At 41.0% G+C, this 57671-nt stretch carries 56 protein-coding genes, 1 tRNA gene, 1 other RNA gene and 3 pseudogenes (1 of these 61 running past the window's edge); 51 read left to right on the top strand and 10 right to left on the bottom strand.

Translation table 11 applies throughout. From position 1 onward, the window contains the following. Window positions 1–44: 44 nt before the first annotated feature. From HMPREF1519_RS05445 to HMPREF1519_RS05465, 6 genes are all read left to right on the top strand, one after another. Window positions 45–116, top strand: a tRNA-Arg gene (locus HMPREF1519_RS05445). 248 nt (window positions 117–364) lie between these two features. Next, window positions 365–714: a transfer-messenger RNA gene (ssrA, locus tag HMPREF1519_RS10320) on the top strand. A 45-nt stretch (window positions 715–759) separates the two neighbouring features. Beyond that, a complete protein-coding gene (locus HMPREF1519_RS05450; RefSeq protein WP_022495994.1) occupies window positions 760–1380 on the top strand; it encodes a DUF3862 domain-containing protein in 621 nt (206 codons plus the stop codon). 82 nt (window positions 1381–1462) lie between these two features. Next, window positions 1463–2146 (top strand): TVP38/TMEM64 family protein, encoded by a 684-nt coding sequence (locus tag HMPREF1519_RS05455; RefSeq protein ID WP_022495995.1) that lies wholly within the window; start codon window positions 1463–1465, stop codon window positions 2144–2146. Beyond that, window positions 2124–3359 carry an aminoacyltransferase gene (locus tag HMPREF1519_RS05460; protein WP_022495996.1) on the top strand — a complete coding sequence of 412 codons (1236 nt, stop codon included), beginning with the start codon at window positions 2124–2126 and terminating at the stop codon, window positions 3357–3359. The genes HMPREF1519_RS05455 and HMPREF1519_RS05460 overlap by 23 nt, the downstream gene beginning before the upstream one ends. Window positions 3360–3456: 97 nt before the next feature. Continuing rightward, entirely contained in the window at window positions 3457–4419 is a 963-nt protein-coding gene (locus HMPREF1519_RS05465; protein WP_022495997.1) for a Gfo/Idh/MocA family protein, read from the top strand. Between the two features lie 45 nt (window positions 4420–4464). On the opposite strand, the gene HMPREF1519_RS05470 is transcribed toward HMPREF1519_RS05465, so the two are convergent. The 3 genes from HMPREF1519_RS05470 to HMPREF1519_RS05480 all read right to left on the bottom strand — a co-directional run bounded on the left by HMPREF1519_RS05470 (window position 4465) and on the right by HMPREF1519_RS05480 (window position 7648). Then, on the bottom strand, window positions 4465–4767 hold the full coding sequence (locus tag HMPREF1519_RS05470) for a DUF1827 family protein (RefSeq protein WP_002885967.1): 303 nt from the start codon (window positions 4765–4767) through the stop codon (window positions 4465–4467). 9 nt (window positions 4768–4776) lie between these two features. Continuing rightward, entirely contained in the window at window positions 4777–5235 is a 459-nt protein-coding gene (locus HMPREF1519_RS05475; protein ID WP_002885978.1) for an NUDIX hydrolase, read from the bottom strand. A 142-nt stretch (window positions 5236–5377) separates the two neighbouring features. After that, window positions 5378–7648, bottom strand: coding sequence for an ATP-dependent Clp protease ATP-binding subunit (locus HMPREF1519_RS05480; protein ID WP_022495998.1), 2271 nt, complete (start codon window positions 7646–7648; stop codon window positions 5378–5380). 242 nt (window positions 7649–7890) lie between these two features. Between HMPREF1519_RS05480 and argF the strand changes: the two genes are divergently transcribed. The 25 genes and pseudogenes from argF (at window position 7891) to HMPREF1519_RS05600 (ending at window position 30620) form a co-directional block, all read left to right on the top strand. Further along, on the top strand, window positions 7891–8871 hold the full coding sequence (gene argF, locus HMPREF1519_RS05485; protein WP_022495999.1) for an ornithine carbamoyltransferase: 981 nt from the start codon (window positions 7891–7893) through the stop codon (window positions 8869–8871). Window positions 8872–8939: 68 nt separating this feature from the next. Further along, a complete protein-coding gene (locus HMPREF1519_RS05490; RefSeq protein ID WP_002885970.1) occupies window positions 8940–9170 on the top strand; it encodes a DUF1797 family protein in 231 nt (76 codons plus the stop codon). A gap of 313 nt (window positions 9171–9483) precedes the next feature. Further along, a complete protein-coding gene (locus tag HMPREF1519_RS05495; RefSeq protein ID WP_002886081.1) occupies window positions 9484–10164 on the top strand; it encodes an amino acid ABC transporter permease in 681 nt (226 codons plus the stop codon). After that, complete coding sequence (locus tag HMPREF1519_RS05500; protein WP_022496000.1) at window positions 10164–10898, top strand: amino acid ABC transporter ATP-binding protein; 735 nt, start codon at window positions 10164–10166, stop codon at window positions 10896–10898. The genes HMPREF1519_RS05495 and HMPREF1519_RS05500 overlap by 1 nt, the downstream gene beginning before the upstream one ends. 171 nt (window positions 10899–11069) lie before the next feature. Beyond that, complete coding sequence (locus HMPREF1519_RS05505) at window positions 11070–11546, top strand: ferrous iron transport protein A (RefSeq protein WP_002885908.1); 477 nt, start codon at window positions 11070–11072, stop codon at window positions 11544–11546. After that, window positions 11543–13681 carry a ferrous iron transport protein B gene (gene feoB / locus HMPREF1519_RS05510; protein ID WP_037611431.1) on the top strand — a complete coding sequence of 713 codons (2139 nt, stop codon included), beginning with the start codon at window positions 11543–11545 and terminating at the stop codon, window positions 13679–13681. Before HMPREF1519_RS05505 ends, feoB begins: the two co-directional genes overlap by 4 nt. Before the next feature lie 17 nt (window positions 13682–13698). After that, complete coding sequence (locus HMPREF1519_RS10325; protein WP_002890392.1) at window positions 13699–13839, top strand: FeoB-associated Cys-rich membrane protein; 141 nt, start codon at window positions 13699–13701, stop codon at window positions 13837–13839. A 149-nt stretch (window positions 13840–13988) separates the two neighbouring features. Further along, window positions 13989–14765 carry an alpha/beta fold hydrolase gene (locus HMPREF1519_RS05520; RefSeq protein ID WP_022496002.1) on the top strand — a complete coding sequence of 259 codons (777 nt, stop codon included), beginning with the start codon at window positions 13989–13991 and terminating at the stop codon, window positions 14763–14765. Window positions 14766–14912: 147 nt separating this feature from the next. Continuing rightward, the gene (locus HMPREF1519_RS05525; protein ID WP_022496003.1) at window positions 14913–15767 is read left to right on the top strand and encodes a bifunctional methylenetetrahydrofolate dehydrogenase/methenyltetrahydrofolate cyclohydrolase; all 855 of its coding nucleotides are present in this window, start codon (window positions 14913–14915) and stop codon (window positions 15765–15767) included. A gap of 3 nt (window positions 15768–15770) precedes the next feature. Then, window positions 15771–16607, top strand: a complete 837-nt coding sequence (locus HMPREF1519_RS05530) for an NAD(P)H-hydrate dehydratase (RefSeq protein ID WP_022496004.1) — start codon at window positions 15771–15773, stop codon at window positions 16605–16607. 121 nt (window positions 16608–16728) lie between these two features. Beyond that, a complete protein-coding gene (gene pbp2b, locus HMPREF1519_RS05535) occupies window positions 16729–18843 on the top strand; it encodes a penicillin-binding protein PBP2B (protein WP_022496005.1) in 2115 nt (704 codons plus the stop codon). A gap of 140 nt (window positions 18844–18983) precedes the next feature. Then, complete coding sequence (gene recR, locus HMPREF1519_RS05540; protein ID WP_002889030.1) at window positions 18984–19580, top strand: recombination mediator RecR; 597 nt, start codon at window positions 18984–18986, stop codon at window positions 19578–19580. Window positions 19581–19683: 103 nt separating this feature from the next. Continuing rightward, window positions 19684–20523, top strand: a pseudogene (licT, locus tag HMPREF1519_RS10695) (BglG family transcription antiterminator LicT). Between the two features lie 219 nt (window positions 20524–20742). After that, window positions 20743–21240, top strand: a complete 498-nt coding sequence (gene ybeY, locus HMPREF1519_RS05550) for an rRNA maturation RNase YbeY (RefSeq protein WP_002886021.1) — start codon at window positions 20743–20745, stop codon at window positions 21238–21240. Next, the gene (locus tag HMPREF1519_RS05555; RefSeq protein WP_004182934.1) at window positions 21221–21625 is read left to right on the top strand and encodes a diacylglycerol kinase family protein; all 405 of its coding nucleotides are present in this window, start codon (window positions 21221–21223) and stop codon (window positions 21623–21625) included. Before ybeY ends, HMPREF1519_RS05555 begins: the two co-directional genes overlap by 20 nt. 22 nt (window positions 21626–21647) lie before the next feature. Then, on the top strand, window positions 21648–22547 hold the full coding sequence (gene era, locus HMPREF1519_RS05560) for a GTPase Era (RefSeq protein WP_014634128.1): 900 nt from the start codon (window positions 21648–21650) through the stop codon (window positions 22545–22547). Window positions 22548–22591: 44 nt separating this feature from the next. After that, the gene (gene mutM / locus HMPREF1519_RS05565) at window positions 22592–23413 is read left to right on the top strand and encodes a DNA-formamidopyrimidine glycosylase (RefSeq protein ID WP_021144488.1); all 822 of its coding nucleotides are present in this window, start codon (window positions 22592–22594) and stop codon (window positions 23411–23413) included. After that, on the top strand, window positions 23410–24003 hold the full coding sequence (gene coaE / locus HMPREF1519_RS05570) for a dephospho-CoA kinase (protein WP_014634130.1): 594 nt from the start codon (window positions 23410–23412) through the stop codon (window positions 24001–24003). The genes mutM and coaE overlap by 4 nt, the downstream gene beginning before the upstream one ends. 50 nt (window positions 24004–24053) lie before the next feature. Beyond that, entirely contained in the window at window positions 24054–25277 is a 1224-nt protein-coding gene (locus HMPREF1519_RS05575; protein WP_002886097.1) for a multidrug efflux MFS transporter, read from the top strand. Next, window positions 25267–25413 carry a 50S ribosomal protein L33 gene (rpmG, locus tag HMPREF1519_RS10340; protein ID WP_002890443.1) on the top strand — a complete coding sequence of 49 codons (147 nt, stop codon included), beginning with the start codon at window positions 25267–25269 and terminating at the stop codon, window positions 25411–25413. Before HMPREF1519_RS05575 ends, rpmG begins: the two co-directional genes overlap by 11 nt. Window positions 25414–25458: 45 nt before the next feature. Next, window positions 25459–25695 carry a preprotein translocase subunit SecG gene (gene secG / locus HMPREF1519_RS05580; RefSeq protein WP_002886135.1) on the top strand — a complete coding sequence of 79 codons (237 nt, stop codon included), beginning with the start codon at window positions 25459–25461 and terminating at the stop codon, window positions 25693–25695. Window positions 25696–25757: 62 nt separating this feature from the next. Further along, the gene (gene rnr, locus HMPREF1519_RS05585; protein ID WP_022496009.1) at window positions 25758–28211 is read left to right on the top strand and encodes a ribonuclease R; all 2454 of its coding nucleotides are present in this window, start codon (window positions 25758–25760) and stop codon (window positions 28209–28211) included. Window positions 28212–28232: 21 nt separating this feature from the next. Next, entirely contained in the window at window positions 28233–28697 is a 465-nt protein-coding gene (smpB, locus tag HMPREF1519_RS05590; protein WP_002885905.1) for an SsrA-binding protein SmpB, read from the top strand. Between the two features lie 146 nt (window positions 28698–28843). After that, window positions 28844–30250 (top strand): Cof-type HAD-IIB family hydrolase, encoded by a 1407-nt coding sequence (locus HMPREF1519_RS05595; RefSeq protein ID WP_004182928.1) that lies wholly within the window; start codon window positions 28844–28846, stop codon window positions 30248–30250. Window position 30251: 1 nt separating this feature from the next. Further along, window positions 30252–30620, top strand: a complete 369-nt coding sequence (locus HMPREF1519_RS05600) for a S1 RNA-binding domain-containing protein (RefSeq protein ID WP_002886108.1) — start codon at window positions 30252–30254, stop codon at window positions 30618–30620. Window positions 30621–30716: 96 nt separating this feature from the next. Here the strand turns inward: HMPREF1519_RS05600 and HMPREF1519_RS05605 are convergent, their stop codons facing one another. After that, window positions 30717–31799: a M24 family metallopeptidase gene (locus HMPREF1519_RS05605; protein WP_022496010.1), complete on the bottom strand. Its 1083-nt coding sequence runs from the start codon at window positions 31797–31799 to the stop codon at window positions 30717–30719. Window positions 31800–32111: 312 nt separating this feature from the next. On the opposite strand from HMPREF1519_RS05605, the gene ccpA reads away from it, so the two are divergent. From ccpA to HMPREF1519_RS05620, 3 genes are read left to right on the top strand one after another with little or no spacing between them, the layout of a single operon-like run. Next, a complete protein-coding gene (ccpA, locus tag HMPREF1519_RS05610; protein ID WP_022496011.1) occupies window positions 32112–33113 on the top strand; it encodes a catabolite control protein A in 1002 nt (333 codons plus the stop codon). A 59-nt stretch (window positions 33114–33172) separates the two neighbouring features. Continuing rightward, window positions 33173–34240, top strand: coding sequence for an MmcQ/YjbR family DNA-binding protein (locus tag HMPREF1519_RS05615; protein ID WP_022496012.1), 1068 nt, complete (start codon window positions 33173–33175; stop codon window positions 34238–34240). Window positions 34241–34252: 12 nt separating this feature from the next. Continuing rightward, entirely contained in the window at window positions 34253–35368 is a 1116-nt protein-coding gene (locus HMPREF1519_RS05620; RefSeq protein WP_037611432.1) for a glycerate kinase, read from the top strand. Window positions 35369–35407: 39 nt separating this feature from the next. Here HMPREF1519_RS05620 and HMPREF1519_RS05625 read toward each other — a convergent pair whose 3' ends face one another. Next, a complete protein-coding gene (locus tag HMPREF1519_RS05625) occupies window positions 35408–35863 on the bottom strand; it encodes a YueI family protein (RefSeq protein ID WP_002885945.1) in 456 nt (151 codons plus the stop codon). A 206-nt stretch (window positions 35864–36069) separates the two neighbouring features. Here HMPREF1519_RS05625 and eno point away from each other — a divergent pair, with 206 nt between their 5' ends. After that, entirely contained in the window at window positions 36070–37374 is a 1305-nt protein-coding gene (gene eno / locus HMPREF1519_RS05630) for a surface-displayed alpha-enolase (RefSeq protein WP_002886048.1), read from the top strand. Between the two features lie 152 nt (window positions 37375–37526). On the opposite strand, the gene HMPREF1519_RS05635 is transcribed toward eno, so the two are convergent. Together HMPREF1519_RS05635 and HMPREF1519_RS05640 are read right to left on the bottom strand one after the other, a co-directional pair. Beyond that, entirely contained in the window at window positions 37527–37712 is a 186-nt protein-coding gene (locus tag HMPREF1519_RS05635; protein ID WP_002886071.1) for a hypothetical protein, read from the bottom strand. 174 nt (window positions 37713–37886) lie between these two features. Continuing rightward, window positions 37887–40073: an LTA synthase family protein gene (locus tag HMPREF1519_RS05640; RefSeq protein WP_037611433.1), complete on the bottom strand. Its 2187-nt coding sequence runs from the start codon at window positions 40071–40073 to the stop codon at window positions 37887–37889. Between the two features lie 161 nt (window positions 40074–40234). Between HMPREF1519_RS05640 and HMPREF1519_RS05645 the strand changes: the two genes are divergently transcribed. From HMPREF1519_RS05645 to HMPREF1519_RS05700, 12 genes are all read left to right on the top strand, one after another. After that, entirely contained in the window at window positions 40235–41398 is a 1164-nt protein-coding gene (locus tag HMPREF1519_RS05645) for a class I SAM-dependent rRNA methyltransferase (RefSeq protein WP_037611434.1), read from the top strand. After that, window positions 41395–42072 carry a type I 3-dehydroquinate dehydratase gene (aroD, locus tag HMPREF1519_RS05650; RefSeq protein ID WP_022496015.1) on the top strand — a complete coding sequence of 226 codons (678 nt, stop codon included), beginning with the start codon at window positions 41395–41397 and terminating at the stop codon, window positions 42070–42072. The genes HMPREF1519_RS05645 and aroD overlap by 4 nt, the downstream gene beginning before the upstream one ends. Beyond that, window positions 42062–42919 carry a shikimate dehydrogenase gene (locus tag HMPREF1519_RS05655; RefSeq protein WP_002886122.1) on the top strand — a complete coding sequence of 286 codons (858 nt, stop codon included), beginning with the start codon at window positions 42062–42064 and terminating at the stop codon, window positions 42917–42919. Before aroD ends, HMPREF1519_RS05655 begins: the two co-directional genes overlap by 11 nt. Window positions 42920–42931: 12 nt before the next feature. Beyond that, entirely contained in the window at window positions 42932–43999 is a 1068-nt protein-coding gene (gene aroB, locus HMPREF1519_RS05660; RefSeq protein ID WP_013990891.1) for a 3-dehydroquinate synthase, read from the top strand. After that, window positions 44000–45166, top strand: a complete 1167-nt coding sequence (gene aroC / locus HMPREF1519_RS05665) for a chorismate synthase (RefSeq protein WP_014634145.1) — start codon at window positions 44000–44002, stop codon at window positions 45164–45166. It begins immediately after the preceding gene. A gap of 29 nt (window positions 45167–45195) precedes the next feature. Then, window positions 45196–46302: a prephenate dehydrogenase gene (locus HMPREF1519_RS05670; protein ID WP_022496016.1), complete on the top strand. Its 1107-nt coding sequence runs from the start codon at window positions 45196–45198 to the stop codon at window positions 46300–46302. A 9-nt stretch (window positions 46303–46311) separates the two neighbouring features. Next, window positions 46312–46650 carry a YlbF/YmcA family competence regulator gene (locus HMPREF1519_RS05675; protein WP_002886015.1) on the top strand — a complete coding sequence of 113 codons (339 nt, stop codon included), beginning with the start codon at window positions 46312–46314 and terminating at the stop codon, window positions 46648–46650. Between the two features lie 89 nt (window positions 46651–46739). Further along, the gene (locus HMPREF1519_RS05680; RefSeq protein WP_037611435.1) at window positions 46740–47690 is read left to right on the top strand and encodes an L-lactate dehydrogenase; all 951 of its coding nucleotides are present in this window, start codon (window positions 46740–46742) and stop codon (window positions 47688–47690) included. A gap of 80 nt (window positions 47691–47770) precedes the next feature. Beyond that, window positions 47771–49054 carry a 3-phosphoshikimate 1-carboxyvinyltransferase gene (gene aroA, locus HMPREF1519_RS05685; RefSeq protein ID WP_003093644.1) on the top strand — a complete coding sequence of 428 codons (1284 nt, stop codon included), beginning with the start codon at window positions 47771–47773 and terminating at the stop codon, window positions 49052–49054. After that, entirely contained in the window at window positions 49047–49538 is a 492-nt protein-coding gene (locus tag HMPREF1519_RS05690) for a shikimate kinase (protein WP_037611436.1), read from the top strand. The genes aroA and HMPREF1519_RS05690 overlap by 8 nt, the downstream gene beginning before the upstream one ends. Further along, window positions 49529–50353, top strand: coding sequence for a prephenate dehydratase (gene pheA, locus HMPREF1519_RS05695; RefSeq protein WP_003093238.1), 825 nt, complete (start codon window positions 49529–49531; stop codon window positions 50351–50353). The genes HMPREF1519_RS05690 and pheA overlap by 10 nt, the downstream gene beginning before the upstream one ends. Before the next feature lie 11 nt (window positions 50354–50364). Next, on the top strand, window positions 50365–51786 hold the full coding sequence (locus tag HMPREF1519_RS05700) for an LCP family protein (protein ID WP_037611437.1): 1422 nt from the start codon (window positions 50365–50367) through the stop codon (window positions 51784–51786). A 42-nt stretch (window positions 51787–51828) separates the two neighbouring features. On the opposite strand, the gene HMPREF1519_RS05705 is transcribed toward HMPREF1519_RS05700, so the two are convergent. The 3 genes from HMPREF1519_RS05705 to HMPREF1519_RS05715 are packed head-to-tail and all read right to left on the bottom strand — an operon-like array spanning window position 51829 to window position 54411. Continuing rightward, complete coding sequence (locus tag HMPREF1519_RS05705) at window positions 51829–52740, bottom strand: ethanolamine utilization protein EutJ (RefSeq protein ID WP_156024875.1); 912 nt, start codon at window positions 52738–52740, stop codon at window positions 51829–51831. A gap of 19 nt (window positions 52741–52759) precedes the next feature. Then, window positions 52760–53824, bottom strand: coding sequence for an acyl-CoA dehydrogenase family protein (locus HMPREF1519_RS05710; RefSeq protein WP_037611438.1), 1065 nt, complete (start codon window positions 53822–53824; stop codon window positions 52760–52762). 38 nt (window positions 53825–53862) lie between these two features. Beyond that, window positions 53863–54411, bottom strand: a complete 549-nt coding sequence (locus tag HMPREF1519_RS05715) for a carboxymuconolactone decarboxylase family protein (protein ID WP_037611439.1) — start codon at window positions 54409–54411, stop codon at window positions 53863–53865. 200 nt (window positions 54412–54611) lie between these two features. On the opposite strand from HMPREF1519_RS05715, the gene rlmD reads away from it, so the two are divergent. The 4 genes and pseudogenes from rlmD to HMPREF1519_RS10345 form a co-directional block, all read left to right on the top strand. Next, window positions 54612–55970: a 23S rRNA (uracil(1939)-C(5))-methyltransferase RlmD gene (gene rlmD, locus HMPREF1519_RS05720; RefSeq protein WP_037611440.1), complete on the top strand. Its 1359-nt coding sequence runs from the start codon at window positions 54612–54614 to the stop codon at window positions 55968–55970. A 66-nt stretch (window positions 55971–56036) separates the two neighbouring features. Continuing rightward, window positions 56037–56357, top strand: a pseudogene (locus HMPREF1519_RS10590) (23S rRNA (uracil(1939)-C(5))-methyltransferase RlmD); the annotation flags it as partial. 150 nt (window positions 56358–56507) lie between these two features. Then, window positions 56508–57128 (top strand): class I SAM-dependent methyltransferase, encoded by a 621-nt coding sequence (locus tag HMPREF1519_RS05730; RefSeq protein WP_002890480.1) that lies wholly within the window; start codon window positions 56508–56510, stop codon window positions 57126–57128. Window positions 57129–57427: 299 nt separating this feature from the next. Next, a pseudogene (locus HMPREF1519_RS10345) lies at window positions 57428–57671 on the top strand (IS3 family transposase) (it continues 887 nt past the right edge of the window).

The raw sequence follows: 57671 nt of genomic DNA on the forward strand, positions 1-57671 counted from the left end.
CCCTTTTTTTCTATTTTAGAGTATGCTATAATAGTATACTGTTAGCACCCTTAGTGTAATGGATATCACGTAAGATTCCGGTTCTTGAGATAGGGGTTCGATTCCCTTAGGGTGCAAAAAGAAAGACGTTGAGTGAATTGTTCTCTCAACGTTTTTTAGTCCGTAAGTTTTAGTGAAAGTATTAGGTGAAATCTTTCAGTGTTGAAGGGAAAGGTAGAGCTACAGAAGAAAAGTTATTAGCTTATCCTAAAATCAAAGTAAACTAACCTATTAGCGTCTCCATAGTTGATATATTAGGGAGACAGCTTGGCTAATCTTTTGCAATTTATTAAAAAATTTGCTATAATACTCAGTATCTCATATTGGGGTCGTTACGGATTCGACAGGCATTATGAGGCATATTCTGCGACTCGTGTGGCGACGTAAACGCTCAGTTAAATATAACTGCAAAAAATACTAATTCTTACGCTGTAGCAGCCTAAACACCTGCTCGCGTGACTTCTAGCAGATTGCTTATGTTTGTTTAGAGGTTTTATTGATTTATAAGCTACGTTTGACCATTGCCTAGCTGGTTGAAAAGAGATTTATAGGCTCGCAGATAGAAGGCTTGAGTTATGTGTCGTCTATCTGTTAAATGAAAGACATAACCTATGGTTGTAGACGAATATGTTGGCAGGTGTTTGGACGTGGGTTCGACTCCCACCGGCTCCATAAAAACCAGAGGCGTCAGCCTTTTATTTGTATATATAGGTATTTATTATGAAAAAACTTTTGTCTTTGACCGTTTTAGGTCTCTCACTTTTTACTCTAGCTGCTTGTGGAAAATCTTCGTCCAAGACAGAGACGAAGGGATCTTTGGATAATGAAGCCTCAAAGATTTTAACCGTTAAGCATGGAAATGTTCGCCAGAACTTTGATAAGATTACCATGGCAAATGCTTCTCAGGAATTTTCAGGAGGCTCAAATCTTGATAGCTTGAAGGGCTGGTTTGGTGAACCTTCATCAACGAGTCAGGAGCAGGCAGGAGATGCTAAGCTTGATGTTTATAATTGGCAGTATGACAATGTTGTTGTTACAGCGAAACTCTTTAACAATAGCACTGTGGTTAAGTCAATTTCAAACTTTTCTTACGTCCGTGATCCTAAAATCACACTGAAGATGTACGAAAATCTCAAAAATGGAACTAGCTATGACGATGCTGTCAAAACACTTGGTACACCGGATGTTTATTCTATCGCTGTCTCTTCAGATGCAACAATGACACAAGCATTTTGGTCTTCGAACCTTGTCGCTAAGAAGGGTGAAACAGGTAGCCTTACCCTTAACTTTAAAAATGGTGCCTTGGAAAACAAGTCACAAGCGAATTTGATTAATAAGTAATCGCAGTAAAAGATGCCTTTCTAAATCAATGAAGGCATTTTTTTGTTATAATAAAAGGAGCTATTAAAATTATGGAGATGTAATGACTAAAAAAAGACTATTTTTTATAGGGATAGCAGGTTTAATTCTGGTATTCTTATGGCCTCTTTTAAATAACTTCATCCCCTTAATCAAGGAATGGACCAACGCTAAGCATGATCAAGCCTTTTTAAGAGAAGTTTTTAAGCAGGCTAATTTCCAAAATGCACTGATCCTTCTTAGTCTCATGATTCTGTCATCAGCTATTCCTGGAGTTTCAAGTTCTATTTTTTGTATTTTTGTTGGGCTACTCTGTGGCCCTTTGCTTGCGATTCCGATGAATATTATTGGGAATACTTTTGGGAATTTGACTAGTTTTGAAATTCTGAGAAGACTTGAAAAGCCAGAGAAGTCCAAACGCATGGAGAAACTTCTAAACTATATTGAGAACTTTAAGCATCGCTTTATTGGGATTTCACTGGCCTTCTCTATTCCTTTTATACCTTCAGCTCTGGTCAATTATGCTTGTGTTCAAATGAATTTACCCACAAGGACGAGGATTTTGGCGACACTTATTGGAGTGGCGCCAGTATCGATTGTTTATGCAGTTAGTGGAGATTTGTTGCTTAATGTCCGTCCGATTCGAATACCATTAGTGGCAGTACTTGCCATCTTGCTTTTTATCTCACTCGTCATTTACTTTATTCATTTTAGGAAGGAAAAAAATGAGCTTCATTCAAGTAACTAAAGAAGAATTTAACACACATGCTCAACAAGTATCTGAGCGTTCTTTTATGCAAACTGAGGAAATGGCAAAGCTTCTTGAAAAACGTGGATTTAGCATTAGCTATGTCGCTTGGAAAGAAGGAAACCAGCTAGAAGTCTCAGCAATTGTCTACAGCATGCCTATGACTGGTGGGCTTCGTATGGAGGTGAATTGTGGACCGATTCACTCAAATACAGCTCATCTAAGTGACTTTTACCAAGGTTTGAAGGATTATGCTAAGGAAAATGGTGCTCTTGAACTATTAATCAAACCTTATGATACTTATCAAACTTTTGATAGTAATGGTGAACCAACTAGTGATGAGCAGAAGCAGCTGATTAGTCAATTGACTGATTTAGGTTATAGCTTTGATGGTCTACAGACAGGCTATCCTGGTGGTGAGCCTGACTGGCACTATGTTAAGGAATTATCTGGGATTGAAGAAAAAGATCTTATCAAGTCTTTCAGTAAAAAAGGGAAACCTCTGGTTAAAAAAGCCAAAACCTTTGGGATTAAGTTGAAAAAATTGAAACGTGATGAGTTATCTATTTTCAAAGAAATCACTTCAGCGACCTCTGACCGTCGTGAGTATAGTGACAAATCTCTAGATTATTATCAAGATTTTTATGATGCTTTTGGTGACAATGCTGATTTTATGGTGGCTACCTTGAATTTTCAGGATTACTATGACCATTTGGAAAGTGATCAGGCGAAGTTGGGGGCTAGAATTGTCAAATTACAAGCTGATTTAGAAGCTAATCCAAAATCTGAGAAAAAACAAAACCAATTAAGAGAGTTATCAAGTCAGTTTGAGACCTTTGATGTTCGAAAGGGAGAAGCGACTGCCTTTATTGACAAGTATGGTCAGGAAGATATTGTTCTGGCTGGAAGTCTCTTTGTCTATACACCTCAAGAAGCTGTTTATCTTTTTAGTGGGTCTTATCCAGAGTTTAATAAGTTTTATGCGCCAGCACTCTTACAAGAGTATGTGATGACCCAAGCCATTAAACGTGGTATTACGTTCTATAACTTCCTTGGTATTATGGGAATCTTTGATGGTTCAGACGGAGTTCTGCGATTTAAACAAAACTTTAATGGTTATATCGTTCGTAAGATGGGAACTTTCCGTTATTATCCACAACCGCTTAAACATAAAGCGATTCAAGGAGTTAAGAAACTGCTTGGACGTTCTTAAATTTTTGAGGACTTCGATTTGAGTCCTCTTTCATTATAAGTCTCTATATGGGCTTGGACCATAGTAAAGAGAGATTAGAAATTAGGGAGGTAAGTTGATGAAACTTGCACTATTGGGTACAGGGATGATTGTGACAGAAGTTCTTCCTGTGTTAACGACTATTGAGAGCATTGAGCTTGAAGCTATCTTGTCGACACCACGCTCACTTGATAAGGCTGAAGCCCTAGCTAAGCAATATGGTTTGTCTCAGGCGACTAGTGATTATGAGGCAATTTTGTCCAATCCAGAAGTTGATACGATTTATGTGGGAACTCCCAACCATACCCACTATGACTATGCTAAGAAAGCGCTTTTGGCTAGCAAGCATGTTATCTGTGAGAAACCCTTCACCTTACATTTGGAAGAGTTTGAAGAGCTAGCTAAGCTTGCTCAAGAAAAAGAGCTTCTCTTGATGGAGGCTATTACCAATCAATATTTGGCTAATTTTACAGCGATTAAGGAAGCCTTGTCTGATATTGGAGATATTAAGATTGTGAATATCAATTATTCTCAATATTCTTCACGTTACGATGCCTTTAAGCGAGGAGAGATTGCTCCTGCCTTCAACCCTGAAATGGGTGGGGGAGCACTTAGAGATCTTAATATCTATAATATCCATCTCCTGGTTGGTCTCTTTGGTAAGCCTAATCGTGTGGAATATCTACCTAATGTGGAGCGAGGAGTGGATACGTCAGGAATTCTAGTTTTGGACTATGGTCACTTTAAGGCTGTTGCCATTGGAGCTAAAGACTGTAGTGCCGAGATTCGTTCAACTATTCAAGGAGATAAGGGAGCTATTACCATTTTTGGTGCAACCAACACTCTCCCTGAGATTGGCGTCACCCTCAATGGTCAGAAAGAGAGAGTCGTCAATCTCAATAGTCTACAACATCGTATGCATGATGAATTTGTGGCTTTTGAAAAGATGGTGGCGACCAAGGATTTTGACAGTGTTGCCAAGCAGTTGGAACATAGTCGTCAGGTTATGGAAGTTCTGGATCAAGCTTCGAAAGCTTTGTAACATACAAAAAAACAAGCAGTGGTATTAGCCATTGCTTGTTTTGTCTTATACAGTTGTTGGGAATGAGATCTCAATCAATTTGTCAGTGTGTACTGTTCTGAGTTTGTCCATCAAAACGATATCCTTGTCGATTTTTCGTTTGAGGAAGAATTCACGGATAACTTCTAATTCATTGTCTTTAACAGCACGGTGTTTATTTGAAATCAAGAGTTCATAATGCTTAGGTGCTTGTGTAAAGACAACATCAGTATTCCCAGCAGAGTAGGTCTCTACGAGAAAGGCATCCGTGTTGTCAAGTTGGTTTTGAACAAGTTCTTGGTGTGTACGGGTCGTATTAATGAGTTTCATAGTTTCCTCCTAGGATTTGCCAGTTGTTGTGTTAGTTTCTTTCCATTGTTCGATTCCCCATTTATGACTGCCACGTTTAAGTTTAGCAATGGCTTCGTCAATTGGAAACCAGGCCAGGTTATTGAAATCTTCGAGAGGTTTGCCAATTTTTGAAAAATCTACAACTTCATAAATATAGGCTGGATTGTAATAGTAAGTGTCACGGTGGCTTGAATAGAAGTATTCATCAGCCTGGCCATAGTACTGGCCTAAAGTGGCTGTAAACCCAAGTTCTTCAATTAACTCGCGTTCTAATGCGCTATAGTGATCCTCGCCTGCTTCGATCTCTCCACCTGGGAGAAACCAAGCTCCGTTAGGAGCCTGGACTAAAATAATCTTTGTCTTTTCTTGGTTAGGAATCACAGCATAAACACCGTAACGTGTTTGATAATGAGCTCCCTCAACCTTGTCACCAAATGTTGGATTCATGAGTTGCTCCTTACGTTTATTTGCCTATATTATACTAAAATTTTGCTCATTTTCCTATTGATTTAGGCAGAATTAGGGATAAATTTGAAAATAGGAAATGAAAAGATAAAGAACCCAAGACGTAATGACTTGGGTTCTTTGTTTAATCAGTTTCTTTTGCTGTTTCAGCTTTCTGAGTAGCTTTTTCGGCTTTTTTAGCAGACTTAATGGTGATGTGGCCTTTTGAAGTCATGACTGCCTTGAGATCTTTTTCATTTGGATTTTCAAGGTAGAAGTCAGTAATAGCGTCTTCAATATGATCTTGGATGGTACGACGTAGTGGTCGAGCACCCATCTTAGGATCGTAACCAAGGTCAACCAATTTTTCCTTAACTTTCTCAGTTACACTGAGGTAGATACCGTTATTAGCCAAGCGTTGGTTGACATTATCAAGCATGAGGTCCACGATAGTGAGGAGATTTTCCTTGCTAAGGGCAGAGAATTCGATAATACCGTCAAAACGGTTCATGAATTCAGGGCTGAAGAAATCTCCAAGCTGGTTAAGAACAGAATTGGTACGATTTTCACGGGCAGCTCCAAAGCCGACGCTAGCTTCAACTTTACCTGTACCAGCATTTGAAGTCATGATGATGATGGTATCCTTGAAACTTACAGTTCGCCCTTGACCATCAGTCAAGCGACCGTCGTCAAGAACTTGGAGGAACATGTGAAGAACGTCTGGGTGAGCTTTTTCAACCTCATCTAGAAGAATGAGTGAATAAGGATTACGGCGGACTTTTTCAGTTAACTGACCAGCTTCGTCGTAACCGACATATCCTGGAGGGGCACCGACTAATTTGGCAACGGCGTGTTTTTCCATGTATTCTGACATGTCGAAACGAATCATACTGTCAGCTGAACCAAAGAGTTCAATCGCCAATTGTTTAGAGAGTTCAGTTTTACCGACTCCTGTAGGACCTACGAAGAGGAAGCTACCAATTGGGCGATTTGGTGCACCCAATCCAACACGATTACGGCGGATGGCTTTGGCAATCTTATCAACTGCGGCATCTTGTCCAATAACATGTGATTTAAGATCATCAGCAAGACTAAGAAGTTGTGATTGTTCTTTTTCTTTCAAATCACCGACAGGAATATTGGTTTTTTGTTCCACAATGGCTTCGATATGTTTTTCTGTGATGACAGGCATATCTTGGTCTTTGATGGTTTGTTTTTGCATTTCCTTGTATTTGGCAATTTGATCACGGAAATAGGCAGCTTTTTCAAAGTCTTCGTCACGAGTAGCTTGAGCCTTGAGGTTTTCAGCCTCAATCAAACGTTTGTCGATATCTTTAGGATCAACAAAATTGAGGGTCAAATTCATCTTCGAACCAGCTTCATCGAGGAGGTCGATGGCCTTGTCTGGCAAGAAGCGGTCTTGAATGTAGCGGTTGGACAATTCTGCAGCTGCAGTAATCGCTTCGTCTGTATATTTGACGTGGTGGTAGTCCTGATATTTAGGTTGAATACCACGCAAAATAGTGATGGTTTCCTCAACCGTTGGTTCGTCAACCTTAACTGGTTGCATACGACGCTCTAGGGCGGCATCTTTTTCGATGATGCGGTATTCGTTGAGTGTTGTTGCTCCGACCAGTTGAAGTTCTCCACGAGCAAGAGCAGGTTTTAGGATGTTTCCAGCATCCATATTGCCATCACCAGCATTACCAGCTCCTACGATTTCATGGATTTCATCAATAAATAGGATAACATCCTGACGTTGACGAATTTCTTCCATGAGTTTTTGCATGCGTTCTTCAAATTGGCCACGAATACCAGTCCCTTGAACCAGGCTGACCACATCAAGACGGATGACTTGTTTGCCTTGGAGTTTTTGTGGCACGCTACCGTCAACGATTTTTTGAGCTAGGCCTTCAACAACAGCAGTCTTACCGACACCGGGTTCACCGATGAGGACGGGGTTGTTCTTGGTACGGCGGTTAAGAATTTCGATGACACGAATGATTTCCTCGTCACGACCAATAACAGGATCAATGTCTCCACGACGAGCGATGTCAGTGATGTTAATGCCGAACTCTTCAAGAAGACCTTGTGGCTGTTGAGGAGCTTGTTGGCGTGGTCCTCCTGGACGGCCTGGCCCTTGTGTATTGCCACCGTTTCCTCGGTTACCACCTTCTTGTGTTGGAGGTGTATTGGGAAGATCGCCGTTAGAAGAACGGAAGTTATTTAGGTCGCTGAAGAAATCATCGAAGAAGTTTGAACCTCCTGTTTGATTGAATTGATTGAGGGGGTTCTCTGGGTCAGATTTCATGATTTTATAACAATTTTGACAGAGGTCAACTTGTTGCTGATTACCGTTTACATTGGTATACAAATGAATACTAGCTTCATTAAGGTTACAGTTTTGACAGAGCATATCAGTACCTCTTTTCTATCTGAATTGGGAAAGACCTTTATTGAAAACAATCTTGGTCAAAAAAGGTCAAATCTATGACTCCATTATAGCATGCGGAAGGTAGATTGCAAGTAAAAAGCATCTAGGTTTGGCACTCTATTAATAAGAGTGCTAACATTGAATTTTAATTCAAAAACGCTTGTTTAAAATGTATAAATATTATATAATGTTTTTATATTATTCAGAACGAAAGAGAGATACCTATGACACAAGCTAAATCATTTTTGAAAGAAATCGACTTTACCAAGCAGGAACTTGAGGAGTTAATCGATTTATCTATAAAATTTAAACAGCTAAAGAAGGAAAGAATTCCGCATAAATATTTAGATGGCTTAAATATTGCCCTGATTTTTGAAAAAACATCTACAAGAACTCGCTCAGCTTTTACAGTGGCTGGTCAGGACCTAGGTATGAATGTGACCTACCTTGGTGCTGGAGACATTCAGTTAGGTAAAAAAGAATCTGTAGTTGATACAGCCAAGGTGCTTGGTTCTATGTTTGATGGAATCGAATACCGTGGTTTTAAGCAAGAAGATGTCGAAGAGTTGGCTAAGTACTCAGGTGTTCCGGTCTGGAATGGTTTGACGGATACCTGGCATCCAACGCAAATGATTGCGGATTTCATGACTTTGAAGGAGCGTTTTGGTAGTTTGGAAGGTTTGACCATCGCCTATATTGGAGATGGTAGAAATAATACGGCCAACTCACTTTTGGTCACTTCGGCTATTTTAGGCGTTAATGTCAAGATTATTGCCCCAGAGGTGCTGCAACCCGAAGATGAGATTGTAGCCCTAGCTCAGAAACATAATAATGGTGCCGATTTAACCATTACAGATGATATTTCAGAGGTCAAGGGAGTGGATATGCTTTATACGGATGTCTGGGTATCTATGGGTGAAGAAGTAGACTTTAAATCTCGTATTGATTTACTCCTGCCTTATCAAATTAATGCAGACCTACTTGCCAAGACGGAAAATCCAGATGTCATCGTTATGCACTGTCTCCCAGCTTTTCATGATCTCAATACCCAAATTGGGCAAGAAATCTATGACAAATATGGTTTGGCAGAGTTAGAAATCACCGATCAAGTCTTCCAAAAATACAGTGATATCATCTTCCAAGAAGCTGAGAATCGTATGCATTCTATCAAGGCCATTATGTACAATTCCTTGAAAAATATTTAAAATTCCCCCATTTTTCCCATAAGTGTGATAAAATAAGTAAGAAATACACAATTAATAGGAGAAATAACATGGAATCACATTTGGTGAGAATCATTAACCGTCTTGAAATGATGGCGGCTGATGGTGGTAATTTGAAACGTAATTTTGAACGTGAAGGAGTGGTTGTTGCCGAAGTATCATTTAGCAACGATCCTGAAAATGGTCCAGTTTTCACATTGCGTGACGTTGAAGCACGTGAATCTTATTCATTTGATAGTATCGACTTGATTGCAATGGAAATCTACGATTTGCTTTACTAATAAATTATTTTGGAACTTTACAAGGTTCCAAAAATCAGAATGCCTGAAACTATCGAGTTTCAGGCATTTTTATCAGGATGAAAGCATGGGGTGATGCTTGTATGGCTTGTCAAAACAGTCAGTGTTTCAACTCATTGGCAAAGCTTTTGGCGTGGTGTCGTCTTGGAAATACATGAGGTGTATTGCTTAAGAGTTTTGCTAGCTAGGTCTATAACTTAGTTTTTATACTGAAATATCGCATTTATAAGAAAATACTTTATTATTATACAGTCTTCTGATATAATATTGAAGAATATTAGTAAGGAGTATCTAGATGAATTTTTCATTTCTACCACAGTTTTGGTCTTACTTTAACTATGGTGTCTTAGTAACAATTATGATTTCGGTCTGCGTGGTCTTCTTCGGAACCATCCTTGGGGTTTTGGTATCCTTGGCCAAGCGTTCTGGAATCAAACCTTTGGAGTGGTTGGTGAGCCTTTATGTTTGGGTTTTCCGTGGGACTCCTATGGTTGTGCAGATTATGATTGCTTTTAACCTCATCCACATGAATCTTCCAACTGTGCAGTTTGGCATTTTGAACCTTGATTTATCACGTATCGTTCCAGGTATTATCGTCCTTTCTTTGAACAGTGGTGCTTATATTTCTGAGAGTGTGCGTGCAGGTATCGAGTCTATTCCTAAAGGTCAGGTTGAAGCTGCCTACTCACTTGGTATCCGTCCATGGAATACCATGCGTTATGTGGTCTTGCCTCAAGCCATTAAAAATATCTTGCCTGCCTTGGGTAACGAGTTTGTTACTATTATCAAGGATAGTTCGCTCTTGCAAACCATCGGGGTTATGGAATTGTGGAATGGTGCACAAACTGTTGCAACAACAACCTACTTGACCTTGACACCGCTCTTGTTCGCAGCCTTCTATTATTTGATTGTGACAACAGCTATGACGGCACTCTTGAAACAAATGGAAAAACGACTTGGGGAGGGACGTAAATAATGGCAGAAACAATTATTGAGATTAAAAATCTTCACAAGTATTTTGGTAAGAACGAAGTTCTCAAAGGGATTGATCTAGATATTAAAAAGGGTGAAGTAGTGGTTATCATTGGTCCTTCAGGATCAGGAAAGTCAACCTTCCTACGCTCAATGAACTTGCTTGAGAAACCTACAAAAGGTGTTATCTCCTTTGAAGGTGTGGATATTACAGATAAAAATAACGACATTTTCAAAATGCGTGAGAAGATGGGAATGGTTTTCCAACAGTTTAACCTCTTCCCTAATATGACAGTTAAAGAAAATATCACCTTGTCACCAATTAAGACTAAGGGTGTTTCTAAAGCTGATGCAGAAGCAAAGGCTATGGAACTTTTAGAAAAGGTTGGCTTGAAAGATAAGGCAGATGCCTACCCAACAAGTCTATCAGGTGGTCAGCAACAACGTATTGCTATCGCACGTGGTTTGGCTATGGATCCAGATGTTCTCTTGTTTGACGAACCAACATCAGCCCTTGACCCAGAAATGGTTGGTGAAGTTCTTGCAGTTATGCAGGACCTTGCTAAATCAGGGATGACAATGGCAATCGTTACCCATGAAATGGGCTTTGCCAGTGAGGTGGCTGACCGTGTTATCTTTATGGATGGCGGTGTCATTGTCGAAGAAGGCACACCACAAGAGATCTTCGATAATACTAAGGAAGATCGTACCAAGGATTTCTTGAGTAAAGTTTTGTAAGATATTCATTAAGTATGTATACATTGTTTGTGAAGGCTGGAACTTTTCCGGCCTTTTCTTTTTGTGTTCTGCTTTTCTAGAATCATTCTTGTTTAGGATAATATTGCGGAAAAGATGGATAAATATGCTATAATGATGCCATATCAAAAATAATAAAGTAGGTCAAGAAATATGCTCATATATGATGCGGCCTTAAAAACGCCTTACCGGATTCTTGGCATTAACCTCCCTAAGGATAGTCTTTTACACTTATCTAACCTAGGGTTGGCTGCCGGTGAAACGATTGAGGTGGTAACTAAGACCAAGAACAGTGCTATTATTATCGTTAAAGGGAGTCGCTTAGCCTTTGATGCGTCGATTCTGGATAAGATTGATTTGGCACCTGCGGAGGAAGATCAGGAAAAGATACCTCTTTCTGAATTACCAGTTGGACGTTCGGCTATTGTTACTGATATTTTTTCAGCAAATGAAACCAAACGACGTCTTATGGATATGGGAATTACAAAGCGTACTCGAGTGTTGTTGCGTAAGGTAGCCCCTTTGGGAGATCCTCTAGAAATTAGCTTGAGAGGGTATGAATTAACCTTACGCAAGTCGGAAGCGCAAATGATTAGTGTGGTCATGCTGGATGAGGGAGTGGAAAAATGACAGAAATTGCGTTAATAGGTAATCCTAATAGTGGTAAAACCAGTTTATTCAACCTGATAACAGGGAACAATCAGCGTGTTGGTAACTGGCCGGGTGTTACTGTAGAACGAAAAAGTGGTCTGGTCAAAAAGAATAAGGATTTAGAAATCCAGGATTTACCAGGGATTTACTCAATGTCACCCTATAGCCCTGAAGAAAAGGTGGCGCGTGACTATTTGTTGAGCCAAAGGGCAGACAGCATTTTAAATGTAGTCGATGCAACAAATTTGGAGCGTAACCTTTATCTGACAACGCAGTTGATTGAGACAGGTATTCCAGTCACTTTAGCGCTTAACATGAGTGATGTTTTAGAGGCTCAGGGAAAGCAGATTAATGTTGATAAATTATCTTATCATCTAGGTGTACCAGTAGTAGCCACTAGCGCTCTCAAGCAAACTGGTGTTGATCAGGTAGTGAAGAAGGCGGCTCATACGACAACCTCTACAGTTGCCGACATTGCTTTTCCAATTTATGACGATAAGTTAGAAGCTGCCATCTCACAAATTTTAGAAGTCTTGGGAAATTCGGTGCCACAAAGGTCTGCGCGTTTTTATGCCATTAAACTCTTTGAACACGATGCTTTAGTTGAGGATGAGCTAGACTTGTCCCCATTCCAACGAAAAGAAATCAAAGATATCATTCGTATCACTGAGGAAATTTTCACAGAAGATGCGGAGTCAATTGTCATTAATGAGCGTTATGCCCTTATTGAACGTGTTTGTCAGATGGCTCAAAGTCATACGGAAGATTTTGCCCTGACCTTGTCAGATAAGATTGATAGGATTGTTACCAACCGTATTTTGGCTTTACCAATTTTCGCAGCAGTTATGTATTTGGTTTATTTCTTATCTATCCAAACTGTTGGAACCATGTGGACAGACTGGGCTAACGATGTGCTTTTTGGTAAGTATGTGCCAGATTTGGTAACTTCTGGTCTTGACTTTCTTCAAGTTCAAGACTGGCTTAAGTCTTTGATTATTGATGGTATCGTCGCTGGGATTGGGACGGTACTAGGATTCCTTCCTCAAATTTTTGTGCTCTTTATCTGTTTGGGTGTGCTTGAGGACATTGGATATATGAGTCGTATTGCCTTTGTTATGGACCGTATTTTCCGACGTTTTGGGCTTTCTGGAAAATCCTTTATTCCCATGTTGATTTCGACAGGCTGCGGGGTTCCAGCGGTTATGTCTAGTCGAACGATTGAAAATGAAAGGGACCGTCGCATTACCATTATGACGGCAACCTTCATGCCTTGTTCGGCCAAGTTGGAAATAATTGCCTTGATTGCTGGAGCTTTCTTCCCTAGTAACTCATTAGTAGCACCAAGTACTTATTTTATTGGGATGGCTGCCATTATCTTATCAGGTATTGCCCTCAAAAAGACGAGTTTTTTGGGTGGCCTAACCAGTCCGTTTATAATGGAATTGCCTGCTTACCATTGGCCTAAAGCCATGTCAGTTTTGCGCTATGCCTTTGGTAAGGCTATGAGTTTTGTCAAACGTGCGGGAACCATCATTTTCAGTTTGACAGTTCTTATCTGGTTTATGTCTAACTACAACTTTACGCTACATACGGTAGATACGGAAGCCAGCATTTTGGCGACTCTCGGTAGGAGTTTGTCTTGGATTTTTGATCCGCTTGGATTTGGAAATTGGAAGGCAACAGTTGCGGCTCTTACAGGCTTAGCTGCCAAGGAGACTGTTGTTGCCACCTTTGGTATTCTCTATCATAATAGCAGTGAAGCTGGTTTAGCTGAGGCTCTGCGAGGAGATTATTCTTCCCTAGCAGCTTATTCCTTCTTAGTCTTTAATTTACTTTGTGCCCCATGTTTTGCGGCTATTGGAGCTATTAAGCGTGAAATGGCCAATCTTAAATGGACGGTTGGTGCTATCGGTTTTCAAACAGGCCTAGCTTATTGTGTGAGTTTAATTCTTTATCAGTTTGGCCAAGTTATCCTATACGGCAAGTCAATGACAATTTGGACTTTTGTTGCCTTCTTGCTGTTAGTGACCATGATTTATTTTGTGGTTCGTAAACCATGTCAGATTAAGGATCAAATCATTAGCTTGGATAATCTTCAAGAAGCCCATATTTAGGTTTAGGAGGAATTGTTATGTCAACATTTATCATTGCCTTCATTATTTTTGCTTTGGCTGGTCTTGGCATCCGTCACTATATCAAAGGAAAAGGTTCTTGTGGCGATTGTGAGTGTTCTTGTCCGGTTAAGGAAGAAATGCATAAGGCTAATCGCTAATAATATATAGAAAAATGGTCTCTTAAATGAATAAGGGACCATTTTCTTACGATTGTAAGAAATGTATAAAGGTATGTAGGTTGGAAGTGTGATACTATAAGATAGATAAATAATCTAATTTTTTAACAAAAAAGGGAGATGTATAAGGAATGGTTTTGAACAGAGAGATTGTCCTAATTCATGGGACCTGGTGTGATGGCAATGTTTGGGGAGAATTTGCGACAGGTCTACGTCAAATGGGATACAAGGTGCATACACCTAGCTTTCGTTACCATGACCTACCTTATCAAGAGTGCCTAGCTAAAGTTGGGACTGTTACTTTGCAGGACTATCGAGATGATTTAGTGGCTTTGATTGAAAGTCTAGACCAACCACCACTTATTTTAGGGCACTCTTTAGGCTGTCTGGTGGCTCAAATGGTTGCTGAAAAGACAGAAGTTGCTGGTATGATTCTCATGGGACCTGCTCCGACAGCAGATATTTATGCCTTTTATCCAACCATGTTAGCTTGTTTTGGCAAACACTTTTTACGCTGGGGTTTTTGGAAAAAAGCCATGCCCCCTTATAAAAAGGAGTTTTTCAAGTATTGCATGAATGAACAAGAGGAAGCTTTGAAAGAGGAAGTTTTTGCTAATCTGGTTCCTGAATCAGGAAAAGTTTATACTCAGATGGCTCTTCATTGGTTTGATAAGACAAAGGCAGCTTATGTGGACTTTAGTAACATTTTATGTCCTGTTCTCGTCATTTCAGGAACCAAGGATAAGATGACTCATCCTAATATTGCTAGAAGAACAGCTAAGAACTACCGTGATTCTGTTCTCGTTTCCTTAACAGGTGCAGATCACATGTATGAAAGTGGCAAATACCAGCAGAAGACCTTGAAGGCTATTAAGGGTTGGAGTCAGCAAAATGGTTTTGTGGATTAGTCACGAAACATAATCAAAAGAAGTTGGAAGGCAATTCCAGCTTTTTTAGCTTTCATTTGAGACGTCTTTTTGAAATTTTAGAAAATTTAGTCACAAAGAGTCCTCACTATGGTATAATTGAAAAAAAGTATGTATTGGAGAACACCCATGGCGATAATAATGGATGGTAAGGCCCTAGCTGCTAAAATGCAGGATCAATTGCATGATAAGGTAGCACGTCTAAAAGAAAAGGAATGGATTGTGCCAGGACTCGTGGTAATCATGGTCGGTGATAACCCTGCCAGTCAGGTTTATGTGCGTAATAAGGAACGTGCTGCTAAAAAGGCTGGCTTCCATAGTCAGACGGTCAATCTTTCTGAGAGTATTAGTGAGGAAGAGTTGATTGAAGTTATTGAGCGCTATAATCAGGATCCGCTTTTCCATGGTATCTTGGTTCAATTGCCACTGCCTAATCATATTAATGAAATGCGTATTCTTTTGGCTATTGATCCTAAAAAAGATGTTGATGGTTTTCATCCTATGAATACTGGTAATCTCTGGAATGGTCGCCGTCAAATGGTGCCTTGTACACCGGCTGGGATTATGGAAATCCTTCGTGAGTACAATGTTGAATTGGAAGGTAAGACAGCAGTTATTATCGGACGTAGTAATATTGTTGGTAAACCTATGGCTCAGCTTCTTCTAGAAAAGAATGCTACAGTTACCTTGACCCACTCACGAACACCGCATTTGGCTAAGGTTTGTAGCAAGGCAGATGTCTTGATTGTAGCTATTGGACGTGCAAAATTTGTAACGGAAGAATATGTCAAAGAGGGTGCTGTTGTCATTGATGTAGGAATCAACCGTGATGAAGAAGGCAAACTTTGTGGTGACGTTGATTTTGATCAAGTGAAAGATAAGGTTGGCATGATCACGCCTGTTCCAGGTGGTGTAGGCCCTATGACTATTACTATGTTGATGGAACAGACCTATCAAGCTGCTCTTCGTAGTGCGAAAGGATAGTTTATGAAAGTTGATGACGATTTAGCTAGGCAAGTGATAACACCTCGCTTGAGAGAGTCTCACAAGGGTTCTTACGGTCGAGTGCTTTTAGTTGGTGGGCTTTATCCTTATGGTGGTGCCATCATTATGGCTGCCATAGCTTGTGTCAATAGTGGGGCAGGCTTGGTCACAGTGGCTACGGATCGTGAAAATATCACAGCCCTTCATGCTCATCTCCCTGAAGCCATGGCTTTTGACCTTAGAGAGACTGAAAGATTTCTTGAGAATCTTAGGGCAGCTGATGTGGTATTAATCGGTTCTGGCCTAGGTGAAGATGGTGCAGCTAGTCAGGCTATGGGCTTGGTTCTGGCAAATATTAGGGCAGATCAAAATTTGGTTGTTGATGGTTCAGCTCTCAATCTTTTGGCTAAGAAAAATAAGAAGAACCTACCAGATTGTCATCTTACTCTCACCCCACATCAAAAAGAATGGGAACGCTTATCTGGTTTAAGGATTCCAGAGCAGACAGTTTCCAACACTCAAAAAGCCTTGGGAGAGTTCCGAGCTGGGACAATCCTGGTTGCCAAGAGTCATAAGACGGCTGTCTATCAGGGTGAAAAAGTAGCTCATTTAGAAGTTGGTGGGCCTTATCAAGCCACAGGAGGAATGGGAGATACCTTAGCTGGTATGATTACTGGTTTTCTGGCCCAGTTCGCTTCAATTGATCGCTATAAGGCTGTTACAGTAGCTACCTGGCTTCACTCAGCTATCGCTGATGATCTGGCTAAAAATGCCTATGTGGTTTTGCCGACTCTTATCAGTAAAGCCATTCCTAGCTGGATAAAAAAGTTGTCATTATAATCTAAAAAACGTGTCTTGTATTGAGGCAAGTTTTTTTAGATTTCGACATTTTTTTAAGTTTGCTAAAGCTTATTTGTGATAAAATAAAAGAGAATTTTTATGAGAACATAGAGGAAAAAAAGTGACATCATTTTCGAAAAAACTCAGTCAAAAATGGGAAAAACGGCGCCAAAAACAAAAAGAAAAACGAGCGAATAAGCCTAGAAAGCCAGTAAACATTTCACGTCGTGTTTACTTGCTTTTTGGTGTAGTCTTTGTCCTTTTTTTGTTGCTTTTTGCACGTTTGACCTATATGCAGGTTTATAACAAATCGTTTTATACTAAGAAATTAGAGGATAACTCCAAGTATACGGTTAGAATTGCAAGCGAGCGTGGGCAAATCTTTGATGCTAAAGGGGTTGCTCTTACAACCAACCAGAGTAAGGACGTTATTACCTTTACACGTAGCAATTTGGTGTCATCAGATACTATGAAGAAGGTCGCTGAAAAGTTAGCGACCATGGTAACACTAACGGAGACGAAGGTAACAGCACGCCAGAAACGCGATTTCTATCTAGCGGATTCTGCCACCTACAAACGTGTGGTTAATGACCTTCCAAAGGACAAGAAAACAGATAAGTTTGGTAATAAATTAGCTGAAGCTACTATTTACAACAATGCTGTTGATGCCGTTCCTGATGAAGCAGTGGATTACACTGAGGATGAGCTTAAGATTGTCTACATTTACTCACAGATGAATGCTGTTTCTAATTTCTCAACAGTCACATTGAAAACAGGAGACTTGACGCCTGAACAAATTGCGATTGTAGCAGCTAAACAGAAGGAACTTAATGGTATTACGGTTGCTAAGGATTGGGAGCGTCATACGGTTGATTCAGCCTTGTCTCCTCTCATCGGGAAAGTCTCAAGTTCAGAAGCAGGTTTGCCACAAGAAGATGCCAAGGAATACCTCAAGAAAGGGTATGCCCTTAATGACCGTGTAGGAACGTCTTATCTAGAAAAAGAATACGAGGAGAAACTACAAGGAAAACATACTGTTCGTGAGATTACAGTAGACAAGGAAGGCGAAGTTGCTAGTGATAAAATTACTCAAAAGGGCAGCAAGGGGAACAATCTGCAGTTGACCATCGACCTTGATTTCCAAAAAGGAGTTGAAGACATCCTAGGTCAACAGCTTTCTTCAGAGATTTCAGAGAATAAAGCAACCTATTCTGAAGGAATGTATGCAGTGGTTATGAATGCTGACACTGGTGCTGTACTTGCTATGGCAGGGCAAAAACACGAGCAAGGAGCACAAGATTTTAAGGCCAATGCCTTAGGCACAATCACTGATGTCTTCATTCCGGGATCTGTTGTTAAGGGGGCAACCTTAACTGCTGGTTGGCGTTCAGGTGCTATCTATGGGAACCAGGTCTTGACTGACCAACCAATTAACATTGCCGGTTCAGCCCCTATCACATCTTGGTTTACAGACCAAGGTAGCCGTGCTATTACCGCGACACAGGCTCTAGAATACTCATCAAATACCTATATGGTGCAGATTGCAATTAAACTACTTGGCCAACAGTATGTTCCAGGTATGGCCTTGTCGACTGACAATATGGATAAGGCCATGACGACGCTTCGTGATACCTATGCTGATTTTGGTATGGGCGTGTCTACAGGACTTGATTTACCTGGAGAATCAGAAGGTTACATTTCTAAGAATTACAATGTAGCCAACGTTTTGACAGAGGCCTTTGGTCAGTACGACTCTTATACAACCATTCAGCTAGCTCAGTATGTTGCTTCAATTGCCAATGGTGGTAAACGTGTAGCACCTCATATCGTTGGAGGTATCTACGATGCAGGATCTAATGGTAGTCTAGGAACACTAGCTTCAACGGTAGATACACGTGTGTTAAATACCTTACCTCTTGATTCTGAGCAGATGGGGATTATCCAACAAGGCTTTAATGATGTCGTTAATTCAGGATCTAGCCTTGCGACTGGTAAAGCTATGGCAAGTTCTATCATTCCAATCAGTGGTAAAACAGGGACAGCCGAAACCTATGCGACGGATGCTTCTGGTAACTCTGTAACAACGGTTAATCTTAATGCCGTTGCCTATGCGACCGCTAAAGAAGGTACGAAGTTGGCAGTTGGGATTATGTACCCACACGCTCTAGATTGGAAGAGTAAGGCCCATCAAAATGCGGTCAAAGCTATTATGGAGCTTTACCAAAATACCCACTAAACATCTAAAGTCTCTTGTGCCTTGCACGAGGGATTTTTCTGTGATATAGTGTTTGAGTATTTGTTCTTGGCTAAAGGCTTATCCATGAAAGTGACAAAAGATGAGCGATGAATAAAAAATATAAAGAACAGGAGGCTTTCATGCTTTATCCTACTCCAATTGCGAAGCTGATTGATAGTTTTTCAAAACTCCCTGGAATTGGGGCTAAAACAGCGACACGCCTAGCTTTTTATACCATTAGCATGTCTGATGAAGATGTCAATGATTTCGCAAAAAACCTCTTGGCAGCAAAACGTGAATTGACTTATTGTTCGGTCTGTGGTCGTTTGACAGATGATGATCCATGTAATATTTGTACCGATGAAACCAGAGATCGTACTAAGATTTTGGTTGTTGAAGATTCCAAAGATGTTTCAGCTATGGAAAAGATTCAGGAATACCGTGGTCTCTACCATGTGCTTCAAGGACTTATCTCCCCTATGAATGGTGTTGGACCAGACGATATTAACCTGAAAAGTTTGATTACTCGCCTTATGGACAGCGAGGTTGACGAGGTTATCATCGCCACTAATGCAACAGCAGATGGTGAGGCAACCTCTATGTATATTTCACGTGTCCTTAAACCTGCAGGAATCAAGGTGACTCGTTTAGCGCGTGGTTTGGCCGTCGGTTCTGACATTGAGTATGCTGATGAAGTGACCTTGCTAAGAGCTATTGAAAATCGAACAGAACTATAAGTAAAAAGTGTTGGTCAGTCCAGCGCTTTTTGTTTGTAGTAAATAGGTTTCTCATTAAAAATTTGGTAAAATAAAGTAAGCGCTTTTATAACGAGGAATCATGATGAAGATTGAAAAGGTTTTAAACAACAATGTTGTCCAAGCTTTGGATAATAATGTGGAATACATTGTCATGGGTAAGGGACTAGGTTTTCAAAAGAAGGTCGGAGACCTTGTTGATAAGGAAAAAATTGAAAAGACTTTTGTTTTGGAAAATACAGAGGCAGTAGAGGAATGGTCTCGTGTTTACGTCAATTTACCTGATGGTGAAATGCAGGTCTTTTTGAATATCCTTACTTTTGCTGAGGCTGTCTTGCAAACCAAGTTTGATCCCTCATTTTTCATCGCCCTTGCCGATCACCTCCATTATGCTATTGAAAGAAATAGAGAGGGTGTTTCTTTGCAGAATCCTTTGGCCTGGGAGGTTCGAAAATTTTATCCTCGGGAGTATGAAATTGGGAAACAAGCCCTTCGTTTGATTGCCAAGGATTTAGAAGTCCAGTTGGCAGATGATGAAGCTGCCTCTGTCGCTTTACATTTTGTTAATGCATAAAAAGATGCGGGTCTCTATGAAAAAGACCGACAGATGACTCAAATTGTGGTTGGGATTAGTGACATTGTCCGTCTTCATTTTGGTTATGATTTGGAGGAGGATAGTTTCTCGTATAACCGTTTTATGACCCATCTCCAATACCTAGCACAGCGTATTGTGAGTGGAGTTAGTGGTGGCAAGAATGATGCTTTTCTATATGAACAAGTTAAGATAAATTATCCAGAGTCCTTTATCTGTACCCAAAAGATTGTTGCTTATATCAAGACAAGCTACGCCTTTGAACTAAGTTTAGACGAACAAGTCTTTTTAACCATTCATATTCAACGTCTTAAGGATAATTTAGATAAGTAAGTGATTCCCAGAGACGTCCTACAAAAAGCAGACAATTAGCCTTAAGTCTGCTTTTTCTGTGTCCTTATGGTATAATGAGGTGATTAATAATAGACCAAAAATACTCTGGGCTAGTATTCTATGTATTTGAGTATTTGTATAAAAAAAGCTAATGAGTTAGTGAAAGGAAGCGAGCGGTTCTATACTTTGAAGTGAGCATAGCCGTTCCTAAAGTATCTTATGTATATTGAAATGATTGATGAGACTGGACAAGTCTCTGAGAAATTAAAAGAACAAACCTTGGAGTTGCTAGATTTTGCAGCACAAAGACTTGGCAAGGAAGACAAGGAAATGGCGGTTACATTTGTAACCAACGAACGTAGCCACGAGCTAAACCTGGAATATCGTGATACGGACCGTCCAACTGATGTTATTAGTTTGGAGTATAAGCCTGAATTAGACATTAGCTTTGATGAGGAAGAGTTGGCTGAAAATCCTGAATTAGCTGAAATGATGGGAGAGTTTGATAGTTATATCGGTGAACTCTTTATTTCTGTTGATAAGGCTCACGAGCAAGCTGAGGATTATGGTCATAGTTTTGAGCGTGAGATGGGCTTCTTGGCTGTTCACGGTTTTCTTCACATCAATGGCTACGACCATTACACCCCAGAAGAAGAAGCGGAAATGTTTGGATTACAGGAAGAAATTTTGACTGCTTATGGACTTACGCGACAATAATCCACAAAAAAAGTGGAAAAACAGAGAATTTACAGCTAGTTTTGAGTTTGCTCTAACAGGGATTATCACAGCTTTTAAAGAAGAACGCAACATGCGCAAGCACTTGGTTTCAGCTATCTTGGTGGTATTGGCTGGCTTGATTTTTCGTGTGTCTGCGACAGAATGGCTCTTTCTTTTGATGGCAGTTTTTCTCGTAATTGCCCTAGAGATTGTTAATTCTGCCATTGAAAATGTTGTCGATTTGGCCAGTAATTATCACTTTTCGATGCTAGCCAAAAATGCCAAGGATATGGCTGCAGGAGCTGTTCTAGTGGTTTCTTGTTATGCACTCATTACGGGTATGATTGTTTTTATACCTAAAATTTGGCACTTAATTTTCAATTAAAAGGAAATAGGAAAGAAGTTATATGACATTTAAATCAGGATTTGTGGCTATTCTTGGCCGTCCTAATGTAGGAAAATCAACGTTTTTGAACCATGTTATGGGGCAAAAAATTGCTATCATGAGTGATAAGGCTCAAACAACCCGTAATAAAATTATGGGGATTTACACAACTGATAAGGAACAGATTGTCTTTATCGATACACCAGGAATTCACAAGCCTAAGACGGCTCTTGGAGATTTCATGGTGGAATCGGCTTATTCAACCCTTCGTGAAGTGGATACAGTCCTCTTTATGGTACCAGCGGACGAGCCCCGTGGTAAGGGTGACAATATGATTATCGAACGTCTTAAACAAGCTAAGGTTCCAGTTATCTTGGTAATCAATAAGATTGACAAGGTTCATCCAGATCAGCTCCTAGAGCAGATTGAGGATTTCCGTACACAAATGGATTTCAAGGAGATTATTCCGATATCTGCCCTCCAAGGAAACAATGTTTCTCATCTTGTGGATGTCTTGAGTGATAACCTTGAGGAAGGGTTCCAATATTTTCCAGCGGACCAAATCACCGACCACCCAGAGCGTTTCTTGGTATCGGAGATGATTCGTGAAAAAGTCCTTCAGTTGACACGTGAAGAAATTCCACACTCTGTTGCGGTTGTCATTGATGAGATGAAACGTGATGAAGACACGGATAAGATTCATATTCGTGCGACAATTATGGTTGAGCGTGATAGCCAAAAAGGTATTGTCATTGGTAAGCAAGGTTCCATGCTCAAGAAAATTGGTACCCTTGCCCGTAAAGATATTGAAGTCATGCTTGGGGACAAGGTCTTCCTTGAAACCTGGGTTAAGGTTAAGAAAAATTGGCGTGATAAAAAACTTGATTTGGCTGATTTTGGTTACAATGAAAAAGAATATTAAAAAGCTGGGCACTTGCTCGGCTTTCTTGTTAGAAGGAGGAGCAGATGCCTGAGTTACCTGAGGTAGAAACTGTTAGACGAGGGTTAGAAAGATTGGTAGTAAGTCGGACCATTTCGTCTGTTGAAGTTAAGGTCCCGAAAATGATTAAGACCTCCTACGATAGTTTTTTGAATGACTTACCTGGCCAAACTATTCAAGCCATGCGACGTAGAGGCAAGTACTTGATTTTTGATTTTGGACAGTTGATTATGATTTCCCACTTGCGCATGGAAGGGAAATACCTCTTGTTTACGGATCAGGTCCCTGCTAATAAGCATTTCCATCTTTTCTTTATCTTAGATGATGGCTCGACTCTTGTTTATCAGGACGTCCGCAAGTTTGGGACCTTTGATTTATTGGCTAAAAATCAAGAGGAGGCTTATTTTACAAAGAAAAAGCTTGGTCCTGAGCCTACTAAGAAGGCTTTTAAATACGCCCCGTTTGAGAGAGCCTTGATGACCTCTGCAAAGCCCATTAAAAGTCTCCTTTTGGAGCAGAAATTGGTGGCTGGTCTAGGCAATATCTATGTTGATGAGGTGCTTTGGGCAGCCAAGGTTCATCCTGAGACGCCAGCAAAGAAACTCAGCAAGGCAGCCATGAAGCGAGTCCATGATCAAACGATTGTTATTTTACAGCTAGGAATTGAAAAAGGTGGCTCAACTATAAGGACTTATCGTAATGCCCTTGGTGAGGATGGGACCATGCAGAACTATTTGCAGGTTTACGGAAAGACGGGACAGCCTTGTCCACGCTGCGCAAGCACAATTGAGAAAATCAAGTTAGGAGGGAGAGGAACACATTTGTGTCCTCATTGTCAGAAACGATGATTATTGGGTTAACAGGTGGTATTGCTTCAGGAAAATCTACTGTTGTTGAAATGATTAAAGAGGCAGGTTACAAGGTCATTGACGCTGATCAGCTTGTACACGACATGCAGGCTCAAGGGGGCCGTTTGTACCGTGCCTTACTCGATTGGTTGGGAGAGGAAATTCTTCTTTCTAATGGGGAATTGAACCGTCCTAAACTAGGGCAACTGATCTTTTCCAATGAGGAGATGAGACAGCGGTCTGCTGAGATTCAAGGGACGATTATTCGAGAGGAACTAGCAGCGCAAAAGGATTATTTAGCTAAGAAAGAAGATGTTTTTTTCATGGATATTCCCTTGCTTATTGAGAATGGGTATCAGGACTGGTTTGATCAGATTTGGTTGGTGGCAGTGTTACCGGAGATCCAGTGCCAACGCTTGATGAAACGTAATCACTTAAGTGTTGAGGAAGCTAAGCTGCGTATTGATAGCCAGATGTCTTTAGCTGAGAAAATGCCTTATGCCAGCTTGGTTCTTGATAATAACGGTAGTCTCGATGATTTGAAGGAGAAGGTTAAGAGTGCAATAAATGATTTAACGAGCTCCTCATAGCTAGCCATTGTGATATAATGGATAGTGAATTTTAGAAAGAAGATGATTATTTGCGCCAAAAAGAACTTAAAAGTACTGATTGGCAACGTAACCTTAAAATTGCATGGATAGGAACCTTTTTTACTGGAGCTAGTTTCTCCATTGTTATGCCTTTCATGGCCCTATACATTGAGGAACTTGGTGTTAAAGGAGACATGGTCGAATGGTATGCTGGCTTGTCTGTTGCCATCTCTGCCTTAGCCTCTGCCTTGGTTTCTCCTATTTGGGGACGCCTGGCTGACCGTTATGGTCGAAAGCCTATGATGATTAGGGCCAGCATGGTGATGACTTTTACAATGGGAGGGCTTGCCTTAGTCCCAAATGTTTTCTGGCTGCTTTTCTTAAGAACGCTGAATGGTTTGTTTGCAGGCTATGTCCCAAATGCCACAGCTTTAATTGCTAGTCAGGTTCCTCAGAATCGTTCTGGCTATGCCTTGGGGACCTTGTCTACGGGTCTAACGGCAGGTGTTCTGATTGGCCCTTTGTTAGGTGGTACCTTATCTGAGGCGTTTGGTATGAGGGGTACCTTTTTATTGGTTGGACTCATTCTATTTATCTGCTGCCTCTTAACTATTTTTGGCTTGCGAGAGGATTTCCAGCCTGTCGAAAAGGGAGAGATGATGACCCTTTCTCAGGTTTTTGCAAGAATTCCCAGCAAATCTATGTTGATTGGCCTTTTTGTGACCAGTATGATTATTCAGATTTCTGCCCAATCGATTGCACCTATGTTGGCCCTTTACATTCGTTATTTAGGTCAGAGGGAAAATATCCTTTTTTACTCAGGGTTAATTGTTTCTGCTATGGGCTTTTCTAGTCTCTTAAGTACCCCTTATCTGGGAAAATTGGGAGACCGTATTGGGAATCATCGCTTGCTTTTAATGGGGCTATTTTATAGCTTTCTCTTGTATTTCCTCTGTGGTTTTGCCGGTTCAGCCTTGCAACTGGGTATCTTACGCTTTGCCTATGGCTTCGGTGTAGGTGCTCTTATGCCTAGTGTCAATTCTTTATTGACCAAGATGACACCCAAGGAAGGAATCTCAAGAATATTTAGCTTTAATCAAAGCTTTTCATATATTGGACAGGTTTTAGGTCCCTTTGTTGGGTCAGCAGTTGCGACAGGTCTAGGTTATCGCTGGGTCTTCTTTGTGACTGCAATGATTGTCTTTGGAAATTTTGTCTGGTCCTTAATCATCTTTAGAAAATTGCTAGGAGTCAAGAATATAGGTGAGAGTTAAAATCAATTTAAAGTGTAGTGAATGTGGGAGCATCAACTATCTCACAAGTAAAAATAAACAGAATCATCCTGAGAAAATTCAGGTACCCAAATTCTGCCCTAAGGATAGAAAAGTAACCTTACATGTTGAATCTTAAAGGGTTCTATGGTAGAATAAGAAGGACTTTTTCGGAGGAATAACTATGTACGACTTATTATTAACGCTGCTCTTGGTGATGTCAGCTATTATTGTGATTGCGGTATTTATGCAGCCACAAAAAAATCCAAGTAGCAATGTCTTTGATGGTGGTGGGTCAGAAGCACTATTTGAACGTAGTAAACCACGTGGTTTTGAAGCCTTTATGCAACGCTTTACAGGAATCATGGTTTTTCTATGGATTGTAGATGCAATCGTCCTTTCCATTCTCTCAAGTAAGTAATGAGCTGACTGAGGTTGGCTCATTTTTTGCGTTATAGTCAATAAATAAAAGAAAAGGAAATCATGAAAGAATCTATTATAAATTATTTGAAGGAGCATGGGAAATCCAGTGTAAACGACATTGCCCAGGCTCTTAATCATGCTGGGGGAGAAAAGTTCCCTCAGCTCATCAAGGCCATGTCAGCCATGGAAAGTAAGGGACAGTTGCGTTTTAACCGAGATGGCTCTGTATCCTTGCGTCCTAAGAAAGAAAATCCTAATCAGGTGACTGTTGAAGGTATCTTCCGTGCCAATAAGAACGGTTTTGGTTTCTTGCATGTTGATGACAGTGAAGATGACATGTTCATCGGTCGTAATGATGTTGGCCATGCCATTGACGGTGATACTGTTGCCGTTGTTATCAAGAAGCCAGCAGATCGTTTGCGTGGGACAGCAGCAGAAGCGCGTGTTGTTGAAATTGTAGAACGTTCGCTTAAGACTGTTGTAGGGAAATTTATCCTTAGCGACGAGAAAGAACCTTATGCGGGTTACATTAAGTCTAAAAACCAAAAAATTCAGCAGCCAATTTATATCAAGAAAGAACCAGTTGCCCTAGATGGTACTGAAATTATCAAGGTTGATATTGAAAAATACCCTAACCGTCACTATGATTATTTCGTAGGAAGTGTTCGTGACATTATTGGTCATCAGGGGGATGCCGGTATTGATGTCTTGGAAGTCTTGGAATCAATGGATATTGTTTCAGAGTTTCCAGAGGATGTCATGGCGGAAGCAGAAGCTGTACCAGATGCACCGAGTCAGGAAGACCTCGTTGGTCGTGTTGACCTCCGTCAAGAGGTAACTTTTACCATTGACGGAGCTGATGCTAAGGACTTGGATGATGCGGTTCATATCAAACGTTTGCCAAATGGTAACTTTGAGCTTGGTGTTCATATTGCTGATGTGTCTTACTATGTTACTGAAGGATCTGCACTTAACCGTGAGGCCGTAGCACGTGGGACTTCTGTTTATGTGACAGACCGCGTGGTACCAATGTTGCCTGAGCGTCTTTCGAATGGTATTTGTTCACTTAATCCCAATGTTGATCGTTTGACGCAATCAGCCATTATGGAGATTACTCCTAAAGGTAAGGTGGTTAATCATAAGATTTGTCAATCTGTGATTAATACAACCTTCCGTATGACCTACAGTGATGTCAATGAGATGTTGGCTGGAAATCCAGAAAAGATTGAGCAGTTTAAGCCAATCATGGATTCTGTATCAGCTATGGCAGAATTGCATAAGATTTTAGAAGACATGCGTGAGCGTCGTGGTGCCCTTAACTTTGATACATCTGAAGCTCGTATCTTGGTTAATGAGAAGGGAATGCCAGTGGATATCGTGGTGCGTGAACGTGGAACAGCCGAGCGAATGATTGAATCCTTCATGTTGGCTGCCAATGAATGTGTGGCAGAGCACTTTGCTAAGGCTAAGTTGCCATTTATTTACCGTATCCACGAAGAGCCAAAGGCTGAGAAATTGCAACGCTTCATGGATTATGCCTCTATCTTTGGTGTTCAAATCAAAGGAACTGCCAATAAGATGGATCAGCTAGACTTGCAAGAGTTTATGGCCAAAGTTCAGGGAAAACCTGGAGCAGAGGTCATGAACATGATGCTGCTTCGTTCAATGCAACAAGCCCGCTATTCAGAACACAACCACGGACACTATGGACTTGCGGCTCAGTATTATACCCACTTTACTAGTCCAATCCGTCGTTACCCAGACCTCTTGGTTCACCGAATGATTCGTGAGTACACTAACAATATGTCTCAAGAAACACGTGAACATTTTGAAGAGGTTATTCCTGAGTTAGCGACATCATCTTCAACTCTTGAACGTCGTGCCATTGATGCCGAACGTGTCGTTGAAGCTATGAAAAAAGCGGAATACATGGAAGAGTTTGTTGGCCAAGAATTCGATGGTATTGTCGGAAGTGTGGTTAAATTTGGTATGTTTGTGGAATTGCCAAACACTATCGAAGGTTTGGTTCACATCACGACCCTTCCAGAATTTTACAATTACAATGAACGTACCATGACACTTCAGGGTGAGAAAACTGGTAAGACTTTCCGAGTTGGTCAGCCTATCCGTGTCAAATTAACACGTGCGGATAAGGAAACAGGAGACATTGACTTCCAATACCTTCCAAGCGAGTATGATGTTACTGAGAAAGTAGACCACAAGGCTCGTCAGGAACGTGAAGAGAAGGCGAAAGCCTTCCGAAATAGAGGTCCACGTCGTGACCGTCAAAATGGAGACTTCGAACGTCGTGGTAAACGTGGGGATAACCGTAACCATCAAGATGCTAATGGTCGTAAAGGCTCTTATGACGAAAAACGTAAGTCATCTAAGAAACCCGACAAGCGTAAGAATCAAAACCGTCCTCATAATGATAACAAGGGACGTGAGAGTGGCCGTCGTAAGAAGAAAGGGAACAAACCTTTCTACAAGGACGTTGCTAAAAAACGAAAATAGGATGAGAATGGAGGGACTGCTATGCCAAAGGGTGAAGGCAATGTTGTTGCTCAGAATAAAAAGGCTAGACATGACTATAGTATCGTTGATACTATTGAAGCAGGTATCGTGCTAACAGGGACGGAGATTAAATCCGTTCGTGCGGCACGCATCCAACTAAAAGATGGCTATGCCCAAATCAAGAACGGTGAGGCTTGGTTAATCAATGTTCATATTGCTCCTTTTGAGCAAGGTAATATTTGGAATCAAGATCCAGACCGTACGAGAAAATTATTGCTTAAGAAGAAGCAAATCACCAAACTTCAAAATGACCTTAAGGGAACAGGAATGACCTTGGTTCCTCTTAAGGTGTACCTAAAAAACGGTTTTGCCAAGGTATTGCTTGGTATTGCCAAAGGGAAACACGATTACGATAAACGTGAGTCTATCAAACGTCGTGAACAAGAACGTGATATTAAACGTATTATCAAGAGTGTTAACCGTTAAAACGCCTATCATCTAAGACTGCTATAGTCCTAGATGATTTTTTGTTTTTGGCTTTAAGACATGATATAATGGGAGTACCATACGGTCTTTAGTTAGGATAGCAGATATACCTAACTCTGGACGTGATACTGTAAAGGAGATTAGCGATGCCAGTAGATGCTAAAACAAAATACAAGGCCAAGAAGACAAAGATTGTTTTCTTCGACATTGACGACACCCTTCGTGTCAAAAAGACAGGCTACATTCCTGAGTCTATTAAGGCTGTTTTCAAAGGGCTTAAAGAAAAAGGAATTTTGACGGGGATTGCCACAGGACGTGGCTACTATGGTGTCGTTGAGGACATTCGAGACTTAGAGCCCGATTATTTTGTAACCATCAATGGAACTTATGTGATTAATCGAAAAGGCGAAGAAATTTATAACCAGCCCCTAGCTCGTGAGGTTACAGAAGCCTTTGTTGCTTGGTGCAAGGAGATTGGGATTGCTTGGGGCTTTGCTGGTAAGGATAAGCCAGTTGTTTCTGAGCGTTCAGATTTGATTGATGATGCTATGAAACCAGTCTATGGTCTTTGTGATGTGGAGCCAGACTTCCACTTGTCGAACGATGTTTACCATATGTGGACTTTTGCGGAAAATGATGGTGAGCTTGAGTTACCAGAAGAACTTGCGACACATGTCCGCTTGGTGCCTTGGCACGAACACTCCTCTGACGTCGTAGCAAATGGTATCTCAAAAGCATCTGGTGTCGAGCATGTCTTGGAGCACGAAAACCTTAAACCGGTCAATGCTATGATGTTTGGTGATGGTCCAAACGATATGGAAATCTTTGACTATGTTGGACTTAAGATTGCCATGGGTAACGCTACACCAGAATTGAAAGAAAAAGCAGATTACGTTACAGGAACAGTAGAAGAAGATGGCATTTTCAATGCCTTGGAGGAACTCGGATTGGTAGAAAAAGAACTTCATTTCCCACAACTTGACTTGGATGCAGTAGAAGGTCCAGTCGTAACAATTAAAACAAACCATGGTGATTTGGTCATCAAACTTTTCCCTGATCATGCACCATTAACAGTTACTAACTTTGTCAATTTGGCCAAGAGTGGCTACTATGACGGTGTGATTTTCCACCGTATTATCAAGGACTTTATGATTCAAGGTGGTGACCCAACTGGTACTGGTATGGGTGGTGAGTCAAGTTTCGGTGGTAGCTTCCAGGATGAATTTTCTGAAGAACTCTATAACCTCCGTGGTGCGCTTTCTATGGCCAATGCTGGACCAGATACTAATGGTAGCCAGTTCTTCATCGTTCAAACGCCTGAAATTCCTTATGCTAAAAAGGAACTCGAACGTGGTGGTTGGCCAGCACCAATCGCGGAAGCTTATGCTGAAAATGGTGGAACACCTCACCTAGACCGTCGTCACACAGTCTTTGGTCAATTGGTGGATGAAGACTCTTACAAGGTGCTTGATGAGATTGCCAATGTTGAGGTTGGAGCTCAAGATAAGCCACTTGAGGATGTTGTGATTGAAACAGTTGAGGTAGCAGACTAAGATGAAAATTGGAGACAAGCTTAGGGGTGTTATCACAGGCATCAAGCCTTACGGTGCCTTTGTTTCATTGGAAAATGGTACCACAGGCTTGATTCACATCTCGGAGATTAAGACAGGTTATATCGACAACATCTACAATACCCTCAAGGTAGACCAGGAGGTCTTGGTTCAAGTTGTTGATTTTGATGAATTTACACAAAAGGCTAGTCTTTCTTTGAGAACCCTTGAGGAAGAAAAAAATAAAATCCCTCATCGTCATCGTTTCTCTGATAGTCGTTTGAACTATGGCTTTAAACCCTTGGCAGAAGCAATGCCAGGATGGATTGAAGAAGGACTTGACTATCTTAGACAAGAGCATGAGGAAAAATAGCAAAAGCTGACTCTCGATGAGTCAGCTTTTTTGGTGTTTTCGATTTGGCTACAAACAAAAAGATCTTCAATTTAATTGAAGACCCATGTTTATTAATTAGACATCAAAATAGAGCAATTCTTTTGGTGTGTGTGTGAAGACTTCAAAGCCATCTTTTGTCACATAACCACAGTCCTCGATACGAACACCAACTTTTTCAGGAATGTAAATACCTGGTTCAACAGAGAAGCACATTCCTTCTTCGATTACCAAGTCATTTCCTTCCATGATTGAAGGGAATTCATGCACATCCATTCCGATACCGTGTCCGAGGCGGTGGTTGAAGTATTCAGCATAACCAGCTTTTTCAATAACATTACGTGCTGCAGCATCGACTTCGCTGGCAGTTACACCTGGTTTAATCATATCTAGGGCAGCCTGTTGAGCTTCTAAAGTCAAGTGGTAGATTTCTTTTTTGAAATCATCGGGTTTTCCAACAGCGACTGTTCGCGTCATATCTGAAGCATAGCCATTCACCATACAGCCCAAGTCGAAGAGAAGAAGAGCATCTTTTTCAATTTTGTTGCTTCCAGGAATGCCGTGTGGGTTGGCTGCATTGTTACCAGTCAAGACCATAGTTTCAAAGCTCATTTCATAGCCCAAGCGTTTGATGCCAAATTCGATTTGAGCAATGATGTCTGTTTCAGTAACGTCGAGAGAGATATTGTCGAAACCGATATTAACAGCTTTATCAGCATAATCACCGGCAACCAACATTTTTTGAATTTCATCAGCTGACTTGATAACGCGCATTTTTTGAATGAATGGTGTCAAGTTTTCAAAGCGACCATCAAAGACCGTTTGCAATCCTTGGAACTTAGTCACATTGAGATTGTCAAACTCTGCATAAATAATAGGGCTGTCTGTACTTGCTAGGCCAGCTTTGATTTTTTTCCATGGATTTTCAGAATCCACATATCCAAAGACTGGGAAGTCGAGTACAGCAGAGGCACGTGCAACCTCAAGAGCAGGAACAAAGAGGGCAGGTTCACGATTTTCGTAGACGAAGAGGAACATTTGGCGTTCATGTGGGTCACAATCAAAACCAGTAAGATAATTGACAGTTACAGGATCTGAAACAATAGCTAGCCCTGCTTTATTTTCATTCAAAAAATGACGAATGCGATCAAGTTTAGACATAGAAAAAACTCCTTTGTATTTCTTACACTCATTCTGTCACTTTTATAGGGAAAATGCAAGTTGTTTTTTGGCTTTTCATTAAATCATTTACTTTCATTGAGACTTTTTTAGGCTAGTTTTGTAAGCGATGGATAGTCTTGGAAACACGAAATGAGAGGCCTTTTTCTGAAATGGCTTTCTTCCTCGTAACCATAAAGAAGGAATCCCTTTCATTTTTTTGTAAAAAATCAGTCAAAATAATTGAAAGTGTTTTCAGAATCTGATACAATTAGAATGAATAAGTGAGCGTAAAATGAGAAAGGAAGTGTTTTTATGAATACTGATGAAACAATTACTATATACGACGTTGCGCGTGAAGCAGGTGTTTCGATGGCGACTGTGTCTCGTGTGGTAAATGGAAATAAAAATGTAAAAGAAAACACCCGAAAAAAAGTGCTTGAGGTCATTGATCGTTTGGATTACCGTCCAAATGCGGTTGCGCGTGGCTTGGCGAGTAAGAAAACCACTACTGTAGGAGTTGTCATCCCAAATATTGCTAATAGTTATTTTGCTACTTTAGCAAGGGGGATTGATGATATTGCAACCATGTACAAGTATAATATTGTTCTTGCATCTAGTGATGAAAATGACGATCACGAAGTTACCGTGATTAACTCTCTATTTGCCAAACAAGTAGACGGTATCATCTTCATGGGTTACCACTTGACGGAAAAAATTCGTGCAGAATTTTCCCGTACTCGTACGCCGATTGTCCTAGCAGGAACAGTGGACCTCGAACACCAATTACCGAGTGTTAACATCGACTATAAAGCTGCCGTTGAGGATTCTATAACACAGCTTGCCAAGAATAATGAAAAGGTTGCCTTTGTATCAGGGCCACTAATTGATGATATTAATGGCAAGCTCCGTCTAGCTGGTTATAAGGCTGGACTTGAAAAGAATAATTTGCGCTACAATGAAGGACTAGTCTTTGAAGCTAAATATAGCTATAAAGATGGCTTTGATCTAGCACAACGTGTCTTGAACTCTGGTGCCACTGCTGCCTATGTTGGAGAAGATGAATTGGCTGCAGGTCTCTTGAATGGCCTCTTTGCTGCAGGTAAATCAGTTCCAGAAGACTTCGAAATCATCACAAGCAATGACTCACCAATTACAAGCTATACACGTCCAAACCTTTCTAGTATTAATCATCCTCTCTATGATTTAGGGGCAGTTAGCATGCGTATGTTGACTAAAATCATGAATAAGGAAGAGCTTGAAGAAAAAGATGTTATTCTTAATCACGGTCTTACCTTACGTCAGTCAACAAAATAAAAAAGGAGTTGGGACATAAGTTTGTCTCAACTTCTCTTTTTTAGAAAAAGGGAGAACCAATGACTTTTGAGGATGCTTATTTTAAAAAGAAAGTCCTAAAACCTGATAACCTAGAACCTTTTGGTTTTACAGCTACTGAGCAAGGTTACGAGTTCAGAAAACCACTGATAGCTGAAGAACTTGAAGCTCGATTGTTTATTGATTTAGAAGGTAAGTTGACGGGACAGGTTGTCGATAGTGATCTTGATGAGCCTTATGATATCTTCAGGAGTCCTCAGGCTACTGGAACTTACGTGGGTCAAGTCAGAGAGGCTTATGGAGAACTTCTGTCACAGGTAGCTGATTCTTGTTATGAAGATCAATTATTCTCATCTCCACAAGCTAATCGCCTGGCTAAATTTTTAGCTCAAGAATTTTCAGACCAAGCAGACCATCCTTTCGAGAAAGAACCAAGCTATCTATCTTTTAGAGTTGATGGTAAATGGTATGCCTTGTTTTTTCCTCTTAAGGGAGAAAAACTAGGGCTTGATGGAGAAAAGGCAGAATTAACATATGATGTGGTTAACCTCAAGGTTAATCCGACGCAAATGGATAAGCTCTTGAAAATGGATGGCGTTTTTCCTAGCTACCATATGTCCAAGAAGACCTGGGTTAGTCTTGTTTTAGATGAGACCTTGCCAGACCAGACTGTTTTTGAGCTTCTTAGTGAAAGTCGTTCCCTAGTGGCTCCCAAACATCTTAGAAAGGCTTCGGAGCCTCATTATTGGATTATCCCGGTAAATTTGAAATACTACGATATTGGGGATGAGTTTTCCGCAAATGAGGAGATTCTTTGGACACAGAAAGCTAGTATGCAAAAGGGAGATTTTGTGGCTATCTATATTACGGCACCTACCAAGGCCATCCGTTACGTCTGTCAGGTTTTAGAGGCAAATATCCCTAATCAAGGTTATCGTGAAGAGGAGAGTATTAAAGAGTTGATGCGGATTAAGCCCTTATACACTTTTAATGACACTGACTTTGATAGTGATAGACTAAAGAGTTTAGGTATTAAAACTGTTCGAGGTCCTCGACATATGACGGAAGAGTTAGTTCAGGCTTTATCCCCTTACCTAAAAGAAAAATAGAAGGAGGACATCATGCGAATTTTGATTGCACCTGATTCATTTAAGGAAAGTTTATCAGCCAAAGAGGTTGCTTTAGCTCTTAAATCGGGCTTTGAAAAGGCCTTGCCAGATGCGGAATTTGATCTCATTCCCATAGGTGATGGTGGCGAGGGCACCTTAGATGCTCTTGCTGAAAATCTAAATCTTGAGAAGAAAAGTATCAAGATTCCTCATGCCTATACAAGTGACGGAAGTGTTTCTTTTGCCAGCAATGGCCAGACTGCCATTTTTGAAATGGCTGCGATTTGTGGCTTGGAGCATATTCCTAAGGAGAAACGAAATCCTCTAGCTCTAACGACACAAGGCGTAGGTGAACTAATTGTTCATTTGGTTCAATCTGGCATCCGAGAGTTTATTATAGGCGTAGGTGGATCTGCTACCAATGATGGTGGTATTGGTATGGCATATGGATTGGGGTATCGTTTTTATGATTCTGAGGGACAGGAGCTTGAGCCAATAGGTGCTAATCTTGGTCTCATTAAGAAGGTATCCTCTAAAAATAAGCTTGATTTGTCTGGTGTCACCATTCGTCTGATTACTGATGTAGACAACCCCTTGTGTGGCCAACATGGAGCAACCTATATTTTTGGTGGACAAAAAGGCTTGTCTCCTTCACAATTTAAAAAAGTCGACCAAGATATGTCTCAATTCTACACTGACGTTGCTCCAGAAGTTTTAAAACTGGCTGGTTCAGGAGCAGGGGGAGGCATGGCTGCAGGCCTGGTGGCCTTTGCAGGTGCAGAAATTAAATCAGGGATTAGCTTTGTACTTGATTGTGTTGATTTTGACCAACGTGTGAAGTCTGCTGATTTGGTTATAGTAGGAGAAGGACGTATGGATAGCCAGTCCTTGTCTGGTAAGGCACCGGTCGGGGTAGCTAGGCGGACACCATCAGCTATTCCTGTCATTGCAATCTGTGGTAGTCTGAAGGATGACTTGCCTGATTTTCCAGTAGCAGGCATTTCAGCTGCTTTTCCCATTATTGGTCAAGTAGCAGACTTAGACCAAGTTTTAGCTGCTGCTAAGGAGAATCTCTATCGAACAGGACTCAATATTGGAAATCTCATCAAGCTCAATAAAACATTGTGATAATTGTGATATAAGAAAAAGCTGACGTAGCGTCAGCTTTTATTTTCCAAATAGTTTAGCGAAAAATCCCTTTTTTTCAGTGACAGGTTCAGTTTCTTTAGGAGCAAGGATATCAGGATAGAGCTCTGAAAATAACACTTTATCAAGGTTTTCTGCTTGATTACTATGTAGGATAAGACCGTATGGTGAATGGGCCTTGGCCTCGTCCACGATAGTAGCTGAAATGTTGAGTGCTTGAGCCGTTTTGATATAGGTAAATTGTATCTGGTCAGCTAACTTTGGCGATAGCTTGAGACTAAGATTCGGGTAAACGGCTTGTAAGTCTTTTAAAATCTGCGGAAAATGGTCAATTACAGTTTTCTTTTCAGCATTTTCCAATAGAACAGCTAGGACTACACGTTCCGCATAGGTTCCAAAATACTGACGAAGTTCATCGGGATTAAGGCGTTTTTCGCCACTAGCGCATTGGAGCACTTTGTTTTCAAGTGAAGTCATAGGAATCTCCTGTAAGTTTTCTACTAGCTATTATACAATATTTTGAATTCCTTTTCATTCGGGTCGTTTTCTGAGATTTTCAAAAACAATTGAAAATATTAAAAAATAGAAAATCGCTAGAAAATTCTGGTTTTAATTTGCTTAAGCCTTGATATTATGGTAATATATAGGTGTAAAAAATTTTAACTCATAAGGAGAGTATTGTAATGTCAATTATTACTGATGTTTACGCACGCGAAGTCCTTGACTCACGCGGTAACCCAACACTTGAAGTAGAAGTTTACACTGAATCTGGTGCATTCGGTCGCGGTATGGTTCCTTCAGGAGCTTCAACTGGTGAACACGAAGCAGTAGAACTTCGTGATGGTGACAAAGCTCGTTACGGTGGTCTTGGTACTCAAAAAGCAGTTGATAACGTAAACAACGTTATTGCTGAACACATCATCGGATTCGACGTACGTGATCAACAAGGTATTGACCGCGCAATGATCGCTCTTGACGGTACTCCAAACAAAGGTAAACTTGGTGCCAACGCTATTCTTGGTGTGTCTATCGCTGTAGCACGCGCAGCTGCTGACTACCTTGAAGTTCCACTTTACAGCTACCTTGGCGGATTCAACACTAAAGTTCTTCCAACTCCAATGATGAACATCATCAACGGTGGTTCTCACTCAGACGCTCCAATCGCTTTCCAAGAATTCATGATCGTACCTGCTGGTGCACCAACATTCAAAGAAGCTCTTCGTTGGGGTGCTGAAATCTTCCACGCACTTAAGAAAATCCTTAAAGAACGTGGACTTGAAACAGCCGTAGGTGACGAAGGTGGTTTCGCACCTCGTTTCGACGGAACTGAAGATGGTGTTGAAACTATCATCAAAGCTATCGAAGCTGCTGGATATGTACCAGGTAAAGACGTATTTATCGGATTTGACTGTGCATCATCTGAATTCTACGATGCAGAACGTAAAGTTTACGACTACACTAAATTTGAAGGTGAAGGCGCTGCTGTTCGTACTGCTGCAGAACAAATCGACTACCTTGAAGAATTGGTTAACAAATACCCAATCATCACTATCGAAGATGGTATGGACGAAAACGACTGGGACGGTTGGAAAGCTCTTACTGAACGTCTTGGTGGTAAAGTTCAATTGGTTGGTGACGACTTCTTCGTAACTAACACAGCTTACCTTGAAAAAGGTATTGCAGAACACGCTGCTAACTCAATCCTTATCAAAGTTAACCAAATCGGTACTTTGACTGAAACTTTCGACGCTATCGAAATGGCGAAAGAAGCTGGATACACAGCAGTAGTATCACACCGTTCAGGTGAAACTGAAGATTCAACAATCGCTGATATCGCAGTTGCAACTAACGCTGGTCAAATCAAGACAGGTTCATTGTCACGTACTGACCGTATCGCTAAATACAACCAATTGCTTCGTATCGAAGACCAACTTGGTGAAGTTGCAGAATACCGTGGTTTGAAATCATTCTACAACTTGAAAAAATAATTCTATAGTCATATAGAATAAAAAGAGGTTCCTTAGGGAATCTCTTTTTTTGCTTGTTCTAAAGAACTTTTGACTAAGCTAGGCACCGTCTCTAAATAGGACTTCTAGACATAAAAAGCCCCCGCAATCCTATTGATTGCGGGGATTTCGTCTTAGAATAGGCCTTTAATCTTGTCTAAAGCTCCACTGACCATTTCGTTACCTGAAACAAGAGATTTAGCTTGGTCGAAGTACTCGCCCAAATCATCTTTGTTTTCATCGACAAACTTTTTAGCAGCTTCGAAATCTTTCTTTTCGATCATTTCTTTTACTTGGTTAAATAATTCCATTGGATTCATATCTGTTCTCCTTTATAAGTTTTCTTACAAATCCTATTTAATCACGCTTATAGCAAACTAGCAAGAAATATGTTTGAGAGTAACTAGTGAGAAGAGAATTACAATTTTTCAGGCAAGTGGTTTTGAAACTTGTTTAATCTAAAAAAGCAGTCCATAGAGGACTGCCTTTTGGGGTTATTGTTGTTCCGTTGAAGAACTGCTTGGCTCTGATTCACCCGAACTTGAGCTAGAGCTTGATTCGGATTCTACAGGATGTAGCTCCTTGTAAGATGGGGTCTTGAATAGATCAGCTGTTGATTTATTGCCTTTTTGCTTGTAGAGGCTAGTTGATTTATCTTTCAGCTTTTTATTGATTTCTTTTAGTTGATCCATCTGTTTAGTGTAGGAAATCTTGCTAGAATCAACAGGTTTCAAACCATTTGGCGTATAGAAACGAAGGAGGTCACCTGTTTGAACAGCGTCACTCATTGAAAGCTGAGTGGCTACTGCCTTACGAATGGCTTCGTTATCCTTTTTAGTCGTTTCATCAGGGTTGGTAATTTCTTCCCCTGTTTGAGTATTATAGAGTCGACCAGAATAGCTAGTGTATTGAGGAGTAACATATTGACCTGAGGTTCTAAATGCGACAATTTGCTTGTTATCAGGAGATAGGAGGTCTTGTCCCATCTGGATATAAGAGCTAGTGTCAACACCAAGAATGTGAAGGAGAGTTGGAAGGGCATCGACCTCACCGCCAAAGGTGTTAGAGATGCCACCACCAGTATATCCTGGAATATGAATCATGTAAGGAACACGTTGAAGCATGGCCTTATCATAGTTTGACCAAGTTTCAGGGTTCTTACCGAGAAGTTCAGCAAGATTGCTGCTTCGTGTATCTGAGATACCATAGTGGTCACCGTACATGACAATAATTGAGTTGTCGTAAAGACCGGTTTCCTTAAGGTAATCAAAGAAGTCTTTGATTGCTGAGTCAAGATAGTTAGCTGTTGCAAAATATCCGTTGACTGTCTCATCTTTTGTTTCAGCGAGTGGGAAACCTTGTTCCTTTTCATCGCCTGAGAGTGAAGTGTATGGGTAGTGGTTAGATACTGTAAGGTATTTAACGTAGAAAGGTTGTTGCATTTGTTCCAGATATTTGATGGAATCTGGGAACATGTACTTGTCATTTAGACCATACTGGAATGAGTTTTCATCAGTTTTTTCAGTGAAGGCTGATGAGTCAAAGAAGTAATTATAACCCCATTGTTTATAGGTGTTATTACGATTCCAGAAGGATCCAGTGTTTCCGTGGAAAACAGCTGACGTATAGCCACCTGTTTGAGCTAGGATAGATGGTGCAGCATAGGCTGTATTGGTACCACCATAGTTTACCATGTATGAGCCTGTGCTTAGTCCAAAGAGAGACGTTTCCATCAAGGTTTCAGCATCAGAAGTTTTCCCTGATTTAACTTGGTGGAAGAAGTTTGAAAAGGCTAGCGTCTCGTTTGAGTGGTAAATGGAATTGATGAATGGTGTAACCTCATATTCTTGACCGTCTACTTTGAGCTTGTAGTCAATAAGGAACTGTTGGAAGCTTTCCAAGTGAATAACGATGATGTTTCTTCCTTTAGCAATTCCGTAATACTTAGGATCAGGTGCCGCGTAGTGCTCCTTAACGTAAGCCTCAACCTTTTTCATATCCTCAGCTGTTGCTGATGAACGAGCCTGTGAGGCCTGATAAGTTAAGTTACCAGAATAGGCTGTGAAGAAGGGAATCCCCATAGCACGAACAATATAGTTATTTGAGAAACCACGTGTCAACAACTCGCCACGGTTAACTTCCGCTAAGAAGAGGTTAACTGAGAGAAGGAGTGTCGACAGTGCAGTGACGGCAAAACTAGCTCGTTTGTTAAATGGCTTGCTGTCCATCTTAAGCTTCTTCCTGAAACCAGCATAGATGAAGAAAGGTACATCAATCAGGTAGAAGAGATAGCTTGGCTCAAGAAGGTTCTTGGCGGAGTCTCCTAGTCCTGCTGCCGAACTAGAACTTGCTAGGATGGTATTTACAGTGATGAAGTCTGTAAACTCTCCAAAGTAAATCACATTAGCAATAAGTAAGAGGTTAAGGATGACATAGATAGCAATGGTAATGCTATAAAAGAAACGTCGTTTCTTAAAGTATAGTCCTAAACCTAGAAGCATTAATCCTAGTGGAATAGGGTTAATCAGCGAAAGCATAACCTGATATCTGCTTTCCAACTCAAGATTAATGTTGACGTAATAAGCGAATATGGTTTTTAGCCAGTAAAAGAAGAGTAACAAGAGGATAAATCCAAGTCTTGATGAAACTCCTTTCCAAAAGGCTTCATTAATTTTTTTCAAAGTAATACTTCCTTTGATTCTATATTATCTTAATCATTATACCAAATAAGATAATGACTCTCAAAAATTTACTGCCATTGAGTGTGATATTCCTTGACATATAATTGATAAAATCTAGTTACGAAACAGAAATAATAGCATTTTTTTGGTATAATAGTAACATGAGTATATTGACGGTAAGTCCCTTTGCGGAGAAAAAAATCAAACAAGGAAAACAGCTTCTTTTAGCAGAAGATTTTCCAAATATCACTGAAAATAATCAGTTGGTTTACCTTTATAGCCAGTCCAAAGATTTTTTAGGAACGGGCTATTTGTCAAGTCAAAATAAGGGGATAGGATGGTTTCTGTCCCCTAATAAAGAAAAATTGACAGTGACTTATTTTCAAGGACTTTTTGAAAAGGCTAAGGCCAAACGTCAATCCTATTATGATAATGAGTTGACGACAGCTTTTCGTCTTTTCAACCAAGATGGTGACGATTTTGGTGGACTCACAATTGATTTATATGGGGATTATGCCCTCTTTTCATGGTACAATGCCTTTGTTTATTCCTTGAAGGATGTTATTGTAGAGGCTTTCCAAACGGTCTTTCCTGAGGTCTTGGGAGGCTATGAGAAAATCCGCTTCAAGGGTCTTGATTTCGAATCAGACCATCTTTTTGGGCAGGAGGCGGCTGATACCTTCACCATTTTAGAAAATGGGGTCTCTTATGAAGTTTTCCTCAATGATGGGCTAATGACGGGAATTTTCCTTGATCAGCATGAAGTGCGTGATGGTTTAGTTAATGGCCTAGCTTTGGGTAAATCAGTTTTGAATATGTTCTCCTATACGGCAGCTTTTTCAGTTGCTGCGGCTATGGGTGGAGCGGTTGAAACGACATCAGTTGATTTGGCTAAGCGTTCACGTGAATTATCGACGGCTCATTTTGAAGCTAATGGTTTCAGTATGGACAATCATCGCTTGGTCGTGATGGATGTCTTCGATTATTTCAAATATGCAAAGAAAAAAGGCTTATCTTATGACCTTATCGTCATCGATCCGCCAAGCTTTGCTCGAAATAAGAAACGCACTTTCTCAGCAAATAAGGATTACCACAAGTTAATTGCACAGAGTCTTGATATTTTATCAGAGCATGGGACAATCATCGCAAGTACCAATGCTGCTAATATGACCGTGCAACAGTTTAAAAAACAACTCCGTAAGGGCTTGGGAGATGTTTCAGCGGACTTCGTTAACCTGCAACAATTACCAGCGGATTTTACCGTCAATCCTAATGATCCAACATCAAATTATTTGAAAGTATACACAATAAAGGTAAATAAATGAAAATTGTAGTTCCGATTATGCCAACTAGTTTAGAGGAGGCACAAGAGCTTGAACTGTCTCGTTTTGAGGGGGCAGACATTATAGAATGGCGTGCAGATTTTTTAGATAAGGATAGTATCTTAACGGTTGCTCCAGCTATTTTCGAGAAATTCGCAGGCTTTGAGATTGTCTTTACCATCCGTACAACGCGTGAGGGTGGCAAGCTTGAGTTAACGGATGCGGAATATGTCGCACTAATTGAGGATGTCGCTGCTATCTACTCGCCAGATTATATTGATTTTGAGTATTTCACTCGTAAGGCTGTCTTTGACCAAATGCTGGATTTTTCAAACTTGGTTTTGTCTTATCATAACTTTGAGGAGACACCTGAAAACCTCATGGAGCTTTTGTCAGAAATGACAAACCTAACGCCGAGAGTGGTTAAGGTGGCGGTTATGCCTAAGCATGAGCAGGATGTTATTGACCTTATGAACTTCACACGTGGTTTCAAGGCCTATAATCCTGAACAAGAGTTTGTAACCATGTCAATGGGGAAACTAGGTCGTTTGTCACGTTTTGCGGGAGATTTGGTGGGGTCATCATGGACCTTTGCTAGTCTTGACAATGCTAGTGCACCGGGGCAAGTTGGTCTTGCAGATATGCGTAGAATTAGGGAGATTTTAGATGCAGATTGATGGACACACACGCCTAGCAGCTGTTGTCGCCAATCCCATCAAGCACTCTATTTCGCCATTTATTCATAATTCGGCCTTCGAAAAGACACAAGTTAATGGTGTTTATGTGGCCTGGGAGATTCCAGAGTCAGACCTAGCCGAGACAGTTGAAAATATTAGACGTTACAACATGTTCGGTATCAACTTGTCCATGCCATATAAGGAAGCAGTCATTCCTTTTTTGGATGAAATTAGTCCTGCAGCTCAACTGATTGGTGCCGTTAATACAGTTGTTAATCGTGATGGTCATTTGATTGGTCATAATACGGACGGTTTTGGCTTCTTTGCTAGTCTAAAGGACTTTAGCCCTAGAGACGCTCATCTGATGATTTTGGGTGCTGGTGGTGCCGCTAAAGCTATTGTGACGCAGGCAGTTCTTGATGGTGCAAAAAAAGTCAGTGTCTATGTTCGCCCTCAGTCATTGGATAAGGCAAAAGAGAGCTTTAAGTCCTTACTTGAACAGGCAACTTGCCACTTGGAGTTTCATGCTTTAAATGATTTTGAGTATTTTCAAGAGGAACTAGGCCAGGCTGATTTATTGGTGAATGCGACCAGTGTTGGGATGGATGGCGAATCCTTGCCCATTCCTACAGACACAAAATTTCCTAAGGGACTCTTGGTAGCTGATATCATTTATCAGCCTTTTGAAACACCTTTCTTGGCCTTGGCTAGAAAACAGGGAATCGAGGCTGTAAATGGACTTGGCATGTTGCTTCATCAAGCAGCAGGTGCCTTTAAATTGTGGACCGGCAAGGACATGCCAACAGACGCCATTTGGCAGGAATTAGAAAATATTTACAATAGCTAGGAGGGGACGACTATGAAACTAGAGGTAAATTTAACACATAACCCTTATGACATTATTATTGAAAAAGGAGCCCTTAAGACCGTCGGTCAATGGGTGAAGTCACTTTGGGAACCACAAAAGATTGCACTCATCACAGACAATCATGTGGGAGCTCTATATGCAGAAAAAGTTAAGCTTAGCTTGGAGCACGAAGGTTTTGAGGTAGTCGTTTTTGATTTCCTGGAAGGTGAAGCAAGTAAAAACCTTAAAACTGTTAATAAGGCTTATGAGTTTTTGATTAAGAATGGCATGACTCGTAGTGATGGTATCCTTGCTCTTGGTGGTGGCGTTGTTGGTGATTTAGCAGGCTTTGTCGCTTCGACCTATATGCGTGGCATTCACTTTGTTCAGGTTCCAACTAGTCTAACTGCCCAAGTGGATTCATCTATTGGTGGTAAGACAGGTGTGAACACACCATTTGCTAAAAATATCGTGGGAACTTTTGCTCAGCCTGATGGGGTTTTGATTGATCCTAATGTCCTTGAGACACTTGGTAAACGCGAATTGATTGAAGGTATGGGTGAGGTTGTCAAATATGGTTTGATTGACGATCCTGAGCTTTGGCACTTGCTTGAAAGCATTGATGGTTCAGTTCACAGTATCCTAGAAAACTCAGAAACCATCATTTATCGTTCATGTAATGTTAAGCGTAAAATTGTGGTTGAAGACGAGTTCGAAGGTGGTGTTCGTATGTATCTAAACTTTGGTCATACGATTGGACATGCTGTTGAACAAACAGCTGGTTACGGAAAAGTCATGCATGGTGAAGCTGTGGCTATCGGAATGGTTCAGATTTCACGTGTTGCTGAGGAAAAAGGCCTCATGCCTAAGGGTATCACACGTCAAATCGCTGAGATGTGTGTTAAATTTGGCTTGCCGGTGGATTATGAGCCATGGCGTGTTGAGGAGCTTTACACAGCTCTCACACATGACAAAAAAGCTCGTGGTAATAGCATTAAGACAGTTATTGTTCCAGAGATTGGTAAGGCAGCTATCAATCAGATTCCTTTAGTTGAAATGAAAGAGTACTTGGAGAAATAAATGAGATATTTAACAGCAGGTGAGTCTCACGGCCCACGTTTAACAGCAATTATCGAAGGCGTTCCAGCTGGTCTTCCCTTGACGGCTGAAGATATCAATGGTGATTTGAAACGCCGCCAAGGTGGTTATGGTCGTGGTGGCCGTATGAAAATTGAATCTGATAAGGTTGAAATTACTTCTGGTGTTCGTCATGGGAAAACAACAGGGGCTCCAATCACCCTTCATGTTATCAACAAGGACCATCAAAAATGGTTGGATATCATGGCTGTGGAAGACATTGAGGATCGTTTGAAAACCAAACGTAAAATCACTCACCCACGTCCAGGACATGCTGACTTGGTTGGTGGAATGAAATACCGTTTTGATGATTTGCGTAATTCTTTGGAGCGTTCTAGTGCGCGTGAAACAACCATGCGTGTGGCAGTAGGTGCTGTCGCTAAACGTATCTTGGCTGAGCTTGATATTGAGATTGCCAACCATGTGGTTGTCTTTGGTGGTAAGGAAATTGATGTTCCTGAGAATTTGACAGTCGCTCAAATCAAGGAATTGGCTCAACAGTCAGAAATTTCAGTTGTTAACCAAGAACGTGAACAAGAAATTAAAGATTACATTGACCAAATCAAAAAAGAAGGGGACACAATCGGTGGTGTTGTTGAAACTGTCGTTGGAGGCGTCCCTGTTGGCCTTGGTTCTTATGTCCAATGGGATACCAAACTTGATGCTAAGATTGCTCAAGCAGTTGTGTCTATCAATGCCTTCAAGGGTGTGGAATTTGGTCTTGGTTTCAAGGATGGCTACCTCAAGGGCTCTCAAGTAATGGACGAGATTCTCTGGAATGAAGAGGATGGCTATACGCGTCGCACTAACAACCTTGGTGGTTTTGAAGGTGGTATGACCAACGGGCAACCGATTGTGGTCCGTGGGGTTATGAAACCTATTCCAACCCTATACAAGCCATTGATGTCAGTAGATATCGAAACACATGAACCATACAAGGCAACAGTCGAGCGTTCAGATCCAACGGCCTTGCCTGCAGCGGGTGTCGTTATGGAATCCGTAGTCGCTACAGTCGTAGCCAATGAAATCTTGGACAAATTCTCTTCTGACAACATGGAAGAATTGAAAGAAGCGGTAGCACGTCACCGTGCCTATGTGAAAAACTTTTAAGCAGCATCAGACAATAGATGGGAGTAGTAATGAGTAAGAAAACTATTTATATCGCAGGATTGGGCTTGATTGGTGGCTCCTTGGCCTTAGGGATTAAAAGGGACCACCCTGATTATGAGATTCTTGGATATAATCGCTCTGACTATTCTCGAAATATTGCACTTGAGCGTGGCATCGTTGACCGTGCAACAAGTGATTTCAAAGAATTTGCTCCCCTCGCGGATGTTATTATCCTTGCAGTGCCAATTAAGCAAACTGTGGCCTACTTGAAGGAGTTGGCTGACTTGGAGCTCAAAGATAATGTCATCATCACAGACGCAGGGTCTACTAAATTGGATATCGTTGAGGCAGCTGAACGTTACCTAACAGGTAAAAATGTTCAGTTTGTAGGATCTCACCCTATGGCCGGTTCCCATAAATCAGGGGCTATTGCAGCTGACGTGACACTTTTCGAAAATGCTTATTATATTTTCACACCGACGAGTCTAACAAGAGAGACAACTATCCCTGAACTTAAGGACATCTTGTCAGGGCTTAAGTCACGATTTGTGGAGATTGATGCGGCTGAACATGACCGTGTAACCAGTCAAATCAGTCATTTTCCACATCTTTTGGCTTCTGGTCTTATGGAGCAAGCTGCTGACTACGCGCAGGCTCACGAGATGACCAATCACTTTGCGGCTGGGGGCTTCCGAGATATGACTCGTATTGCAGAAAGTGAACCTGGCATGTGGGCTTCTATTCTCATGACCAATGGGCCAGCTGTTTTGGATCGTATTGAAGATTTCAAAAAACGTTTGGACTATGTGGCTGACTTGATTAAGGCTGAAGATGAGAATGCCATTTGGGAGTTCTTTGACAACGGTCGTAAGAAACGCAAAGAGATGGAAATCCACAAAAAGGGTGGCGTGGAAAGTGCCTTCGATATTTTTGTGGATGTACCTGACCGCGAGGACGTTATTCTTAGCATTATGGAATTGCTGCGAGGAACGTCTTTGGTTAACCTTCGTATTAATGAGGAAAATCGTGAGGATATTCACGGTATCCTCCAGATTACTTTTAAAAATGAAAAAGATCGTACACATGCTAAAACTGTTATTGAAGCCAATACGGATTATCATGTGGTGATCGCCTAGGAGAATAAAATGACAAATATTTATGATTTAGCAAATGAGTTGGAACGTGGCATTCGTGCCCTTCCTGAGTACAAAACTTTGGTAGAGAAAAAAGAAGCAATTGTAGCTGATGCTGAAGCTAGCGCTCTTTTCAAAGAGTTTACTGATTTCCAAGAGGATTTCTATGCTAAAATGCAAGCTGGTACAATGCCAACAGCAGAAGAACAAGCAGCTGTTCAAGAATTGGGTCAAAAGGTAGAAGCTAATGCCCTTTTGAAAGAATACTTGGCTGCACAACAAGGTTTGTCTGTTTATTTGAACGATATTGAACGTATCATCTTCAAACCTTTGCAAGAATTGAATAGTTAATCAAAGAGGGTGTGTCAATTGACAGGCCCTTTTCTGCATTCAAAAGAGATTGTCTAAGGAAGAAGCTAGAAATATTAAGGAGGAAAATGATGAGTCGTAAGATTGGAATTATTGGTATGGGAAATGTTGGAGCTGCAGTAGCTCATGGAGCAATTGCTCAAGGCTTGGCTGATAGTTATGTCTTTATAGATATCAATGAGAAGAAAGCCGAGGCAGATGCCCAGGATTTTAAGGATGCTATGGCAAATCTACCTAGCTATGCAAACATTGTTGTCAATGATTATACGGCACTTGAAGATGCTGATGTGATTATTTCATCTCTTGGCAATATTCAGTTACAGCACAATGCTGGTGAGGACCGCTTTGCTGAATTCCCATTTACTCGAGAAGCCGTTTATCAGGTTTCTCAGGAACTTAAAAAATTGGATTTTAAAGGTATACTCTTGGTTATCTCGAATCCTGTAGATGCTGTATCAGCCCTCTATCAGGAATTCACAGGCTGGCCAAGAGAACGTGTGATTGGGACAGGGACTCTACTCGATACGGCTAGGATGAAGACAGCGGTAGGAAATGATTTGTCAGTCAATCCCAAATCAGTATCTGGCTACAATCTTGGCGAACATGGGAATTCCCAATTTACTGCCTGGAGTCAAGTCAAGGTTAAAGGGCAAGACATTACAGAATTGACCAGCGAAGAAGAACGTCAAAATCTCTTTATGGCTTCCATGAAGGGTGGTCATAAGGTTTTTTATGGTAAGGGCTATACTTCATACGGTATTGCCAGTGCTGCTCTTCGTTTGGTGACAATTATCCTTTCTGACGCTCAAGAAGAGGTGGCAGTATCTAGCTATCAAGAAGCTTATCAAATCTATCTTGGCTATCCAGTCATCCTAGGGCGTCATGGGGTGGCTGCTCCAGTTCGCTTGTCTTTGTCGGCTGAGGAAAAAAATCTTTTGCAGGAGTCTGCTAACTTGATTCGGAACCGTGTTCAAGAGGCGGTTGCCTTCTTGAAAGAAAAGTATGGCAATACAAGCGAGTGAATATTTTGACAATTCAGTCTATGATTAGGCTTTCAAATATGGTATAATGGGAATAACTATAAAATTTTTAGGAGTAACCTATGAAACTAGAAACCAAGGCTCAAGGTCTTCATGGCAGCTTGCGCATCCCTGGTGACAAGTCAATCAGTCACCGTTCTATCATGTTCGGAAGTCTTGCCAAAGGTGTGACAACTGTTCGTGATATTTTACGAGGTGAGGATGTCCTCTCAACTATGCAGGTCTTCCGTGATTTGGGTGTGACTATCGAGGATGATGGTGATGTGGTTCGCATTCACGGTGTTGGTTTTGATGGTCTCAAGGCTCCTCAAAACAAATTGGATATGGGTAACTCTGGGACATCTATTCGCTTGATTTCAGGTGTGCTTGCAGGTCAGGATTTTGATGTGGAAATGTTTGGAGATGATTCCCTTTCAAAACGTCCGATGGACCGTGTGACCATTCCATTGCGTCAGATGGGTGTAGAGGTTTCTGGTCAAACAGACCGTGATTTGCCACCATTGAAAATGCACGGTAGCAAGTCCCTTAAACCTATTCATTACCAATTGCCTGTGGCCTCTGCTCAGGTAAAATCTGCTCTTATTTTTGCAGCGCTTCAAGCTGATGGCGAATCTGTCATCATTGAAAAGGAAAAAACACGTAATCATACGGAAGATATGATTCAGCAGTTTGGTGGTCAGCTTCAAGTAGATGGCAAGGAAATTCGTATTTCTGGTGGCCAAAGCTTTACTGCTCAAGAAGTCGTGGTTCCAGGGGATATTTCTTCAGCGGCCTTTTGGTTGGTAGCGGGACTCGTGGTGCCTAACTCTAAGATTGTCTTGGAAAATGTCGGCATCAATGAGACGCGTACTGGTATTATTGATGTGATCAAAGATATGGGCGGTAAGATTACCCTTTCAGATATTGACCAAGTTGCTAAATCTGCGACTATTACGGTTGAAACTTCAGAACTTAAAGGAACTGAAATTGGTGGCGATATCATTCCACGTTTGATTGATGAACTTCCGATTATCACACTCTTGGCGACACAAGCCCAAGGTAAGACTGTGATTCGTGATGCTGAGGAACTCAAGGTAAAAGAAACAGACCGTATTCAGGTGGTGGCAGATGCCTTGAATGCTATGGGTGCTGATATTGTACCAACTGAGGATGGTATGATTATCACTGGTAAGACCGCTCTTCATGGAGCAGAGGTCAATACCTTTGGTGACCACCGCATTGGTATGATGACAGCTATTGCTGCCCTCTTGGTTCAAGATGGTGAGGTTGACTTGCAACGTGCAGAAGCTATCAATACAAGTTACCCAAGCTTCTTTAGTGACTTGGAAGGATTGCTCAATGGCTAAAGTTTTATTGGGCTTTATGGGAGTTGGTAAGAGTTCCGTCGCCCCATACCTGGATGGTCGTTTCGTGGATATGGATCAGGTCATCGAGGAGAAAATCGGCATGTCCATTGCTGATTTTTTTGCAAAAGAAGGTGAGGCAGCCTTTCGTCAGATTGAGTCTGAGACTTTGGAAGAACTTCTTCAAGAGGGAGATGATGTCATCATCTCTACTGGAGGTGGTGTCGTTGTAACAGAGCGTAATCGTCAGCTCTTGGCCAAGAATCGTAAGCATAACGTTTGGCTCCATGCTTCTTTCGATGTGGTCTATGATCGCATTCAAAAGGATACCAAAAATCAACGTCCACTCTTTCTCAATCATTCAAAAGAGGATTTTAAGGTTATTTACGACGGTCGAATGGCACTCTATCAAGATTTAGCAGATTTGGTTGTCACAGTTGATAATCGAACGCCAGAAGAAGTAGCAAGGTTTATCAAATGTATGTAGGTTATTTGGGCCCAAGTGGGTCGTTTACGCATAATGCAGCCTTAAAGGCTTTTCCTGAGGCAGAATTGGTTTCATTAGGTACCATTACCGAGGTTATCAAGTCTTATGAAGAGGGACGTGTGGATTATGCAATCATTCCGGTGGAAAATTCCATTGAGGGCTCTGTTCATGAGAGTTTAGACTATCTCTTCCATCAGGCTGATATTCGTGCTGTGGCAGAGATTGTTCAGCCTATCAAGCAGCAGTTGATGGCAACTAAACATCATGAGAAGATTGAAAAAATCTTTTCACATCCACAGGCCATTGCCCAAGGGAAAAAGTATATTAAACAGCATTTTCCACATGCCAAGATTGAGACAACAGCAAGTACAGCCTTTGCGGCTCGTTTTGTCGCTGATAATCCAGATCAGCCTTATGCAGCAATCGCTCCACATGCAGCTGCTAAGGAATACGGTCTTCAAATATTGGCTAAGGATATCCAGGAGATTGAAAAGAATTATACCCGTTTTTGGGTGCTGGGGAACACTGTTCCTGAGATTCCGCTCAATCAGATTGATTGTAAATTAACGCTGGCCTTGACCCTGCCTGACAATATGCCAGGGGCACTTTACAAGGCCCTGTCGACCTTTGCCTGGCGAGGCATTGACTTGACCAAGATTGAAAGCCGTCCGTTGAAGACGGTACTTGGCGAGTATTTCTTCATTATTGATTGTGATTATACAAAGGAAAAGTTGGCTCAGTTCGCTCTTGAAGAGCTAACTGCAGTTGGAATTGGATATAAAATCTTGGGTGCTTACCAAGTCTATGAAATTTAAAGGGAAATCTTATGACCAAATCTAACAATGGGCCGTTTACGCATCATGAACGGTTACGTTACAGCTATCTTTTAAAAAATCTTGCTCATCTAAATGGACAGCAGGCTTCAGAATTCAATTATCTACAAGGAAAGTTAGATGCCTATGAAGCTGAGCGGAGGTATCAAGCGCAAAGAGAGGACTATCAAGCAGCGTGGCGCCAGCCTTATGACAATCGTTTTGACTACTATCAAGAGCGTGATTATGAGGCTGCCAATCAGCTGACAGAGGAAGGGCTACCCATCTATCGAGAGGAAGTTGCTCAAAGTCAACCTAAACGTAAAAAGGTTCAAAGACAAGCAGCCCCTTCAACAGCGTCGGCTCCAAAGTCCAAGTCGCAAGTAGCCAAGAAGAAGCGGCCAAAGAAAAAGAGAAGGCTCAAGAAGGTTGTCAAGCTAGTACTTAGTTGCTTGAGTCTTGGAGTTGTGTTCCTGGTGCTAGCCATGGCTTATCAATTTTACAAGGGAACAGACCTTTCTGCTGCAGGTAATAATGGTAAATCCTACCAGCCTGCCATAGTTGAGACCTTTAATGGTAAGGATACCAAGGATGGGGTCAATATCCTTATTCTAGGTTCTGACCAACGCGTTAGCCAAGAATCTACCGATGCCAGAACAGACTCCATTATGGTGGTCAATGTGGGCAATAAAGAAGGTAAGGTTAAGATGGTTAGCTTTATGCGAGACACCTTGGTCAATATCAAGGGGGCTTCAGAAACCGACTATTCTCAGGACTTGAAACTCAATACGGCCTTCAATATTGGTGAGCAAAATAATCATCAAGGGGCAGAGCTCATGCGGGAGACGCTCAAACGAAATTTTGATATTGATATCAAGTACTATGCCATGGTTGACTTTGAAACCTTTGCGACAGGGGTTGATACCCTCTTCCCAAATGGTGTAGAAATCAATGCGAAGTTTGCGACCATCGATGGTAAAAAAGTATCTTCGGTTCAAGTTCCAGATGATTTGAAGATGGACAAGAACGGTCACGTGCCAAATCAAACCATTAAAGTTGGTAAGCAAGATATGGATGGCCGCACCCTTCTGAATTATGCCCGTTTCCGTAAGGATGACGAGGGAGATTATGGCCGTACCAAGCGTCAGCAACAAGTGATGCAGGCTGTCATGAAGCAGCTTAAGAATCCACTTAGCCTCTTCAAAGGGCCTGAGGCTTTGGGGAAGGTTTACTCACTGACCTCAACCAATATGAGTATGACGGACATGTTGGACTTGGGGCTTTCAAATGCTGGTAGTTTCAAAAAAGGGATCAATTCGCAAACCATTCCTTCGGATGGTGATTGGATTGACAGCTATGATTTGTATGGCGGTCAAGGAATTGAAATTGATTTTGACACTTATCAGGCAAAATTAAAAGAACTAGGATTTAGATAAGAAAAGAAGCAGGTTCACACTGAACCTGCTTCTTTTTTGGTATTAAGAGCTTGTATAAGCGCCTTGTATAAGAAGTTTTAGAAAATGATAAAGCAAATAGGCCATGATAAGAAGAACGAGGACGAACTCTATCTTGCAAATCAATTGGGTAGCTGGATTGACTAGCCCAAGACTGGTGGTAGCTGCCTTAAAAGCATTGACACTATTGACCAAGGGAAAGCTAAAAGCTGCAAAAAGTGGTATAAAGCCTTTTTTTACAAGCTTGGCAAAGAGTCCCAAACCATAAAAATAAAATACTTGCGAAGGTAGTAAGAGTCCAACTAGAAGTAGGGAATTAATTTCTTGCCCACTCTTAAGGTAAGCTGTAATGAGGAGAGCAAGAGGAGCTGCAAGTACTGCTAGACTTGCTTGAAGACCTGGACTTACTTTGATACGGAATAGTCTATAAAAAATAAGTATGAAGAGTAGGCCAGCAGCAAGCCCCGTAAGTTCTAGAATACTAGCCTTGAAAGTGCTTGATATTGTACTTGGAGCAGTTACCAAGCTAATAGCAGGACCTACGTAGACCACAAACCAGCTTGGATAGACATCTTCTAGTTTAAATGATCTAAGAAAACGGTAGCTAAAGAAGAGGATATAGGCCAAGTAGACAAGTAGAAGACAAAGCCAAAGAGCAGTTTGTCCAGTTAAGGAGATGGGCAGACGAGTAAAAAAGAGAAAGAGTGCCATGAAAAAGCTTGGGAAGGATGAAGCAATGACCGTGTTTTTCAAATCTTCCTTGGTCTGGTCTTTCCCTAGCCATAACCGTCCTAAGATAAGGACTAATCCGATACTTGCTAAGCACCAAATGCCCTGTGAAAACAGGGCATATTGACTTATTTGATTGGATAAACTAAAGAGGGCTAAAAGTAAACTCGATAGAGCCAAGGGAATCTTGCTGAAAAACGCCTTCATGTAAAACCTTTCTGATTAATTACTGATTTGCGAGGATATGACGGAGTTGCACAGCACTTGGAGATACAATTGGAAGAAAAACACCTTCGTTCCAACGTCGAATAAAACTAGAATCAGATTCTTTAAGATAACCTCGACCACCACTAGCTTGAAGCTCTAATAAGAGGCTATTAGCCACTACATCTACAATGTCGATGCGAAGCTGGAAGAGTTCACGTGGGTTATCGATGAAGTAACTAGGATCATTAAGACCTGCATAGAGTTGGTCTTGAATGTTTAGCAAGGCTTCACGTGTTGTTTCAAACTCATTTCGAAGAACGCTTCGATTGCTTGCTAGACTGTTTTCTACCTCATTAAGGGAGCGTTGAGCCAAACCGAAGGCTAAGCCAAACTGGAAGCCAAGGAAGTTAGGTCGTGTTTTGGCGATAAAGTCCACAGCGTCTTTGGAAAGAATCCAATTAGGGTCTAGTTTGACATGATTGAAGGTCAAACTAGCAGTGTTGGAGCCCTGCAAGGAAACAAATTCTAGATCAGCTGAACGGCTCAAGCCCTCAGCTTCTGATGGAATGGTAATAATCCAAGGTTGGCGGTCATCATTAAATCCAGCAGCAAAGAGAGCGGCGAATTTATCAGAACGAAGGTTAGTTACCCAAGGGAGACGACCATCGAGATAGTAGTCATCACCTTCTTGAGAAATAGTGACATTGAGTTCCTCGATATCTGACAGAAATTTAACGGCATTAGACAAACCGGTACCACCAGCTCGTTCACCCTTAAACAGTTCAGCTAACCATGCTTGTCTAGGATAGGGATTGTCACTGCTTAAAATATATTCGATAAAAGTACGATGTCCCCAAGAAATAAAGGAAGCCGTTAAGGAATGCTGTGCGAGTTCCCCAAGAAAATCAACAACTTGAGTAGGTTCACCACCTAAGCCATCATACTCTTTGGGAACGCTTACTTTAAAAATATCATGTTCAGCAATCTTTTTCAAGAGTTGATTGGCAATTGGTCCAGATTCTTGGTCGATGAGATCAGCATTGGTGTCTAACCAAGTAAGGAATTCTTTTGAAAAATATGACATAGGCTTAGGTCCTCCTCTGTTTATCGCTTCGTTTTGAATTAAGCGTATTCTTGAAGTTCAGGGTTAATCGGTGTTTGTGCGAGATTGTTAGCGTAGTTACACAAGCTAGCAAGGCTGACACCCAAGATAACGTCAAGGGCGTTTTGGGCAGTGTAACCAGCTTCCAAGAAGTCATTGTAGGCTTCGTCACCAACAGCACCTTTGGTATTGATCACAGCAATAGTGAATTTCGCAAGGGTATCAAGTTTTGGATCATCTTCGATTGGTGTACGGTTACGAAGGGCTTCCAAAAGTTGTGGTGTCATTTGGATTTGCTTGATTGAAAAGGCTGTGTGACCTGCTACACAGAAGGCGCAACCATTAGTTACAGCAGCTGTAATTTGAACAACCTCACGTTCAGTTGGGGTCAATGAATTGCGACGGTTGATTTCTCCGACAGTGCGGTAAGTCTCAAGCGCAGTTGGCGCATTAGCAAGGAGACCAATCAAGTTTGGAATGTATCCCCCATTGGCATCTTTGACTGTTTGAAGGACGTCTTTGACTTCTTCTGGTGCAGTTTCGATTGTATGAATGGTAATATCTGGCATGATTATTCTCCTTTAGATAGAAACGACATCTAGCCTAGTTGCTGAGTCGTTTATTTTTTGTCATGGACCTATGATAGCACCGTTTGACTTTTCTGAAAAATCTATAATATTTATGGCCAGCCATAAATTTGATTTATATATGCTATAATGGAGGGTAGCTAGAGGCTTTTTAAGCCTATCAGAATAAAGAAAGTTGAATTATGTTAAATAAAAACGATATTGTAGAAGTTGAAATTGTCGATTTGACACATGAAGGAGCGGGTGTCGCTAAGGTGGATGGCTTTGTCTTTTTCGTGGATAATGCCCTACCAGGAGAAGTCATCAAGATGCGAGTGCTTAAGCTCAAGAAAAATATCGGCTTTGGTAAGGTTGAGGAGTATGTAACCCTTTCACCAAACCGTAATCAGGACATTGATGCGACCTATCTGCGTTCAGGGATTGCTGATTTTGGGCATATGACCTACGAGGAACAACTTAAGTTCAAGCGTAAACAAGTTGTGGACAACCTCTATAAGACAGCAGGTATCTCAGATGTAGAGGTCGCTGAAACATTGGGGATGGAGACTCCTTACGCCTACCGTAATAAGGCCCAGGTGCCTGTTCGCCGTGTTAAAGGTCAGATTGAAACAGGTTTCTACCGCAAGAATTCTCACGACTTGATTCCAATTGAAGATTTCCTCATTCAAGACAAGGAAATTGATAAACTCATTGTCTTTGTCCGTGACCTTCTCCGCCGCTATGACCTAAAACCTTATGATGAGAAGGAGCAGACAGGGTTGATTCGTCACTTGGTGGTTCGTCGAGGCCATTATTCAGGTCAGATGATGTTGGTCTTTGTCACGACCAGACCAAAAGTTTTCCGTATTGACCAAATCATTGCTAAGATTACGGAAGCCTTCCCAAATGTCGTTTCTATCATCCAAAACATCAACGATAAGAACACTAACGCCATCTTTGGTAAGGAGTTCCGTACCCTTTTTGGTCAAGATACCATTACAGATAGTATGTTGGGCAATGACTATGAGATTTCTGCGCAGTCCTTCTATCAGGTTAATACCGAGATGGCTGAAAAACTCTACCAAACAGCCATTGACTTCTCAGACCTAAACAGCGATAGCATTGTTATTGATGCCTATTCAGGTATCGGGACAATAGGTTTGTCATTCGCCAAACAGGTCAAGGAAGTCTACGGCGTTGAAGTCATCGAAACAGCCGTCGAAGATGCCAAGAAAAATGCAGAACGTAACGGCATTACTAACGCCCACTATGTGGCTGACTCAGCTGAAAATGCCATGGCCAAGTGGAGCAAGGATGGCATCAAACCAGACGTTATCATTGTGGACCCGCCACGCAAGGGCTTGACAGAAAGCTTCATCAAAGCCAGTGTTGCCATGCAACCTGAGAAGATTACCTACGTCTCATGTAACCCAGCAACTATGGCGCGTGATATCAAACTTTATCAAGAATTAGGCTATGAATTGAAAAAAGTACAGCCGGTGGATCTGTTTCCGCAAACGCACCACGTCGAGTGTGTGTGCTTGTTAGAGAAACGCAATTAAACGTCTCGCGTCTTTCATTCTAGGCGAAACGCTTCAAAGCTCCACTGGAGCTTTGAACTCCCACAAACGCATCATGTTGAGGCGGTATCACTTTTGTCCAAACTCGATGTCGATAAGCATATAGACGTTGAAATTGAGCTGGATGAGCTTGATTTGACCAGTGCTGAAAGTAAGGCAACATATGCTCAAATCAAAGAATATGTTTGGAATAAATTTGAATTATAAGTTCCGACATTATATATTGCACAGATAAAAAGGAAATGTGGAATAGAATTACGAGAACATTACAACAAGTCTAAAAAGGAGAAACAAATTATTCCACAGTGTACACCTGAAAAAGAAGAAGCTATCATGGATGCCTTGAGACACTTCAAAATGATTGAATAGAAAAGAATGACAGCATATGACTTTCTGCATTTATGACATTCCTACTTGGTATAGGAACAGCTATTATTCCTTTCTTGCAAGGTATCAATGAGAAAATAGGCTCAATATAAAGATTGATAGGATCATTTTTATATTTAAAGGAGCGTTGAAATGATTGATAAAAGCAATAAAAAATTTTGGGATAAATTTGCTAAGCTATATGCTCCTTTCATGAAAAAAGACAAAGGAGTATATGATAAAGTTTGCGAATACATTCGTCCTCATTTGAATAAAGACATGGAGGTGCTTGAACTTGCTTGTGGCTCAGGACAATTATCGTTTAATCTTTCAAAGCATACGAAAAGTTGGATTGGCACAGATTTTTCCGAACAAATGATTAAGGAAGCTAAAAAGCGTGGGGAATACGAAAATCTTACATTTGAAACAGCCGATGCAGTAGCATTATCCTATTCGCATGAAAAATTTGATTGTGTGTTAATTGCTAATGCACTTCATATTATGCCTAAACCGGATGAGGCGATGAAAGAAATATATAGGGTGTTAAAACCTAATGGGACTTTGTTCGCCCCCACTTTTCTATGGAAAGAGGGAAAACAAAGAAAAATGATAAAAAGTTTGATGTCTATTTTAGGATTTAAGATGTATCAAGAATGGGATAAAAAGGAATTTGAAGATTTTATTAAAGAATATGGATTTTCAGTAGTTGAAATGAAATTGGCACATGGAGGTCTTGCACCGATTGGTGTGATGATTGCTCAAAAAGTGGCTTAACAGATTCTATTCTTATGATTTAAAAAATTTCATCAAAATGGTAACCAAAGGCGATAGAAAAACTATCGTCTCAGAACGTAGACAAACCCTACTAGGAATAGAAAAATTGTCATTTTGTCGGTTGGGTACCACTTAGCGAAAACTCTTAGGAATGCTGTTTTAGCGCTATTCTTAAGAGTTTTTCTCTTTTTCTAGTAAAAGAAAAAGACTGAAGAAAATTGGGCACTGCACCCATAAAATGAGACAAAAGAAAACACTCCTGTTGAAATCTGGTAAACTAGAAACAGGAGTGTTTTGTTATGGTCAAAAAAGCATATTCAGTAGAAACTAAGCTAGCCTGTATCGAAATGAAGAAGGCAGGTAAATCAAATAAAGTTATCATGGACACCCTCGGCATCAAAAATGTTAGTCAGGTCAAGACTTGGTGGCAATGGTATCAGAATGATGAATTGTACCGTTTCCACCAACCTGTGGGGAAACAATATACTTATGGTAAAGGGATGAAACAGTTATCCAAAGTAGAACAGTTACGTTTGCAGGTAG

It is taken from the genome of Streptococcus sp. SR4 (genome assembly GCF_000517725.1).
GTDB classification, from domain to species: Bacteria; Bacillota; Bacilli; order Lactobacillales; family Streptococcaceae; genus Streptococcus; species Streptococcus salivarius_F.

Bases quoted from the DNA above. Each gene is read 5' to 3' on its own strand.
- HMPREF1519_RS05450 (WP_022495994.1), top strand. From the start codon at position 760: ATGAAAAAACTTTTGTCTTTGACCGTTTTAGGTCTCTCACTTTTTACT.
- HMPREF1519_RS05455 (WP_022495995.1), top strand. From the start codon at position 1,463: ATGACTAAAAAAAGACTATTTTTTATAGGGATAGCAGGTTTAATTCTG.
- HMPREF1519_RS05460 (WP_022495996.1), top strand. From the start codon at position 2,124: ATGAGCTTCATTCAAGTAACTAAAGAAGAATTTAACACACATGCTCAA.
- HMPREF1519_RS05465 (WP_022495997.1), top strand. From the start codon at position 3,457: ATGAAACTTGCACTATTGGGTACAGGGATGATTGTGACAGAAGTTCTT.
- HMPREF1519_RS05470 (WP_002885967.1), bottom strand. From the start codon at position 4,767: ATGAAACTCATTAATACGACCCGTACACACCAAGAACTTGTTCAAAAC.
- HMPREF1519_RS05475 (WP_002885978.1), bottom strand. From the start codon at position 5,235: ATGAATCCAACATTTGGTGACAAGGTTGAGGGAGCTCATTATCAAACA.
- HMPREF1519_RS05480 (WP_022495998.1), bottom strand. From the start codon at position 7,648: ATGCTCTGTCAAAACTGTAACCTTAATGAAGCTAGTATTCATTTGTAT.
- argF (WP_022495999.1), top strand. From the start codon at position 7,891: ATGACACAAGCTAAATCATTTTTGAAAGAAATCGACTTTACCAAGCAG.
- HMPREF1519_RS05490 (WP_002885970.1), top strand. From the start codon at position 8,940: ATGGAATCACATTTGGTGAGAATCATTAACCGTCTTGAAATGATGGCG.
- HMPREF1519_RS05495 (WP_002886081.1), top strand. From the start codon at position 9,484: ATGAATTTTTCATTTCTACCACAGTTTTGGTCTTACTTTAACTATGGT.
- HMPREF1519_RS05500 (WP_022496000.1), top strand. From the start codon at position 10,164: ATGGCAGAAACAATTATTGAGATTAAAAATCTTCACAAGTATTTTGGT.
- HMPREF1519_RS05505 (WP_002885908.1), top strand. From the start codon at position 11,070: ATGCTCATATATGATGCGGCCTTAAAAACGCCTTACCGGATTCTTGGC.
- feoB (WP_037611431.1), top strand. From the start codon at position 11,543: ATGACAGAAATTGCGTTAATAGGTAATCCTAATAGTGGTAAAACCAGT.
- HMPREF1519_RS10325 (WP_002890392.1), top strand. From the start codon at position 13,699: ATGTCAACATTTATCATTGCCTTCATTATTTTTGCTTTGGCTGGTCTT.
- HMPREF1519_RS05520 (WP_022496002.1), top strand. From the start codon at position 13,989: ATGGTTTTGAACAGAGAGATTGTCCTAATTCATGGGACCTGGTGTGAT.
- HMPREF1519_RS05525 (WP_022496003.1), top strand. From the start codon at position 14,913: ATGGCGATAATAATGGATGGTAAGGCCCTAGCTGCTAAAATGCAGGAT.
- HMPREF1519_RS05530 (WP_022496004.1), top strand. From the start codon at position 15,771: ATGAAAGTTGATGACGATTTAGCTAGGCAAGTGATAACACCTCGCTTG.
- recR (WP_002889030.1), top strand. From the start codon at position 18,984: ATGCTTTATCCTACTCCAATTGCGAAGCTGATTGATAGTTTTTCAAAA.
- ybeY (WP_002886021.1), top strand. From the start codon at position 20,743: ATGTATATTGAAATGATTGATGAGACTGGACAAGTCTCTGAGAAATTA.
- HMPREF1519_RS05555 (WP_004182934.1), top strand. From the start codon at position 21,221: ATGGACTTACGCGACAATAATCCACAAAAAAAGTGGAAAAACAGAGAA.
- era (WP_014634128.1), top strand. From the start codon at position 21,648: ATGACATTTAAATCAGGATTTGTGGCTATTCTTGGCCGTCCTAATGTA.
- mutM (WP_021144488.1), top strand. From the start codon at position 22,592: ATGCCTGAGTTACCTGAGGTAGAAACTGTTAGACGAGGGTTAGAAAGA.
- coaE (WP_014634130.1), top strand. From the start codon at position 23,410: ATGATTATTGGGTTAACAGGTGGTATTGCTTCAGGAAAATCTACTGTT.
- secG (WP_002886135.1), top strand. From the start codon at position 25,459: ATGTACGACTTATTATTAACGCTGCTCTTGGTGATGTCAGCTATTATT.
- rnr (WP_022496009.1), top strand. From the start codon at position 25,758: ATGAAAGAATCTATTATAAATTATTTGAAGGAGCATGGGAAATCCAGT.
- smpB (WP_002885905.1), top strand. From the start codon at position 28,233: ATGCCAAAGGGTGAAGGCAATGTTGTTGCTCAGAATAAAAAGGCTAGA.
- HMPREF1519_RS05595 (WP_004182928.1), top strand. From the start codon at position 28,844: ATGCCAGTAGATGCTAAAACAAAATACAAGGCCAAGAAGACAAAGATT.
- HMPREF1519_RS05600 (WP_002886108.1), top strand. From the start codon at position 30,252: ATGAAAATTGGAGACAAGCTTAGGGGTGTTATCACAGGCATCAAGCCT.
- HMPREF1519_RS05605 (WP_022496010.1), bottom strand. From the start codon at position 31,799: ATGTCTAAACTTGATCGCATTCGTCATTTTTTGAATGAAAATAAAGCA.
- ccpA (WP_022496011.1), top strand. From the start codon at position 32,112: ATGAATACTGATGAAACAATTACTATATACGACGTTGCGCGTGAAGCA.
- HMPREF1519_RS05615 (WP_022496012.1), top strand. From the start codon at position 33,173: ATGACTTTTGAGGATGCTTATTTTAAAAAGAAAGTCCTAAAACCTGAT.
- HMPREF1519_RS05620 (WP_037611432.1), top strand. From the start codon at position 34,253: ATGCGAATTTTGATTGCACCTGATTCATTTAAGGAAAGTTTATCAGCC.
- HMPREF1519_RS05625 (WP_002885945.1), bottom strand. From the start codon at position 35,863: ATGACTTCACTTGAAAACAAAGTGCTCCAATGCGCTAGTGGCGAAAAA.
- eno (WP_002886048.1), top strand. From the start codon at position 36,070: ATGTCAATTATTACTGATGTTTACGCACGCGAAGTCCTTGACTCACGC.
- HMPREF1519_RS05635 (WP_002886071.1), bottom strand. From the start codon at position 37,712: ATGAATCCAATGGAATTATTTAACCAAGTAAAAGAAATGATCGAAAAG.
- HMPREF1519_RS05645 (WP_037611434.1), top strand. From the start codon at position 40,235: ATGAGTATATTGACGGTAAGTCCCTTTGCGGAGAAAAAAATCAAACAA.
- aroD (WP_022496015.1), top strand. From the start codon at position 41,395: ATGAAAATTGTAGTTCCGATTATGCCAACTAGTTTAGAGGAGGCACAA.
- HMPREF1519_RS05655 (WP_002886122.1), top strand. From the start codon at position 42,062: ATGCAGATTGATGGACACACACGCCTAGCAGCTGTTGTCGCCAATCCC.
- aroB (WP_013990891.1), top strand. From the start codon at position 42,932: ATGAAACTAGAGGTAAATTTAACACATAACCCTTATGACATTATTATT.
- aroC (WP_014634145.1), top strand. From the start codon at position 44,000: ATGAGATATTTAACAGCAGGTGAGTCTCACGGCCCACGTTTAACAGCA.
- HMPREF1519_RS05670 (WP_022496016.1), top strand. From the start codon at position 45,196: ATGAGTAAGAAAACTATTTATATCGCAGGATTGGGCTTGATTGGTGGC.
- HMPREF1519_RS05675 (WP_002886015.1), top strand. From the start codon at position 46,312: ATGACAAATATTTATGATTTAGCAAATGAGTTGGAACGTGGCATTCGT.
- HMPREF1519_RS05680 (WP_037611435.1), top strand. From the start codon at position 46,740: ATGAGTCGTAAGATTGGAATTATTGGTATGGGAAATGTTGGAGCTGCA.
- aroA (WP_003093644.1), top strand. From the start codon at position 47,771: ATGAAACTAGAAACCAAGGCTCAAGGTCTTCATGGCAGCTTGCGCATC.
- HMPREF1519_RS05690 (WP_037611436.1), top strand. From the start codon at position 49,047: ATGGCTAAAGTTTTATTGGGCTTTATGGGAGTTGGTAAGAGTTCCGTC.
- pheA (WP_003093238.1), top strand. From the start codon at position 49,529: ATGTATGTAGGTTATTTGGGCCCAAGTGGGTCGTTTACGCATAATGCA.
- HMPREF1519_RS05700 (WP_037611437.1), top strand. From the start codon at position 50,365: ATGACCAAATCTAACAATGGGCCGTTTACGCATCATGAACGGTTACGT.
- HMPREF1519_RS05705 (WP_156024875.1), bottom strand. From the start codon at position 52,740: ATGAAGGCGTTTTTCAGCAAGATTCCCTTGGCTCTATCGAGTTTACTT.
- HMPREF1519_RS05710 (WP_037611438.1), bottom strand. From the start codon at position 53,824: ATGTCATATTTTTCAAAAGAATTCCTTACTTGGTTAGACACCAATGCT.
- HMPREF1519_RS05715 (WP_037611439.1), bottom strand. From the start codon at position 54,411: ATGCCAGATATTACCATTCATACAATCGAAACTGCACCAGAAGAAGTC.
- rlmD (WP_037611440.1), top strand. From the start codon at position 54,612: ATGTTAAATAAAAACGATATTGTAGAAGTTGAAATTGTCGATTTGACA.
- HMPREF1519_RS05730 (WP_002890480.1), top strand. From the start codon at position 56,508: ATGATTGATAAAAGCAATAAAAAATTTTGGGATAAATTTGCTAAGCTA.